Source organism: Corynebacterium sp. Marseille-Q2823 (assembly GCF_903645345.1).
Taxonomy (GTDB): Bacteria; Actinomycetota; Actinomycetes; order Mycobacteriales; family Mycobacteriaceae; genus Corynebacterium; species Corynebacterium hiratae.
Genome location: NZ_CAHJXS010000003.1, coordinates 1 through 56293, shown reverse-complemented (window position 1 = coordinate 56293; position 56293 = coordinate 1). Strand labels below are relative to the sequence as shown.

The 56293-nt window shown below is 62.5% G+C and carries 55 protein-coding genes, 1 tRNA gene and 2 pseudogenes (1 of these 58 cut by a window edge); 28 read left to right on the top strand and 30 right to left on the bottom strand.

What is annotated here, in order from left to right; genetic code table 11:
• On the bottom strand, positions 1-437 hold the 5' portion of the coding sequence (gene purQ / locus HWX44_RS04085; protein WP_175973311.1) for a phosphoribosylformylglycinamidine synthase subunit PurQ. 226 nt of this gene lie to the left of the window's left edge; only the first 437 of its 663 coding nucleotides appear in the window; the start codon lies at positions 435-437; its stop codon lies beyond the left edge, outside the window.
• The gene (gene purS / locus HWX44_RS04080; RefSeq protein WP_070522888.1) at positions 437-667 is read right to left on the bottom strand and encodes a phosphoribosylformylglycinamidine synthase subunit PurS; all 231 of its coding nucleotides are present in this window, start codon (positions 665-667) and stop codon (positions 437-439) included. The genes purQ and purS overlap by 1 nt, the downstream gene beginning before the upstream one ends.
• A 229-nt stretch (positions 668-896) precedes the next feature.
• Here purS and HWX44_RS13560 point away from each other — a divergent pair.
• Both HWX44_RS13560 and HWX44_RS04075 read left to right on the top strand, forming a co-directional pair.
• Positions 897-1265 (top strand): annotated as a pseudogene (locus tag HWX44_RS13560) (lamin tail domain-containing protein); the annotation flags it as partial.
• 96 nt (positions 1266-1361) lie between these two features.
• Positions 1362-4076: an ExeM/NucH family extracellular endonuclease gene (locus HWX44_RS04075; protein ID WP_444843285.1), complete on the top strand. Its 2715-nt coding sequence runs from the start codon at positions 1362-1364 to the stop codon at positions 4074-4076.
• 92 nt (positions 4077-4168) lie between these two features.
• Here the strand turns inward: HWX44_RS04075 and HWX44_RS04065 are convergent.
• A pseudogene (locus HWX44_RS04065) lies at positions 4169-4395 on the bottom strand (IS256-like element ISCau1 family transposase); the annotation flags it as partial.
• Positions 4396-4717: 322 nt separating this feature from the next.
• Between HWX44_RS04065 and HWX44_RS04060 the strand changes: the two are divergent.
• A complete protein-coding gene (locus HWX44_RS04060) occupies positions 4718-5665 on the top strand; it encodes a trypsin-like serine peptidase (RefSeq protein WP_175973309.1) in 948 nt (315 codons plus the stop codon).
• Positions 5619-6035, top strand: a complete 417-nt coding sequence (locus tag HWX44_RS04055) for a hypothetical protein (protein ID WP_175973307.1) — start codon at positions 5619-5621, stop codon at positions 6033-6035. Before HWX44_RS04060 ends, HWX44_RS04055 begins: the two co-directional genes overlap by 47 nt.
• 697 nt (positions 6036-6732) lie before the next feature.
• Here HWX44_RS04055 and HWX44_RS04050 read toward each other — a convergent pair.
• From HWX44_RS04050 to HWX44_RS04040, 3 genes are read right to left on the bottom strand one after another with little or no spacing between them, the layout of a single operon-like run.
• Positions 6733-7419, bottom strand: a complete 687-nt coding sequence (locus HWX44_RS04050) for a DUF2334 domain-containing protein (RefSeq protein WP_175973306.1) — start codon at positions 7417-7419, stop codon at positions 6733-6735.
• A 54-nt stretch (positions 7420-7473) separates the two neighbouring features.
• Positions 7474-9582, bottom strand: coding sequence for a S9 family peptidase (locus HWX44_RS04045; RefSeq protein ID WP_175973304.1), 2109 nt, complete (start codon positions 9580-9582; stop codon positions 7474-7476).
• 9 nt (positions 9583-9591) lie between these two features.
• Complete coding sequence (locus HWX44_RS04040; RefSeq protein WP_175973301.1) at positions 9592-10449, bottom strand: phosphoribosylaminoimidazolesuccinocarboxamide synthase; 858 nt, start codon at positions 10447-10449, stop codon at positions 9592-9594.
• 64 nt (positions 10450-10513) lie between these two features.
• Between HWX44_RS04040 and HWX44_RS04035 the strand changes: the two genes are divergently transcribed.
• Positions 10514-11320 carry a serine/threonine protein kinase gene (locus HWX44_RS04035; RefSeq protein WP_175973299.1) on the top strand — a complete coding sequence of 269 codons (807 nt, stop codon included), beginning with the start codon at positions 10514-10516 and terminating at the stop codon, positions 11318-11320.
• Complete coding sequence (locus HWX44_RS04030) at positions 11320-12588, top strand: hypothetical protein (protein WP_175973297.1); 1269 nt, start codon at positions 11320-11322, stop codon at positions 12586-12588. The genes HWX44_RS04035 and HWX44_RS04030 overlap by 1 nt, the downstream gene beginning before the upstream one ends.
• A gap of 195 nt (positions 12589-12783) precedes the next feature.
• On the opposite strand, the gene purB is transcribed toward HWX44_RS04030, so the two are convergent.
• Positions 12784-14223, bottom strand: a complete 1440-nt coding sequence (purB, locus tag HWX44_RS04025; RefSeq protein ID WP_070821330.1) for an adenylosuccinate lyase — start codon at positions 14221-14223, stop codon at positions 12784-12786.
• Positions 14224-14262: 39 nt separating this feature from the next.
• The gene (purD, locus tag HWX44_RS04020) at positions 14263-15537 is read right to left on the bottom strand and encodes a phosphoribosylamine--glycine ligase (RefSeq protein WP_175973295.1); all 1275 of its coding nucleotides are present in this window, start codon (positions 15535-15537) and stop codon (positions 14263-14265) included.
• A gap of 34 nt (positions 15538-15571) precedes the next feature.
• Between purD and HWX44_RS04015 the strand changes: the two genes are divergently transcribed.
• Positions 15572-16000, top strand: a complete 429-nt coding sequence (locus tag HWX44_RS04015; protein ID WP_046649286.1) for an HIT family protein — start codon at positions 15572-15574, stop codon at positions 15998-16000.
• Positions 16001-16024: 24 nt separating this feature from the next.
• On the opposite strand, the gene HWX44_RS04010 is transcribed toward HWX44_RS04015, so the two are convergent.
• From HWX44_RS04010 to HWX44_RS04000, 3 genes are all read right to left on the bottom strand, one after another.
• Positions 16025-17476 carry a sensor histidine kinase gene (locus HWX44_RS04010; protein WP_175973294.1) on the bottom strand — a complete coding sequence of 484 codons (1452 nt, stop codon included), beginning with the start codon at positions 17474-17476 and terminating at the stop codon, positions 16025-16027.
• Positions 17477-17487: 11 nt separating this feature from the next.
• On the bottom strand, positions 17488-18192 hold the full coding sequence (locus tag HWX44_RS04005) for a response regulator transcription factor (RefSeq protein WP_046649284.1): 705 nt from the start codon (positions 18190-18192) through the stop codon (positions 17488-17490).
• Between the two features lie 132 nt (positions 18193-18324).
• Positions 18325-19098, bottom strand: a complete 774-nt coding sequence (locus HWX44_RS04000) for a MerR family transcriptional regulator (protein WP_049154748.1) — start codon at positions 19096-19098, stop codon at positions 18325-18327.
• Positions 19099-19178: 80 nt separating this feature from the next.
• On the opposite strand from HWX44_RS04000, the gene HWX44_RS03995 reads away from it, so the two are divergent.
• A complete protein-coding gene (locus tag HWX44_RS03995; RefSeq protein WP_175973292.1) occupies positions 19179-20468 on the top strand; it encodes an MFS transporter in 1290 nt (429 codons plus the stop codon).
• A 66-nt stretch (positions 20469-20534) separates the two neighbouring features.
• Here HWX44_RS03995 and HWX44_RS03990 read toward each other — a convergent pair whose 3' ends face one another.
• Positions 20535-22280: a pyruvate dehydrogenase gene (locus HWX44_RS03990; protein WP_175973290.1), complete on the bottom strand. Its 1746-nt coding sequence runs from the start codon at positions 22278-22280 to the stop codon at positions 20535-20537.
• 169 nt (positions 22281-22449) lie between these two features.
• Between HWX44_RS03990 and HWX44_RS03985 the strand changes: the two genes are divergently transcribed.
• Both HWX44_RS03985 and HWX44_RS03980 read left to right on the top strand, forming a co-directional pair.
• On the top strand, positions 22450-23949 hold the full coding sequence (locus HWX44_RS03985; RefSeq protein ID WP_049154745.1) for an MFS transporter: 1500 nt from the start codon (positions 22450-22452) through the stop codon (positions 23947-23949).
• 137 nt (positions 23950-24086) lie between these two features.
• Positions 24087-24446 (top strand): TetR/AcrR family transcriptional regulator, encoded by a 360-nt coding sequence (locus tag HWX44_RS03980; protein WP_254868101.1) that lies wholly within the window; start codon positions 24087-24089, stop codon positions 24444-24446.
• Between the two features lie 40 nt (positions 24447-24486).
• Here the strand turns inward: HWX44_RS03980 and HWX44_RS03975 are convergent.
• Positions 24487-24559, bottom strand: a tRNA-Thr gene (locus tag HWX44_RS03975).
• Between the two features lie 186 nt (positions 24560-24745).
• Here HWX44_RS03975 and thrE point away from each other — a divergent pair.
• Genes thrE through otsB form a run of 5 tightly spaced genes read left to right on the top strand, consistent with a single transcriptional unit; the run spans position 24746 to position 29527 of the window.
• On the top strand, positions 24746-26422 hold the full coding sequence (gene thrE / locus HWX44_RS03970) for a threonine/serine exporter ThrE (RefSeq protein ID WP_046649278.1): 1677 nt from the start codon (positions 24746-24748) through the stop codon (positions 26420-26422).
• A gap of 50 nt (positions 26423-26472) precedes the next feature.
• A complete protein-coding gene (locus tag HWX44_RS03965; protein ID WP_046649277.1) occupies positions 26473-26820 on the top strand; it encodes a hypothetical protein in 348 nt (115 codons plus the stop codon).
• 2 nt (positions 26821-26822) lie between these two features.
• Positions 26823-28244: an alpha,alpha-trehalose-phosphate synthase (UDP-forming) gene (locus HWX44_RS03960; protein ID WP_175973289.1), complete on the top strand. Its 1422-nt coding sequence runs from the start codon at positions 26823-26825 to the stop codon at positions 28242-28244.
• Complete coding sequence (locus HWX44_RS03955; protein WP_046649275.1) at positions 28241-28753, top strand: hypothetical protein; 513 nt, start codon at positions 28241-28243, stop codon at positions 28751-28753. The genes HWX44_RS03960 and HWX44_RS03955 overlap by 4 nt, the downstream gene beginning before the upstream one ends.
• A 30-nt stretch (positions 28754-28783) precedes the next feature.
• On the top strand, positions 28784-29527 hold the full coding sequence (otsB, locus tag HWX44_RS03950) for a trehalose-phosphatase (RefSeq protein ID WP_070511068.1): 744 nt from the start codon (positions 28784-28786) through the stop codon (positions 29525-29527).
• Here the strand turns inward: otsB and HWX44_RS03945 are convergent.
• Positions 29524-30609 (bottom strand): LacI family DNA-binding transcriptional regulator, encoded by a 1086-nt coding sequence (locus HWX44_RS03945; protein WP_070511070.1) that lies wholly within the window; start codon positions 30607-30609, stop codon positions 29524-29526. The genes otsB and HWX44_RS03945 overlap by 4 nt on opposite strands.
• Before the next feature lie 71 nt (positions 30610-30680).
• On the opposite strand from HWX44_RS03945, the gene HWX44_RS03940 reads away from it, so the two are divergent.
• The 5 genes from HWX44_RS03940 (at position 30681) to HWX44_RS13240 (ending at position 34257) form a co-directional block, all read left to right on the top strand.
• Entirely contained in the window at positions 30681-31787 is a 1107-nt protein-coding gene (locus HWX44_RS03940; protein WP_175973287.1) for a metal ABC transporter solute-binding protein, Zn/Mn family, read from the top strand.
• A complete protein-coding gene (locus tag HWX44_RS03935; protein WP_049154738.1) occupies positions 31788-32489 on the top strand; it encodes a metal ABC transporter ATP-binding protein in 702 nt (233 codons plus the stop codon).
• A complete protein-coding gene (locus HWX44_RS03930; RefSeq protein WP_175973284.1) occupies positions 32467-33429 on the top strand; it encodes a metal ABC transporter permease in 963 nt (320 codons plus the stop codon). The genes HWX44_RS03935 and HWX44_RS03930 overlap by 23 nt, the downstream gene beginning before the upstream one ends.
• 9 nt (positions 33430-33438) lie before the next feature.
• Complete coding sequence (locus HWX44_RS13245; protein ID WP_254868100.1) at positions 33439-33771, top strand: hypothetical protein; 333 nt, start codon at positions 33439-33441, stop codon at positions 33769-33771.
• Between the two features lie 105 nt (positions 33772-33876).
• Entirely contained in the window at positions 33877-34257 is a 381-nt protein-coding gene (locus HWX44_RS13240; protein ID WP_303049247.1) for a hypothetical protein, read from the top strand.
• A gap of 33 nt (positions 34258-34290) precedes the next feature.
• Here the strand turns inward: HWX44_RS13240 and HWX44_RS03920 are convergent, their stop codons facing one another.
• From HWX44_RS03920 to HWX44_RS03880, 9 genes are all read right to left on the bottom strand, one after another.
• Complete coding sequence (locus HWX44_RS03920; protein WP_080975062.1) at positions 34291-34572, bottom strand: ATP-binding cassette domain-containing protein; 282 nt, start codon at positions 34570-34572, stop codon at positions 34291-34293.
• A 305-nt stretch (positions 34573-34877) separates the two neighbouring features.
• On the bottom strand, positions 34878-35528 hold the full coding sequence (locus tag HWX44_RS03915; protein WP_010188886.1) for an AAA family ATPase: 651 nt from the start codon (positions 35526-35528) through the stop codon (positions 34878-34880).
• Positions 35525-36259, bottom strand: a complete 735-nt coding sequence (locus HWX44_RS03910) for an AAA family ATPase (protein WP_010188884.1) — start codon at positions 36257-36259, stop codon at positions 35525-35527. Before HWX44_RS03910 ends, HWX44_RS03915 begins: the two co-directional genes overlap by 4 nt.
• Positions 36260-36277: 18 nt before the next feature.
• Complete coding sequence (gene rlmB, locus HWX44_RS03905; RefSeq protein ID WP_175973282.1) at positions 36278-37228, bottom strand: 23S rRNA (guanosine(2251)-2'-O)-methyltransferase RlmB; 951 nt, start codon at positions 37226-37228, stop codon at positions 36278-36280.
• A gap of 58 nt (positions 37229-37286) precedes the next feature.
• Complete coding sequence (gene cysS, locus HWX44_RS03900) at positions 37287-38708, bottom strand: cysteine--tRNA ligase (protein ID WP_158381542.1); 1422 nt, start codon at positions 38706-38708, stop codon at positions 37287-37289.
• A gap of 33 nt (positions 38709-38741) precedes the next feature.
• On the bottom strand, positions 38742-39437 hold the full coding sequence (locus HWX44_RS03895) for a hypothetical protein (protein ID WP_158381541.1): 696 nt from the start codon (positions 39435-39437) through the stop codon (positions 38742-38744).
• Between the two features lie 265 nt (positions 39438-39702).
• Entirely contained in the window at positions 39703-40194 is a 492-nt protein-coding gene (ispF, locus tag HWX44_RS03890; protein ID WP_175973279.1) for a 2-C-methyl-D-erythritol 2,4-cyclodiphosphate synthase, read from the bottom strand.
• Positions 40187-40939 (bottom strand): 2-C-methyl-D-erythritol 4-phosphate cytidylyltransferase, encoded by a 753-nt coding sequence (gene ispD, locus HWX44_RS03885; protein WP_175973583.1) that lies wholly within the window; start codon positions 40937-40939, stop codon positions 40187-40189. Before ispD ends, ispF begins: the two co-directional genes overlap by 8 nt.
• Complete coding sequence (locus HWX44_RS03880) at positions 40911-41495, bottom strand: CarD family transcriptional regulator (RefSeq protein ID WP_046649265.1); 585 nt, start codon at positions 41493-41495, stop codon at positions 40911-40913. The genes ispD and HWX44_RS03880 overlap by 29 nt, the downstream gene beginning before the upstream one ends.
• 288 nt (positions 41496-41783) lie before the next feature.
• On the opposite strand from HWX44_RS03880, the gene HWX44_RS03875 reads away from it, so the two are divergent.
• Positions 41784-42359: a hypothetical protein gene (locus HWX44_RS03875; RefSeq protein ID WP_158381538.1), complete on the top strand. Its 576-nt coding sequence runs from the start codon at positions 41784-41786 to the stop codon at positions 42357-42359.
• Between the two features lie 119 nt (positions 42360-42478).
• Here HWX44_RS03875 and HWX44_RS03870 read toward each other — a convergent pair whose 3' ends face one another.
• Both HWX44_RS03870 and HWX44_RS03865 read right to left on the bottom strand, forming a co-directional pair.
• On the bottom strand, positions 42479-42712 hold the full coding sequence (locus tag HWX44_RS03870) for a hypothetical protein (RefSeq protein ID WP_070821337.1): 234 nt from the start codon (positions 42710-42712) through the stop codon (positions 42479-42481).
• A 43-nt stretch (positions 42713-42755) separates the two neighbouring features.
• Positions 42756-42965, bottom strand: a complete 210-nt coding sequence (locus HWX44_RS03865) for a hypothetical protein (protein ID WP_070546290.1) — start codon at positions 42963-42965, stop codon at positions 42756-42758.
• Between the two features lie 169 nt (positions 42966-43134).
• On the opposite strand from HWX44_RS03865, the gene radA reads away from it, so the two are divergent.
• Positions 43135-44517 carry a DNA repair protein RadA gene (gene radA, locus HWX44_RS03860; RefSeq protein WP_049154761.1) on the top strand — a complete coding sequence of 461 codons (1383 nt, stop codon included), beginning with the start codon at positions 43135-43137 and terminating at the stop codon, positions 44515-44517.
• Here the strand turns inward: radA and HWX44_RS03855 are convergent.
• Together HWX44_RS03855 and HWX44_RS03850 are read right to left on the bottom strand one after the other, a co-directional pair.
• Positions 44504-45229, bottom strand: a complete 726-nt coding sequence (locus tag HWX44_RS03855) for a hypothetical protein (protein ID WP_049154729.1) — start codon at positions 45227-45229, stop codon at positions 44504-44506. The genes radA and HWX44_RS03855 overlap by 14 nt on opposite strands.
• A gap of 113 nt (positions 45230-45342) precedes the next feature.
• Positions 45343-45966 (bottom strand): carbonic anhydrase, encoded by a 624-nt coding sequence (locus tag HWX44_RS03850; RefSeq protein ID WP_070515866.1) that lies wholly within the window; start codon positions 45964-45966, stop codon positions 45343-45345.
• Positions 45967-46006: 40 nt separating this feature from the next.
• On the opposite strand from HWX44_RS03850, the gene HWX44_RS03845 reads away from it, so the two are divergent.
• The gene (locus HWX44_RS03845; protein WP_071409488.1) at positions 46007-46867 is read left to right on the top strand and encodes an A/G-specific adenine glycosylase; all 861 of its coding nucleotides are present in this window, start codon (positions 46007-46009) and stop codon (positions 46865-46867) included.
• Here the strand turns inward: HWX44_RS03845 and HWX44_RS03840 are convergent.
• Complete coding sequence (locus HWX44_RS03840; RefSeq protein WP_049154726.1) at positions 46833-48149, bottom strand: threonine/serine ThrE exporter family protein; 1317 nt, start codon at positions 48147-48149, stop codon at positions 46833-46835. The genes HWX44_RS03845 and HWX44_RS03840 overlap by 35 nt on opposite strands.
• A complete protein-coding gene (locus HWX44_RS03835) occupies positions 48149-48319 on the bottom strand; it encodes a DUF4236 domain-containing protein (RefSeq protein WP_080975064.1) in 171 nt (56 codons plus the stop codon). The genes HWX44_RS03840 and HWX44_RS03835 overlap by 1 nt, the downstream gene beginning before the upstream one ends.
• On the opposite strand from HWX44_RS03835, the gene HWX44_RS03830 reads away from it, so the two are divergent.
• Positions 48318-49577 (top strand): lipase family protein, encoded by a 1260-nt coding sequence (locus tag HWX44_RS03830; RefSeq protein WP_254868098.1) that lies wholly within the window; start codon positions 48318-48320, stop codon positions 49575-49577. The two genes, HWX44_RS03835 and HWX44_RS03830, sit on opposite strands and share 2 nt — an antisense overlap.
• A gap of 71 nt (positions 49578-49648) precedes the next feature.
• The gene (locus HWX44_RS03825; RefSeq protein WP_175973277.1) at positions 49649-50539 is read left to right on the top strand and encodes a cation diffusion facilitator family transporter; all 891 of its coding nucleotides are present in this window, start codon (positions 49649-49651) and stop codon (positions 50537-50539) included.
• Between the two features lie 484 nt (positions 50540-51023).
• Here the strand turns inward: HWX44_RS03825 and HWX44_RS03820 are convergent, their stop codons facing one another.
• Entirely contained in the window at positions 51024-53801 is a 2778-nt protein-coding gene (locus tag HWX44_RS03820; RefSeq protein WP_175973275.1) for an ATP-dependent Clp protease ATP-binding subunit, read from the bottom strand.
• A gap of 234 nt (positions 53802-54035) precedes the next feature.
• On the opposite strand from HWX44_RS03820, the gene HWX44_RS03815 reads away from it, so the two are divergent.
• From HWX44_RS03815 to HWX44_RS03805, 3 genes are all read left to right on the top strand, one after another.
• Positions 54036-54722 (top strand): hypothetical protein, encoded by a 687-nt coding sequence (locus tag HWX44_RS03815; RefSeq protein ID WP_175973273.1) that lies wholly within the window; start codon positions 54036-54038, stop codon positions 54720-54722.
• Between the two features lie 121 nt (positions 54723-54843).
• A complete protein-coding gene (locus tag HWX44_RS03810) occupies positions 54844-55509 on the top strand; it encodes a hypothetical protein (protein WP_175973271.1) in 666 nt (221 codons plus the stop codon).
• A gap of 2 nt (positions 55510-55511) precedes the next feature.
• Entirely contained in the window at positions 55512-56282 is a 771-nt protein-coding gene (locus HWX44_RS03805) for a serine/threonine-protein kinase (RefSeq protein ID WP_175973269.1), read from the top strand.
• The last annotated feature ends 11 nt before the right edge of the window (positions 56283-56293 follow it).

Here is a 56293-nt window from a genome sequence, read left to right as displayed (position 1 = left end):
AAGCGGCCCTCGCCGTGCTTCGCCGGAATCAGGATCCGCTGGCCCTGCTCAAACTCGCTGGTCCAGGAGGTCTGCGCGTTCGCCACCTCGAGGTAGGTATCCACGCAGTGGAAGTGCAGCCCCTGGTTGCGGGTCAAGGCGCCGGGCAGCAGGCCGGCCTCCGTCAGAATCTGGAAGCCGTTGCAGATGCCGAGCACCGGCATGCCCTTATTCGCTGCTTCCACCACCGCGCGCATGACCGGGGCCAGCGCAGAGATGGCGCCGGAGCGCAGGTAGTCACCGTAGGAAAAACCGCCGGGAACCACGACGGCATCGACGCCGCGCAGGTCCTCGTCCGCATGCCACAGGGACACGACTTCGGCGCCGGCGGTGCGGGCGGCGCGGGCGGCGTCGACGTCGTCAAGCGTGCCGGGGAAGGTAATAACGCCGATCTTCATTACTGGATAACCTCGTAGTCCTCGATCACGGTGTTCGCCAGAAGGGTGGACGCAACCTTCTCAAGTTCCTCGGTGCTGACCGAATCATCGACTTCAATTTCAAAGCGCTTGCCCTGGCGCACGTCGCTGACACCAGCAACCCCCAGGCGGCCCAGCGCGCGGACGACGGCCTGACCTTGCGGGTCCAAAATCTCGGCCTTGGGCATGACATTGACAACTACACGAGCCATGAAAATTCTGCCTTACTGTGCGTGAGTATAGGTGCCCCGCCAGTCTATCCCGCCAGCCGGAAAGATTCGGAATCTTTGGGGGTGGTGAATTCAAACCAAACGACTGAAGAATTCTTGGGGAATCCCGGCTTAACCCCCAGCTCGCGCGTTGTCCTCCGGTATCCCGTGGCGGCGAAGGCAGGTAGAACCAGATGCGTTGTCATTTTCTCGCTGATTAAAGGAACCTCTCATGCGCCTCACACGCATCGGCTCTCTCGCCATCGCTGCATTAGTGTCCACCTGCGTCGTTGTCCCCCAGGCCGGCGCCGCGGTGGATGGCTCCACTGCCGTCATCTCGGAGGTCTATGGTGGCGGCGGCAACAAGGGTGCCGCTTTTACCCATGACTTCATCGAGCTCTACAACCCGACGGATAGCGCCATTGACCTCTCCGGCTGGTCCGTCGAATATTTTTCCTCCTCCGGCAACTCGGGCGGCAAGCACGACCTGTCCGGTTCCATCCCGGCCGGGGGATACTTCCTCATCCAGGAAGGTGGCGGCGGCGAAGGCGATCCGCTGCCCACCCCGGATGGTGAGGGCACGCTGTCTATGTCCGGCTCCAAGGGCTCGGTAAAGCTTTACGACGCCTCCGGGGCCGAGGTGGACCTCGTGGGGTACGGGGCGGCGTCGCTCAGCGAGGGCTCCCCTACCTCTTCCTTGAGCAACACCACCTCCGCGCAGCGCGATGACGCCAGCACCGACACCGACGACAACGCCGCCGACTTCAGCACCGCCGCCCCAACACCGAAATCCGGCGGCGGCGCAACCGCGCCGGAGGACCCGCAGCCGGCCGAGCCGGGTTCCACCATCACCATCCCGGAGATCCAGGGCACCGGCGCGGAGTCCCCGCTCAAGGGCCAAAACGTCACCACGCAGGGCGTTGTCACCGCGGTGTGGAAGGGCGAGAAGTCCCTCAACGGCTTCACCATCCAGACCCCGGGCACGGGCCAGACTTCGCCGACCGAGGCCTCCGAGGCGGTCTTCGTCTACTCCGGCGGCACCGGCTTCTACCCGGCCATCGGGGATTCTGTGGAGGTCACCGGCACCGTTGATGAGTACTTTGGGCAGACCCAGATTGCCCTGAGCGCCGGCTCCACGCTTGACGACGCCCTCTCCCCCGTCACCCCACTGGCCATCGATGCCCTGCCGGAAGGCGATGCGGCGCGAGAGAAGCTCGAGTCCATGCTGCTCAAGCCTGGCGTGCACACCGTGACTGATAACTATGGTCTCAACCGCTTCGGCGAGCTCGGGCTAGCGCCGGGCACTGAGGCGCTGCGTCAGCCCACCGATATTGTCTCCCCGGGCACCCAGGAACAAAAGGACATGGAAGCCGCTAACGCGGCAAAGTACGTCATCTTGGACGACGGTTCCACGCGCGACTTCTCCCGTGATGGCGCCTCGACGAAACTGCCCTACATCATGCAGAACGGCTCGGATGTGAAGACGATTCGCACCACCAACCAGGTGGAGTTCGCGGACTCCGGCGTCATCCTGGGCTACGGTCACGAGCAGTGGCGCTTCCAGCCCACCACGATGATTACGGGTGACTCCGCTACCGCGGACCTGCCGATTGCGTGGGACCCGGCCCGCCCAGAGGCCCCGCAGGTGGACGGCGATTACACCGTGGCGGCGTTTAACGTGCTGAACTTCTTCATCAACTTGGGCGAAGACAACGGCGCGAAAGCGTACAAGGACCGCTTTGGCAACGGCGTGGGCTCCGATAGTGGGACCTTCCGTGGCGCATGGTCCGAGTCTGCATTCAACGACCAGAAGGGCAAGATCCTCACCGCGCTGGAGGGACTTGATGCCGATGTCATTGGCCTGTCGGAGATCGAGAACGCCGCGAATACCGTGGGTGGTTCCTACGATGACGCCGTGAAATACCTCGTGGGTGAGCTCAACTCCCGCGCGGGTTCTGAGAAGTGGGATTACGTCAAGGCCCCGGCGAACGCGTCGGCCGATACGGATGTCATCCGCACCGCGATCATCTACAAGAAGGACCGCGTGGAACCGGTGGGCGAGGCCACCTTGCTTGAGGATGAGCGCTTCAAGGGCACCGCCCGCACTCCGCTCGCTGCGGAGTTCAAACCGGTTGCTGACAAGTGCGCTCCTGAGGGCCCCGATTCCTTCGTGGTGGTGACCAACCATTTCAAGTCCAAGGGCTCCGTGGCTAACGGTGACGCCGATACTGGCGACGGCCAAGGCAACAACCCCAACGTGCGCAATGCCCACGCCCAGGCCGTCCTCGATGGGCTGGCCAAGCAGCCGCAATGGCAGAAGAAGGCCACCTTCGTCATGGGTGACCTGAATGCCTACTCCAAGGAAGATGCCATCTCCGTCTTCCGCAACGCCGGCTACACCATCCCGGTGGAAGAGCTCAATGCGCAAGAGGACTGGCAGAACGTGGCCTCCTACCAGTTCTCCGGGCGTCTCGGCTCCCTGGACCACATCCTGGCCAACGAACACGTCGACGCTCAGGCAGCCCAAACGTGGAACATCAACTCTGACGAGCCCATCGCCATGGAGTACTCCCGCCGCAACTACACCGGCGGCGATGTCTTTGAGGCCGATAACCCCTACCGCTCTTCCGACCACGACCCAGTCAAGGTGGGCTTTAACCTCGCCATGGTCTCCCGTTCCGCAGACGAGCTCGACGGCTGCGACCCTGCTGAGGATCCGGATCCAGCTGAAGACCCGGATCAGGCCGACGAGCCTCGCGGCATCAAGTCCGTCACCATCAACGAAAAGGGCCACCTCATCATCACCTATACCGACGGCACCACTGAAGACGCCGGCAAGGTCGTCGGCGCCGATGGCCAAGACGGCGCCGATGGCACGGACGGCCGCGGTATTAAGTCCGTGACCACCAACGACAAGGGCGAAGTCGTCGTTACCTACACCGACGGCACCTCCGAAATCCTCGGTACCCTCGCCGGCTCGAAGGGCGACCAGGGCGCACCGGGTCGCGACGGATTCGACGGTCAGAACGGAAAAGATGGCAAGGACGGCCGCGGCATCAAGTCCGTGACCACTGACGCCGACGGCAATCTCGTCATCAACTACACCGACGGCACCTCCGAGACCGTCAAGACCGGCGATAAGCCGGTAGCCCCGGCTGGTTCTTCTGTCAGCGAGCGCTGCTTGCCGACGGTCCTCGGCCTCACCATCCCAGCAGCACTCGCCATTCCGCTGGCTTTCCTAGGCAGCTTCGGCGCAAAGCTCAACATCCCGGGCCTTGAGCCGGTAAAGAAGCAGATTGAGTCGATTACTCGCAATTTCCCGCGCGAGGCTCAGTACGCCGCTGGTGGCATTGGTCTGCTGGCTGCACTTGGCATCATTGCTGCTGCCTGTGCCCCAACCGAGTCTGAATAGAGCGCTCCCCTGAGTTTAATGTGTGCGTTTTGTATGTAAGCCTTGGACTCAAGGTCATTTTTCTCCGAGCTTAAGGGACATTTCGCGTGGATTTAGGAGCGCCCGACCCAGCCTTTTCTTACACCTAGGCTGGGGTTCCATTCGTAGTCGATGTGGGCGTCGTATGTGGCTGGTCGCCGTCTGGGTGGCCGCGCCGTTTGAGTTCTTCTTTCGCCCAGGCAGCGCGTGGTGCCTTTTCTCTTTGGCGTCCGAAGTCTTGTTACTTGGCTAACTCCAGTGGCGCTACAGGTTCTTCGGTGTGGGTGTCAAGCCACCGGTCTGAAGGGTCCCAAGTTTTGTCCGTCATGGATAAGCTTTAAAGTCATGCCCGGAGACAACACGTCCATATAGCTCCCGCGGAGAAAACCAACCCCGACTAACCCACCCACGAGGTTGACAACCTATATAGGATCCCCAGCGCAGCCGGCCAGTCGGACCCGATGAAACAAGAGGCTACCCCCTATTTGAGGGGGCACGAGGCAACATCAAACCGCCTGACGGTTGCACGGCCCTTTTCGATGCCTCATAATTCACTGCAAGGTGAAAGGGACTTACCTCAGCTCACCCCACACATCATCATCTCTCCCCTGCAAAGGACACCCATGAAGTTCTCTCTTCGGAAATCTACTATCGCAGCAGTAGTGGCTGCAATAACGTGTCTGTCCCCCACCGTAGCAAATGCTCAAACCCAGGCATTTCACGACTCTGTGGTGGGCGTGTCAGAAACAGGCGAGGAGCTATTCCTGCCAATTGCAACTGATAACGATGACCTCAACTCTGGCACAGAGGCAGTTGGACTTTCCGGATTTCCAAACACGGCGACCTCCCAAGACCGCGATACCACGGTAGGGACTTACTCGATTATCGGTACCGATGATCGGCAAAAGGCGGCTCCCAACCCGGCTATCGTCCAGATCCAGCGAGACGGCTTCAACCATTGTACTGGCTGGATGATTTCACCAGATACTCTCATTACGGCTGCCCACTGCCTTTACGACGTAGATGAGCAGAGATGGACTCCAAAGCTCATTTTCCGTCCATCAGATTGGAGCCAGTGGTCTTATACCTTTGCGTCCCAAAAGTGGGTATCCGCAAAATACCCCACTACCGGGTCCGCCGATCACGACTGGGGAGTTGTAAAGTTTGCAAAGCCGATTTCTTCCAGCTGGTTTGGAATTAAACCGAGCGATACTTCTTCCGCTTTCTCCGGGCAAAAAGCAACTGTCACCGGATTTCCAGGAGAGAAGGGGAATAGCCTGATTCGCGACTACGGACAACTGTGGACAATGAGCGGAATCCTTCAGCCAGGAACCCAAACTCGACTCTGCTATAACTTAGACACCACGGGCGGACAAAGCGGCTCGCCAGTTTATACCACAGACAACGCTGCCATCGGCATTCACACGCATGGCATCAGTCAGCTTGGCTGCCCTGAAAACAGTGCCCTACGTATCAGCCCAAGCATGCTAAATACCTTCAATGACATTAAGGAGATCCAAAACAATGCAACCACAGATCCCGGTTCCAGCTCAGGTTCGAGCTCTCATTAATAACCCCAGTAATCTTCTCGGACTCATTGGTACCGTTCTGGGCATTATTTCCCTAGTTGTTGCAATCACTGTCGGCCAAGGTCTCCCCAACGACGGGCAGACCAAGCCCAATGCAGGAGAATCAACGATTAAAGTTGTAACCTCCAGTGGTAACCCGGCAGGCGAATGTAAGCTTATTGGTCTTTCGCAGGAAAAGGTACACACGACTAATGCCAATGGCGTGTACTTCTACGCGTTGGAACCTGGTTCGCATACCATCAACGCATCTTGTTCGGGGCTTTCCAGCCTTTCCTCCGCGCGAGCGCTCGAGGGTAGTCAGGAAGTAGCTGTCAATGACGAGCCGGTAATGGTAAAGATTGTTGTTAAGTAGATTGGCCCTAACTTTCTTGGTTCTAAAGAGCTAAGAGAAACACGCGTGTGCCCCAGGAGTTTTTTCCCTGGGGCACACGCTTTTCAATGAACCACGCCCAGTTAGAGAGGGAACCGTACCGTCGTACGCGCCCGTATGGGAAGCTGGCGCATTTTATGACCGCAGTAAAACAGCATTTTCAAACAAATGAACGCTTTTAAACCTCTGCCCCAAGAGCACCAAACGCTTATCTGCATGTGTTTGCGCGGGCAGTTGGCTGTAAACGTGTAGAGACCCCATCACCTTCAATGCACATCGCGATGATCTGTTTGAAGTTAGCCACAAGAACTAGCTTTTCCAAGTAGAAGTTGACGCAACGCCACCGAGTCGTGGCGCCTCCAACACCCCCATGTAGTACCTAGTACACGCTAGACGCCGCCAACAGTGCAGCCGGACACCCGCCAGCATTACTGACGGAGCTCCCTGTCACTTCCTGACTGACCCGCAACGCCCGAATACTCGCTAAGTTCGTCTCTGCTCAGCCAGGTCAAGCCCCCTCATCAGAGAGGCTTTTCTCGCTCCGGTCGCGGGTGGGGACTAGAAATCTACGTCCACTAGATTGCGCTCGTGAAACGCGCAACCAGCATACCCGACCGGTTCGCACACTTACACCGCGTCTACATTGGCCACACCCGCCAACCAGAAGAAGGTTGGTGGGCTATTCGGCGTGCGTGAAGACGGAATAGTTCGCAGGCCGCGCACCTGCGGCAGCGGCGCGCTCAGCGGCCTTGAGGAAGTCGGCAACGACCTTGCGGTCATCGAGGTTTCGGCCGGAAATCGATAGGCGCACGGTGTTGCCGCGCTGGGCGGAGCGCTCCGCGGCGCGGATGATGTTGCGACGCCACCACTTGGCCGAGCCAAAGCCCTCACCAAAGGACAGGTTGCGGGCTTGGTGGAGCTCGCCGGAGCGAAGGTCATGGATACCTCGGGTGGAGGCGGCGAAGTCGAAGGCAAACTCGGGAAGGACAGTGAGCGTGCCTTCCGACATACGCCAGCGCGGCGGCGCAAAGATAGTGGGCTCGAAGCCGATCTTTGCCATCTGCCGCGTCGCCCCCCTCAGGCGCAGGCGTGCCTCGTGCGCATCCAGATTGGCAAACTCCGCTCGACGCCCTTGAACCGCCTGGTCAAAGCCATTGAGAATCAGCACGCGGCCCGATTCAGCTTGCTCCCGCAACCAAGACTGTGTCACCGCATCCTTAGCCAAGTGCCAATTGCCATCGATGTGTGGCGCTACGAGCAAGGACACCGGGATATCCGCCTTATCGAACTGCTCCAGCAGGTCAGCGGCCTGCCTTCGGGTGTCGTCGAAGATACTGGAAATCGAAACCAAAAGGTGGCCATGCATAAGGAAAATTATCGCACAGCCACCGCGCCGCCGCGCGCCGAGCGGGGGTGATGCTTAAGCCTCCGCCCCCGTAGCTTGGTTAATCAGCCACGCATACTCGAATGCCGCTTGCCGCCACTTGGCGTAGCGTCCGGACACACCACCATGGCCGGCGGCCATCTCAGTCTTGAGGAGGAATTCGCCGCCTGTGGCGACGTCGCGAAGCTTGGCTACCCACTTCGCCGGCTCCACGTAGAGCACGCGGGTGTCGTTAAGCGAGGTCAGCGCCAGGATATTGGGATACTTCTGCGGCGCAATGTTCTCATACGGCGAGTAAGAAGCCATGTAGTCATAGACCTCCGGGTCGTGGTACGGGTCGCCCCATTCTTCCCACTCCACCACTGTCAGCGGCAGCTCCGGCATAAGAATCGAGGTCAGCGGGTCCACGAACGGCACGTTGGCCTCGATGGCCTTAAACCGATCTGGCGCCATGTTCGCCACCGCGCCCATGAGCAGGCCACCGGCGGAGCCGCCCTCAGCCACCAAGGTGTCCGGCGTGGTCACCCGGCGCGCGATGAGGTCATCGGCCACCGCGATGAAGTCCGTAAACGTGTTCTTCTTAGCCAGCATCTTGCCGTCGTCGTACCAGTTGCGGCCCATCTCACCACCACCGCGCACGTGCGCCATGGCAAAGATCATGCCGCGGTCCATGAGAGACAAACGGAAGACCGAGAAATACGGGTCCATGTTCGCCTCATAGGAGCCGTAGCCATACAGCAGCGTCGGGTTCGGCTGCGTGCGGTCGAGGTCCGCGCGGTGCACGATGGACACCGGCACCTTCGTCCCGTCAGGCGCTTCAGACCAGACGCGGTAAGCCACGTACTCATCCTTGTCATAGCCGCCAGGGACTTCCTGTTCCTTCAGCAGCGTGTACTCGCCGGTGGCCACGCGGTAATCAAAGAGCTGGGCTGGCTGGATGAAGGAGGTGTAGCTCACGCGCAGCACCGGCGCATCCCACTCCGGGTTGCCGGCCACGCCAACGGTGTAGAGCTCCTCATTAAAGTTGAGCTCGCTTAACGACGTCCACCCCTCCCGTACGTCCATCACCGCTGCTCGGCCGATGCCGCCGCGCCGGTAGCCCACGACAATCTGGTCGCGGTAACAATCCACGCCCTCAATGCGCACTGTGTCATCGTGTGGCATGAGGACGGTGAGTTCGCGCAAGGCTGGAAGGTCATCGGAGACAGGACAGTAACCTAAGGCAAAGTTGGGGCCGGTGGCATTGTGCGTGACAACCCAATAATCGGTGCCGCCCACCACGGCGTGGTCGACGTCGTAGTCCACGCCGGTCTCGCGCGCCCACAGGCAGCGGAAATCGCCCTCCGGGTTGTCCTGCTCGAGCACCCACGCTTCATTCGTCGTCTTCGAGCCGGAGACAATCATGATGTACTTCTCGCTGCGGGTCGTGCCCACACCGATGCCGAAGCGCGAATCCTCCTCGCGCATGACCACAACGTCGTCCGACTGCGGGGTTCCCACGCGGTGGCGCCACACGGTGTCCGGCCGCCATGCATCATCGACGGTGGTGTAGAAGATGAACTCCTCCCCGACCCACGTCGCACCATAAAAGATGCCTTCCAGGCGGTCCTCCAACAGCTCGCCCGTGCGCAGGTCCTTGATGAAGAGCTCAAAGCGCTCGTCGCCGGCCACGTCGACCGAATAGGCCAACAAATCACCAGAATCGCTCACCGTGGACGCACCGAGGGCGAAGAAGTCGTGGCCTTCGGCGAGCGCGTTGACGTCGAGAAGCACCTGCTCCCCGTCTGGAGCACCCTCCTCCGGGATGGTCGGCGGAGTCCACGGATCGGAGCCTTCCGACACCGGGATGCGGCAGCTGTAGCCATACTCCTGGCCCTCCTCGGTGCGGCCGTAGTACCAGTACTTACCGCGGCGCTGGGGCACGGACATGTCCGTCTGCTTGATGCGGGACTTGACCTCAGTGAAGATGTTCTCGGTCAAGGTGTCCAGGTGCGCGGTGCGCTCCTTGGTGTAGGCGTTTTCGGCCTCAAGGTACTCGCGGGTTTCCGGGGCGTCTTTCTCGCGCAGCCACTCGTAGTCATCAACGAAGCTGCGGCCGTGGAACTCTCGCGTGATGGGGCGCTTAGCAGCAATCGGTGCGTTCATTCAGCCTCCTTAAAAAGTGGTTCCGGACAGGCGCTCAAAGGCCTCAACATAACGCGCGCGGGTGGCCTGGACAACGTCGTCCGGCAAGCGCGGCGGCGTGGACTCCTTGTCCCAGCCGGAATTGGTGAGCCAATCGCGAACGTACTGCTTATCAAAGGAAGGCTGGACCTTGCCTTCCTCATAGGTATCGGCCGGCCAGTAGCGCGAGGAGTCCGGGGTGAGGACTTCATCGGCCAAGACCAAAGTGCCGTGCTTGTCGACGCCAAACTCGAACTTCGTATCCGCCAAAATAATGCCCTTCTCCTCCGCCAGTGCGGCGGCCGTGGCGTAGATGCGCAGGGTGGCCTCGCGCAGCTCCTCGGCGCGCTCGCGGCCGAGCTTCTCCACGACAACGTCGAAGGAGACGTTCTCATCGTGATCGCCCTGCTCGGCCTTGGTGGCCGGAGTGAAGATGGGCTCGGGCAGGCGGGAAGCTTCCGTCAGTCCCTCGGGCAGCTCGACGCCGCACACGCTGCCGGATGCCTGGTATTCCTTCAGCCCGGAGCCGGTGAGATAGCCGCGGGCGACACACTCGAAGGGCAGCATGTCGAGCTTCTGCACCACCATGGCACGGCCGAGTACCTCTTCGGGAATGCGCTCATCGTCGAGAGGCCCGGCGAGGTGGTTAGGGAAATCAATGACGCCGAAGAAGAACTTCGAGGTCGCTGTGAGCACGCGGCCCTTGTCCGGAATGGCGGGCTCAAGGGCGTGGTCATAGGCGGAAATGCGGTCGGAGACCACCATGAGCAGGGTGTTGTCGTCGATTTCGTAGATATCGCGCACCTTGCCGGAGGCGATGTGGGTATAGGAAGAAAGTTCTGGACGCATGACATACATCCTAGACCCGTCTAGACTGCTTCAAGATACGTCCCAAGCTTGAGGAGTTAAGCCCGTGCGCTCTCGCGTGACCTCTCTTTTGACCACCGCCGCGCTAGTATGCGGCGCCCTCAGCGTACCGGCGGCGCAGGCCGCCGATGTCTCCGCGCGCGAATCCGCCCACGGCCAATGGCTGTGTTCCATATCGGCGTCGGAGTCAGACCGCGCGCTGGCCCGCGACGTCCGAGCCGGGTACATTGCCACGATCAAGGCGACCTCGGAGCAGATTCAAGCGCAGTTCCCGAACCTTGATTTCTCCGCGTACACCTCGCGCGACATCAGCAAGGCACCGGGTTATGCAGCGACGGTGGCCGCGCTGAGCAAGGCCGGCTACACGGGCGCGGATATGCTCATCATCATGGTCGGTGCGTCTGCGCCGGAAGAGCTCGTCGCAGACGAGTCGGTGTTGCTACCGGAGGACGCCGAGTACTCCATCAATGCAGCTGCGGCCCGGGCCGAGAAGGGCCCGGCTCCCCTGCTGTCGACGGGCAGCGACTTCAGCTCCACGCTGCGCGCCGCCCTAGCGGAGAACCAAGCGCAAGAAAAGGAAGCCGTCGACGCCTTCAACGCCGCCCAGTCGCAGTCCTTCGCGGAGTGTGTGGAGGAGCTGCGCGGGCGCGGCGCTCAGGAGGGCATCCAGCCGGTGCCCGAGCTGCCCATCCCGGGGCAGACGACGCAGCAGCAGACCTCGTCCACGGGCGCGGCGGTCCTCGGCGTCATGACGGTGCTCACCGTGCTGGTGATCGGCGGCTACCTCGCCTCCAACGGCGCCTCTTTCGGCGGCTTTGAGCTGCCGGTTCTGCGCCTCCCCGGGATAGCCTAATGGCTGAGAGCGACGCCGAGCTAACCGTCATTACCGGTGAGGAAGGCGCACTTGTTATCGGCCCCGAATCCGAGCTGAAACGGCTTTCCGACCAGGCGGAGCTCTCTCCTGTCACTCCCCAGATCCTCTGCCGTGCGAGCCAGGTGCTCACAGGTATCGAGGACTACCAGAAGGAATCTGGACGTTGGCTCAAGCTCGATGCTGAGTCCGCTGCGTACCTCAAGCGCCTGGGCATCAAGCCGGGGGATATCCGCGCCGGTGTAATCCGCACCAAGGATGTCGGCCGCGGCGTTGCTTCGCACAACGGTGGAAGCCTGCTCAAGCACCTGCAGTTTGAGAAGGCCGGCCTGCTCACGCCGGCGGCTCCGATGGTGCTGGCGTCGATGATGCAGCAGGCGGGCGTCGAGAAGCAGATGGAGCAGATGCAGGCTTACCTGGAGCATATCGACGCCAAGCTCGATGAGGTGCTGCGCTTCCAGAAGGATTCGCTGGCTGGTGAGATTGATAGCGTCGCGGAGATGCTGGCGGAGGCCGCCCTCGTCCTCGAGGACACCGCTGAAGTGACCGATACGCAGTGGGCAACCATCGCCCACCTCACTGCGGACCTGGCTAAGCTGCAAGGCCAGGTACTGCGACACCTGCGGGCCGTGGCGGAGACGATGGCGAGGTCAAAGACTTCGCCCGGGAAGGTGCGCGCGACCTTCCAGAAGACTAACGACGACGCAGGCTCGTGGTTCTACGAGCTTGCCCGAACCGTGCAGCTGCAGAACCAGATGTATGTGCTTCAGCTCAGCCGCGCCAATGCCGTGGAGGGCGAGGTGGCCAAAGACTACGCCGCGGCCGTTGCTCGGGCGCGGCAGAGGCGCGCCGCTCGTTTGCTGGAAGACCTCACCAGCATCGCCCACATTGCCCACGAGCTGGGCAGCTTCTCGACGCTGCGCAAAGCCATCGACTGGAACTCTCCCCGCGCCGTAGCGGAGGTCAACCATTTCTTTGCCCAACTGCGTGACTTCGCCGACGCTGCCAACCTTGCTGTCGAAGGAACCGAGGGCTTAGAGCCCGTCCGGCGCATCGATGCTTTCCGCGAGCTGACTGCCACCGGCACCAACATGGCCCGCGAAGCCGCTGGTGTTGCGCAGCAACGCACCTTAGAAGCCCGCGAAACCGTAACCAACCGCGCCCGGCAAGCCTGGGGTACAACCCGCAGCGCCATCGAGTCCGCAACGAAGGGCGCAGACAAAGCGCCGAATAAAGCAGAAAGTGACTAGCTGATCGTTTCGATCAAATAAGGGCCAGAAAATTCGATCTGGGCAACCTTATTTGATCGAAACGTACATGGACCGGGCCAGCGAGGTACGTTTTCGTAAATAGCGCCCCGAAAACTCGCGTTTGAGAGGGATTGTCTGCGAAAACGTACCACGCCCGGTGGCCCCAGATCACTGGATGCCCCCTGGCAGCGTGGGCTAGAGGATCTCGCCCGGGGTGTAGGCCGCGGCCTTCGGATGCTGGTCAACAATCGCCTTGATGCGGCCCAGAATCTGGCTCACCTGCGATTCGGCGGCGCCGATGAAGGCGTGTTTGTCCGACAGCGCGGCCTCGAGGGCGGCGGCATCGAGCGGCAGGCGCTCGTCGGCAGCCAGGCGCTCAATGAGGTCCTGCTCCCCACCATTCTCACGCATGTTGAGCGCCACGGCGACGGCATTTTCCTTGATGACCTCGTGCGCGGTCTCGCGGCCCACGCCCGCGCGCACCGCCGCCATGAGGATACGGGTGGTGGCGAGGAACGGCAGGTAGCGCTCCAGCTCGCGGTCAATCATGGCCGGGAAAGCTCCGAACTCGTCGAGCACCGTGAGGAAGGTTTCAAACATGCCGTCGATAGCGAAGAAGGCGTCGGGCAGCGCCACGCGGCGTACCACCGAACAGAACACGTCGCCCTCGTTCCACTGCTGGCCGGACAGGTCCGCCACCATCGTCAGGTAGCCGCGCAGGATGACCTGGAAGCCACCGACGCGCTCGCAAGAGCGGGCATTCATCTTGTGCGGCATCGCGGAGGAACCAACCTGGCCCTCCTTGAAGCCTTCCGTCACGGTTTCGTTGCCAGCCATGAGGCGAATGGTCGTTGCCAGCGAGGAAGGCCCAGCGCCCAGCTCCACCAGCGCGGACACAGCATCGAAGTCGAGGGAGCGCGGGTAAACCTGGCCCACCGAGTTGAAGACTCGGGAGAATCCAAGGTGATCCGCAATGCGGGTCTCCAGCGCGGCGAGCTTGTCTTCGGAGCCGCCCATGAGGTCGAGCATGTCCTGCGAGGTGCCCATCGGGCCCTTGATACCGCGCAGCGGATAGCGGCTCAGCAGCGATTCCACGCGCTCGATGCCGAGCAGCAGCTCGTCGGCAGCGGAGGCGAAACGCTTACCCAGGGTCGTGGCCTGGGCGGCGACGTTGTGCGAACGACCGGCCATCACCAGCGTCTGGTACTGCGCAGCACGCTCACCGATGCGCGAGACCACCGCGATGGCCTTATCGCGGGTCAGCTCCAATGAACGCAGGATCTGCAGCTGCTCCACGTTCTCCGTCAGGTCACGCGAGGTCATCCCCTTGTGGATGTGTTCGCAGCCGGCCAGGGCGTTGAACTCCTCGATGCGCGCCTTGACGTCGTGGCGCGTCACGCGCTCACGCTCCGCGATGGAGGCGAGGTTGACGTTCTCAACCTGCGCCTCGTAGGCGGCGATAGCCGAGGCAGGGATGTCGACGCCAAGATCCTTCTGCGCCGTCATCACCGCGATCCACAGCTGGCGCTCCAGAATAATCTTGTGCTCCGGGGACCAGATTTCAGCCATCTCTGGGGAGGCGTATCGAGCGGACAGGACGTTGGAAATGTTCTTCTTTTCAGCCACGTCGCTCATTATTCCACGCCGCACCCCAAAGGAAGCATTATCAGGGAATTAGATGCTAATCTGGCCCTTCTCCGCTGGCAGTGCAATGTCCGTGCGGAAGAAGCTGCCCTCCAGCTCGATGCCGCCGAGAACTTCGTAGGCGGCCGCGCGGGCATCGGCGAGGGTGGCACCACGGCCGAGAACGTTGAGGACGCGCCCACCGTTGGAGACGTAGCCGCCCTCCCCCGTGGTGGTACCGGCGTGCAGAACCCGGGTGGGATCATCAAGGTCCGGCGAGGAAATCGGATCGCCCTTGCGCGGCGAAGCCGGGTAGCCCTCGGCAGCCAGCACCACGGTGACGGCATAGCCGTCTTCCCACTCCAGCGGCGCCAGCTCCGCTAGCTGTCCGGTAGCGGTGGCGCTCAAAACCTCACCCAGCGGAGACTTCAGCAAAGCGAGTACCGCCTGCGTTTCCGGGTCACCGAAGCGGGCATTGAATTCCACCACGGCTGGGCCTTCCTTGCCCCACGCCAGGCCGGCGTACAGCAAGCCAGAGTACGGGGTGCCACGCTTGACCATTTCCTTAGCCACGGGGACGCAGACTTCGTCGACGATGCGCTGGACGCCGTCGGCAGGCAGCCACGGCAGCGGGGTGTAGGCGCCCATGCCGCCGGTGTTGGGGCCCTCATCGTTGTCGTAGGCGCGCTTGTGGTCCTGCGCTGGGAGCAGCGGGACGACGGTCTCGCCGTCCACCAAGCAGAACAGGGAGACCTCCGGGCCGTCGAGGAAGGACTCGAGCAGCACCGGGTTGCCCACGGCGTGAACCGCATCAACGTGCGCGCGGGCCGCGTCGCGGGACTCGGTCACCACGACGCCCTTGCCGCCGGCCAAGCCGTCGTCCTTAACCACGAAGTGCGGGCCGAAACGATCGAGGGCGGCCTCGATGTCCTCATCGCTGGTGCCGGGGGCGAGCTGCTCCGCGCGGGCGGTGCGCACGCCGGCGGCCGCCATCACGTCCTTAGCAAAGGCCTTGGAACCTTCGATCTGTGCCGCGCTTGCCGACGGCCCGAAGACCGCGATGCCGCGCTCACGCAGTGCATCCGCCACGCCTTTCACCAGCGGCACCTCCGGTCCAATGACGACGAGGTCCGCTGCGATGTCCACTGCCAGCTCCGTCATGCGTGCAGGATCGTCCACCTGGGAATACTCCGGGTGGACGGTGGCCTGCATCCTATGCGCCGGGGAACCGGGGGCAATGTGCAGATCGGTAACAGAAGGGTCAGCTTTCAGGCCGGTGAGCAGGGCGTGTTCGCGGCCGCCCGAGCCAATAACGAGAATGCGCATGCCGTCTATCTTAACTGGCGGTAGCCTAGGGGCCATGTCTTCCGTATTTACAAAGATCATCGAGGGCGAGCTGCCTGCTCGCTTTGTGTACCGCGACGAGAAGTGCGTGGCGTTTTTGTCCATCGAGCCGCTGCGTTATGGCCACACCTTGGTGGTGCCGGTCGAGGAGGTCGATAAGTGGACTGACCTCGATTCAGAAACCTGGGCACACCTCAACGAGATCGCTCTAGAGATCGGTGGCGCCATCAAGACGGCCTTCGACACCCCGCGTACGGGCTACATCATCGCTGGCTTCGACGTTCCCCATACCCATATCCACCTCTTCCCCACCGAAAAGATGGAAGACTACGACTTCGCCAAGGCCTTCGCTGCCGACGCCACCGACCCCGCCGCCATGGACGAGGCCGCCGCGCGCATTCGCCAGCACCTCGGCACGGACGAGGATGGCCGCCGCGACAGCTAAGAGCTGACTGCTACCTTTCGGCAGCTAGGCACTAGCTGCCGCCTTGGGCAGGCAGATGGTGAAGATCGATCCGCTGCCCAGCTCCGAATCCACGGAGATTGAACCGCCGTGCTGCTCGACGAGTGATTTCACGATGGCCAAGCCCAAACCCGAGCCACCCGTATCGCGGGTGCGCGAGGTATCAGCACGGTAAAAGCGCTCAAAGATGTGGGCTGCGTCTTCGGGGGAGATGCCCTTGCCGTCATCGGCGACGTCGATAAGCACGTGCTCCTCGTCGTCGCGCAAGGTCAGCGTCACCGACGCCTCCTCGCCGCCGTGGCGGATACCGTTGGATACCAAATTGAGCAGCACTTGGTGCAGGCGGTCCGCGTCACCGTTGACCATCGGAATCCCGGAGGCCTCGTTGTTGACGTTGATGGTGCGGCCCGCAAAAGCCGCCCGCGCCGAGGAACCCACTGACAGCACAAGTTCCAGCATGTCAACCTCGCGCATGTCCAGGCGCGAGCCCTCCGCTCGCGTCAGGGCCAGCAGATCCTCCACGAGCAACGACATCCGCTTAGACTCGGCATCGATCTTGCTGAAGACAAACTCCGCATCCTGGGTAGCCCCCGAGCGGTACAGCTCCGTGTAGCCGCGCAGGCTGGTCAGCGGCGTGCGCAGCTCGTGGGAGGCATCGCCGACGAAGCGGCGCATTTGCTGTTCTTTTTCCTGCGCATCGACGACGGAATTCTGCAGCTGCCCCAGCATGACGTTGAGCGCTGCGGCAAGCTGCCCCACTTCAGTGTGCAACGGCCACTCCGGCACGCGCTTGTCCAGGTTGCCCGCCGCGATCTGGGAAGCCGTTTTCTCGACCACGCGCAGCGGCCGCAGCGCCCGGTGGATCAGCCACATGCCCACCACCGCGATGATCAGCATGACCAAGGCCGCGATGATCACCTGGACAATCGCCAACCCTTTCAGGATGGAGTTTTCCGTCGTCATGTCTTTGGCGACGACCACCACGGAACCATCCCGTTGGAGTTTGGCCACGGCCCGCCATTCGGTCTCGCCTTGAATCGAGCGCACGGTGGTGGGTTCCCCGCCGACGATCACGTTGCGTGCATCAGGCAACGCCGCGATGGGCCGCGTGGTCACCACGGAGCCATCGGGATAGTACGCCAGCGCCACATAGTCCGTCGGGGGTCGGCGGCTTCCGTCCTGCGGCATATAAAAGGACTCGTCGAGGTTGCTGGCCCAGGAGCTGTGGGCGTCGTTAAGCTCGGTGTCCACTCGGGTGTAGAGCACGTTGCGCATGATCGACGACACCGCCAGGGAGGACATGGCCAGGCCAAGCCCCGATACCAGCACCATGAGGACAAGTAGCCACGTGCGCAGGGGCAGCGCTTTGGGGCGCTGCATACGCCGGCGCGGGGTTTTATCCCGCACCAGCGTCACCCCGGATTGTGGGGCCTGAATATTCGCGGTGGGTTCGCTCATAGTGGATGAGCCTACGAGCGCGGCATGCGCAGCACGTAACCGACACCGCGGACGGTGTGAATAAGCGGGGTATCGCCGGTATCAATTTTGCGGCGTAGGTAAGAAATGTAAGACTCCACCACGTTGCCGTCACCACCAAAGTCGTAGTGCCAGACATTATCCAGAATCTTGGACTTGGACAGCACCACCTCGCGGTTCTGCATGAGGTAGCGCAGCAGGTTGAACTCGGTAGGCGAAAGCTCCACGATCTCCCCCGCCTTGGTGACCTCGTGGGTGTCATCGTTGAGGGTGAGGTCGGCATAGGTCATGGTGGCGTCGCCGTCCTGGTCATCCACCGCGTTACCGCGGCGCAGAATCACGCGCAGGCGGGTGATGACCTCTTCCAGGCTGAAGGGCTTGGTGACGTAATCATCCGCGCCAATGGTCAAGCCATGGATGCGCTGGTCCACGCTGTCCTTGGCGGTCAGGTAGAGCACGGGGCCGTCGAGGCCCTCTGCGCGTAGCTTGCCCAGCAGCTCAAAGCCGTCCATGCCCGGCATCATGACGTCCATGATGTAAGCGTCAGGATTGATCTCACGCGCGATGCGCAGGGCCTCGTTGCCGGAGTTGGCGCTGTGTACGTCGAAACCTTGAAACTTTAGGGAGACGGTGAGCAACTCAACGATATTGGGCTCGTCATCGACGACAAGTACCTTGACGTCCTTCGAATCATCCATGGTCCCGCTTTGGTCCTTTCTCCGCTTCTCCTGACGCCTGGTGGCGCCAGGGATATCTCATTCAAGGTGAGAAGTATTGCACTCTGGCTTCCAAGGGTACTGAGCGGAGTCTGTACGTGCGCTGTGAACCGACTAGTCCCAGGCGAGATTGTCCAGATCCACCCCTTCCGCCTGGGCTTGCGCCTCAATCAGCTGGCGCAAATAGTCGGCGTTACCGCGGTAAGTCTCGTTAAACCGCGGGTCCTCGCAATACATGCGCGCCAGGATCACCTGCTTGGACCTCGACACCGGGTACCACTGGGCGATGAGGGCGCGGTGCTTGTCGACGATCTCCTTCGCCTCCTCGCCGCCCGGTTCAAGTCCTGCGTCCGCGGCCTCCTCTAGCTCGGCCGCAAAGTTCTCATGGTCCACTGAGAATTCCTCCCAGACCTTCTTTCCCATCGAATCTGCGACGGCCGCACTGGCCGCCCATTCTTTGCTATCTCCCCACTTCTCGTGGGCTTCTTCCTGCAGTTGGGGCCATGCGTCACCCAGGTTCCGCACTTTTTGGCTGGGGCTTAGGTTCTTATCCATTTCGGTCTCCTCAATTAGTCTTTCCACTGCGTACAACATGGCGTCGACGTCGGCTCGCCGCTTCTGCAAGGCCTCGTGTTGGGCGCGGAGGCGGGGCAGGGTGGCGGACGAGGGGGCATCGAGAAGCACTGCGATGTCCTTCAGCTCAATTCCCACGCTGCGATAAATCAGGATGTCCATCCCGCGTTGCACATCGTCTTCGGTGTAGAGGCGGTGATCGCCCCCGGTGCGCCACTGGGGGCTAAGCAGGCCGATGTCATCCCAGTGCCGCAGGGTGCGGGTGGTGACTTTCAAAATTCCGGCCACATCGCCGATGCTGTAGTCGTTACGCATGTCGTTGAGCCTAAAAGTTCACGTCGCGTTAAGTGCAACTCCATCCACTCGGCAGGTGTTTTTGCCTACGATAATGAAGCATGACGCAAGCCTCGAAGCGCACTGACCGCCTCACCGTGGCTGCTTGGGCCCTGTGGGACTGGGGTTCGGCCGCCTTCAACGCGGTGCTCGTGACGTTTATTTTCTCGGTCTATCTCACCGATTCGGTGGGACAGCAGATTGACTCGCAGTTCACCCCGGCGCAGTGGCTGTCGTGGTCCATGACGGTGGCGGGGCTGGTGATTTTTGCGGTCACCCCTGTGATGGGCCAGCGCTCGGACCGGTTGGGCACGCGGCGTCGCGCGCTGGGCTTCTGGTCGCTGCTGACGTTCCTGGTCATGGCCAGCCTGTTCTTCATCCGCAATGATGCGCCCGCGTATTTCTGGCTGGGCCTCATCGGCCTGGCGGTAGGTTCGGTGACCATCCAATTCGCGGAGGTCAACTACTTTGCCCAACTCAACCAGGTGGCCACCGAGGACAAGGTGGGCCGCGTATCCGGCCTGGGCTGGTCGGCAGGCTATTTCGGCGGCATCGTGCTGCTGCTCATCTGCTACTTCGGCTTCGTCTCCGGCGAGGGCGGCGGACTGGGGCTGTCCACGGAGGGTGGCTGGAATGTTCGGCTCGTGGCACTGCTTTCGGCGGCGTGGTTTGGACTGTCTGCCATCCCCGTGTTGCTGCGCGTTCCGGAGATTGCCCCGTCGGGTGAATCGACGGGCGGTGTGGCGGAGTCTTACCGCGAGCTGTGGCGGACGGTGCACACGCTGTGGCGGGAGGACCGCAACGCCTTTGCCTTCCTCTTCGCTTCCGCCATCTTCCGCGATGGCCTGTCCGCGGTGTTTAGCTTCGGCGCCGTGCTGGGCGTATCCGTCTATGGGCTTTCGCCTGGCGACGTCCTCATCTTCGGTGTTGCCGCCAACGTTGCCGCCGCGCTGGGCGCGGTGGCGGGCGGGCTTATCGACGACCACGTGGGGCCCAAAGCCATCATTCTCACCTGCCTGACAATTCTCACCGCAATGGCTGGTGTGATGTTTTTCGCGCAAGGCCCGACGGCTTTCTGGATCTGCGGGCTCATCCTGTGCCTGTGCGTGGGGCCAGCCCAGGCCTCCGCCCGCGGTTTCTTGGCGCGTGTGGCCCCGCCGGGGCGCGAAGGCGAGATGTTTGGCCTCTACGCCACGACCGGGCGGGCCGTGGCATGGTTGACGCCCTTCCTCTTTGGCGTCTTCGTTTCCCTGCTCGGGCAGGGAGACCGGGGAGGCGTGCTCGCCATTGGGCTGGTCCTGCTCGTCGGCGCGCTGGTCCTCATCCCAGTCAAAGACCCCGCGAAGGCATAACGCTTTCGCGGGGTGGAACCGCAGGGTGTGGGTCCCTTTTAATGTGCGGCGCTTAACGCCGACACATTAAAAGTCCTGCGGGCGCGGGATATTGCGCAGGTTGGACTTCGCCATGGAGAGCATCTGGCCCACGCCACCGCCGAAGACAGTGCGGGTTGCCGCCTTGGAGAAGCCGAGCAGCTGCTCAAAGGTCAGCGTCGGCGGCAGGGAGAGGGCGTTGGGGTCCGTGACGACGTCGATAAGCGCAGGCCCGTCGTAGGCCAAAGCCTCCTTGATGAGGCGCGGCGCGTCCTTCGGATCCTCGATGCGGAAGTGCTTGATGCCGGCTCCCTCCGCGATCTTGGCGTAGTTCACGTGCTCGTGGTCGGTCTCATGCTCCGGCAGGCCCTGGACCAGCATCTCCAGCTTGACCATGCCGAGGGAAGAGTTGTTGAACACGAACATCTTCACCGGCAGGTTGTGCAGCTTCACCGTCAGCAGCTCGCCCATGAGCATGGAGAGCCCGCCGTCACCGGAGAAGGTGATGACCTGGCGGTCCTGGTGCGCTGCCTGCGCACCGATGGCCATCGGCAGGGCGTTGGCCATGGTGCCGTGGCGGAAGGAACCGATCTGCTCGCGCTGACCATTCGGGGTGATGTAGCGCGCGCCCCAGACATTGCACATGCCGGTATCGACGGTGAAGATGGCATCCTCATCGGCCTCTTGGTCAATGAGGTCCGCAATGTACTCCGGGTGAATCGGGGTGTGCTTCTCCACGCCCGAGGTATAGGCCTCAACGACGTGGTTCAGCTTGTCGTAGTGCTTCTTGAGCATCTTGTCGAGGAAGGAGCGGTCCTTCTTCTCCTCCACGTGCGGCAGGATGTTCTCAATCGTGGCGCCGACATCACCGGTGACCGGGTACTTAATGCGGGTGCGGCGGCCGATGTGGGAGCCATCGATGTCGACCTGGGCCACGTTGGCATCCGGCAGGAAGTCGTTGTAGGGGAAGTCCGTACCCAGCAGGATGAGCAGGTCTGCCTCGTGGGTGGCCTCGTGGGCCGCGCCGTAGCCGAGCAGGCCGGACATGCCGACGTCGAAGGGGTTGTCGTACTGGATGTACATCTTGCCGCCCAGGGCGTGGCCGATGGGGGCCTTGATCTTTTCGGCGAGTGCGAGGACCTGCTCGCGCGCATTCTTCACGCCGGCGCCAACGAAGAGGGTGACGGTCTTGGCCTCATTGATGGCCTGGGTCAGCGCGGCGGCCTCTGCCGGGTCCGGGTAGACAACCGGGCGGCCGGAGGAAATCACGGAGGAGGTGAAGGCATCTTCCTCGGCCTCCTGCGTGGAGACATCACCCGGGATAACGAGGACGGACACGCCCTTGCCGGCCATGGTGCTCTGAATGGCGTGGTGCAGGACCACTCCTCCCTGCTCAGCGGAGTTGACCATCTCGCAGTAGCCGGAGCACTCCTGGAAGATGGCCTCCGGGTGGGTTTCCTGGAAGAACGTCGAGCCGATCTGGCGGGAAGGAATGTGGCTGGCTAGGGCGAGGACCTTGGCGCCGTTGCGGTGGGCGTCGTAAAGCCCCTGAATAAGGTGCGTATTTCCCGGGCCGCAGGAGGCGGCGCACACGGCGAGGTTGCCGGTGGTGAGGGAATCGGCCTCAGCGGCGAATGCCGCGGCCTCTTCGTTGCGGACGTGGACCCACTCGATGGAGGACTGCCGCACCGCGTCCACGATGGGGTTGAGGGAATCACCGACAAGCCCATAGATGCGCTTAACTCCCTGGGCTTCCAAGGTTTCTACGAGTTGCGTGGCGTAATTGCGTGCCATGTTGTACCTCTCTAACTTTTATCGCTAACGGACCCCAGTGTTCTCCCTCCCGGTGGTGTTTCGCCACCATAAAGCTGCCTTCTCACGTCACGCGCACTTTGTGACTTTAACAACAAGTCAACATTCAAGACTTTGAAACTGTAACGACCGTTCGCTATAGTTTCGCAGCATGACAGACGTTCACACGAAAGCCTCCGCAGAGGCCTTAAGCACCTCAGCGACCCGACGGTGGATCTTTTTTAGTGTCATCTCCTTGGGTCTGCTCATGATCGGCTTGGACAACTCGATCCTTTACACTGCCCTGCCGGAGCTCTCCGAGCAGCTGCACGCCACCTCGCTGCAGCAGCTGTGGATCATCAACGCCTACGCGCTCATGCTCGCCGGCCTCCTCCTAGGCACCGGCACGTTAGGTGACAAGATCGGTCACCGCCGCATGTTCGTCATCGGCCTGTGGGTCTTCGGCATCGCTTCGCTGGCCGCCGCACTCGCCCCCGGCGCGTGGGAGCTCGTCGCCGCTCGCGCCTTCCTAGGTCTCGGTGCGTCCATCATGATGCCCGCTACCCTGGCGCTGATTCGCCTGACCTTTGAGGATGAGATTGAGCGCAACACCGCCATCGGCATTTGGGGCTCCATCGCCGTCGTCGGCGCGGCGGCGGGCCCCACGGTAGGCGGCTTCTTGCTCGAGCATTTCTGGTGGGGATCGGTCTTTTTGGTCAACGTGCCCATCGTCATCATCGCGCTCATCCTCACCGCCTTCCTCGCCCCGCCTAATGTGGCGAACCCGGCGAAGCAGTGGGATTTCTTGTCTTCCCTTTACGCGCTGATCACGCTGGCTTCGCTGGTGCTCGTCATCAAGTCTGTCGCCAGCTCCCATCTCAACGCCATGCTTATTGGCGGCGCGCTGGCTGCCTGTCTCATCGGTGCCATCCTCTTCACTCGCCGCCAGCACAAACTGAAGGAGCCGCTTCTCACCTTCGATATCTTCCGCTCGCCCATCTTCAGCGGCGGCGTGTTGGCCGCAGCCGGCGCCATGTTTGGCATGGCAGGGCTGGAAATGACCACCACGCAGAAGCTGCAGTTGGTGGACCTCTACTCCCCGCTGCACGCTGGGCTCATCATTTCCCTCATCGCGATTGCGGCGCTGCCGATGTCCGCGCTGGGCGGGGCTAACCTGCACCGCTGGGGTTTCTTGCCCATCATCGCTGGCGGCTTCCTCGCCATGGCAGCGGGCATTGGCGGCGTGGTGTGGGGCGGCACGCACGAGGTCTTCCCCGCATACCTGGCTGGTCTGTTCATCACTGGCCTCGGCGCGGGGTTCGTGATGTCGGTGTCCTCCACTGCCATCATCGGTGCCGCTCCTGCGTCACGCTCCGGCATGGCCGCGGGTGTGGAGGAAGTGTCCTATGAGTTTGGCACACTGCTGTCGATTGCGGTCACTGGATCAGTGCTGCCAATGCTCTACAAGAGCGGACTGCCCGAGGACATCCAGGACTTAGGCATGGAAGCACTCCACAACCCCGCACTCGCGGAGGCCGCCGGCGCCGCGTATAACGACGCCTACCTAGCCACCGCCGCTGGGCTCGGCGTAGTCATGCTCATTTTTGCCGCGGTCACCGGCTGGTGCTTCCGCAGCAATCCAACCTCAGGAGGTGCCGATGCCCCGCGTTAGTAAAAAGGTCGAGGCGCTCGAAAAAGCGCTCGCCATCATCGAAGAGGATGGCGTTCACGCGCTGACCTACGATTCCCTGGCCACCGCCACAGGCATGAGTAAGTCTGGGCTCATCTACCCTTCCCACCGCCACGGCATTGCCACACTCGCGCGAAGCCTGGGAGGAAGAGCTCGTCGGTCTCTCCGACGGCAAGACGGCAGACCAGCTGAGCCCGCGCCAGCGCTACCGTGCCGCGCTGGAGTCCATGGGAAAGAATGACCCGCTCATTGAATTGCTCATGTCCATCCACTCACAGTCCCATCCGGACTTCCAGAAGGTGTGGAGGGACGTCGACAGGCGCTGGCTCCCCGATCCTGCCTCGGAGGATGAATCCGTCGTGCTGGCTTCAATCATCGCCGACGGCCTGTGGGTCCACGATCACCTCACCGACCGCCCCCTACCGCCGCAAAGGCGCCGCGCGCTTATCGACGTCGCCTTGGGCCACCTCGCCGAATAGGCCCGAAAAGAGAGAAAGGGCCTTGAAAAAGGCCCTTTTGAGCTGGAGACGAGACTTGAACTCGCAACCTACGCATTACAAGTGCGTTGCGCTACCAATTGCGCCACTCCAGCACCGCGGCTCATCCGCTATGGGGAATCGTACCTGAGCCCACCCCATGGACGGAAAGCCAGGGTGGTTGCACTGCGAAAAAGCGGCCGTCAGGGGCCCGAAAAGCACTGGCAGGTGCATAAATCCGCGGCAGTTACTAAAGTGCTGACTTACCGAACCCAGAAGTGTTGTTGAGGTCTTTCTTTTCCGTGTCTGTTCTTTCTTCCTTGCGCCAGCGCCTGCTATACCGGTCGGCTCCGGTCGCCACCATCGACGCCGCTAAGGCCGCACCGCCGCCCTCCCCGCTCGCCCCTGTTGATCTCACCGATCCGGCCCAGGTCACCGGCGTCATGGAGATCGCCGCGCGCGTCGGCGAAATCCTGATTGCAGCGGGCTCAGCCAATACCGACGTGCAGGCACAGATTCACCTCGTCGCATCCTCCTATGGCCTGCACTACTGCCACGTGTCGATCCTGATGAACACCATCACTATCCACACCGCCATCGGCACAGGGCCGGATCGGCACAACCTCCACGTCTTCCGCGTGGCGCCGAGCATCGCCGTGGATTTCACCAAACTATCCGCCGTTGACAGGCTCATCCGCTCCATCCATTCCGGTGCTACGCCACCGGCAATGGCGGAGAAGATCTTGGATGACATCGATGCGATGAAGAACCCCTATTCCAAGACCACCATCGTCAGCGCGTGGGGTGCCATGGGTGGATTCATCGCCGTGATGCTGGGCGGTGACCTTCTCGTCGGTGTTGTCACCTTCCTCATTTCGGCACTCATCATGGGCACGAATATGTTCCTCGCCGGCTACCGGCTGCCGCCGTTCTATCAGAACCTTGTCGGCGGCCTGCTTGCCGTCATTCCCGCGGCCATCCTCTACAACGTTTTCGCGCGATTTGGCATCCAGATGCTACCCTCCCAAATCATCGGTTCCGGCATCGTCGTGCTGGTGGCGGGACTAACGCTCGTACAGTGCCTCGTGGACGGCATCACCCGCGCACCCGTGACCTCGTCCGCGAAGTTCTTTGAGGCTCTCATGTCCACCGGCGCCATCATCGCCGGCGTGGGCCTGGGTATCCAGGTGGCGTCGTGGTTGGGCTTTAGCCTTCCCCCACTAGCCACGCTCGCCCCGCCCGTCTATCACCAAATCCCACTGCTCGTACTGTGCGGCGGCATCGGCTCCGCCGCCTTTGCGCTGGCGCTGGGAGCCTCCTGGTCCGAGGTCACCATCTCCGGTCTCACGGCCGCCGCCGGTATGGTGTTCTACTACTTCCTCGTCGTCTTCTTGGGCGTCGGGGCCGTCATTGCCTCGGGCATTTCTGCCGCAGCGGTGGGCTTGGCCGGCGGCCTACTCTCCCGTCGCTACATGATGCCGCCACTCATCACTATGATCGTGGGCTATACGCCCATGCTTCCAGGCCTGACGTTGTACCGCGGCATGTACGCCATGCTCAACGAGCAGCTCATCACCGGCCTGACCAACCTGGCCAGCGCCCTCGCCATCGCCGGTGCACTTGCCGCCGGCGTCGTCTTCGGCGAGCGAGTCGCCCGCCGCCTGCGCCGCCCGCAGTACTTCCGCCCCTACACCGCCTTCAAGCGCCTAGGCACGTTCTCCTTCGCGCGCGCCACCCGCCTGGCGCAGCGCGCCCGCATTCCCCGCGTACCCCTGTCTCCCTTCGCCCCGCGCCACAATCTGCCGGCCCCGCCGCCGCAATATGGGCCCAAACCACCGACGCCCGCACAGCAGGCGCGCTTCCAGCAGGGCGATGCCATCACGGACATGTGGCCCGTTACCACGCAATTTCCGGCGCAGCGCCCCACCTACACGGTGCCCGGCAAAGATGACCCGAGCGCCCCAACGAAGTCGCAATAGCGTAGAATAGCCGGTCTGAAAGCTTTCATACTTCATCCCAGGAGGACTCCGTGCCACCAAAGGTCACAGATACCCAGCCCGCGGCTGACCAGACTCACGCAGTAGAGGAGGAGACCGCCCGCTCCGCGCGCCGCGTTGTCGCCACCTATGCGGAGGATTTCCTCGACGGCGTGACCCTCATGTCGATGCTGGGCGTCGAGCCAGAAGGCTTGGTCCACCGCAAGGTGCTGGCCGAGCAAGCCGATGCTGCCCCCAAGAAGAGCAGCAAGAAGGCCACGAAGAAGGCTTCTAAGAAATCCACGAAGAAGACGACTAAGAAGGCCACGAAGAAAGCCACCAAGAAGACAACTAAGAAGGCCACGAAGAAGGCAACTAAAAAGGCCGCAAAGAAGGCCTAGCTATGTCCGGGCGCACCAATAGCTTCGTCGTCGTTGCCAATCGCCTGCCGGTGGACCTCGAGACCGCCGCCGATGGCACCCGCGAGTGGAAGGCATCCCCCGGCGGCCTCGTCACCGCGCTCTCCCCGGTCTTGGAAGAACACCAGGGCTGCTGGGTGGGATGGCCGGGCGTAGCCGACGAAGCTCCCGAGCCCTTCACCACGGATAACGGTGTCCTCCTTCACCCGGTGCGCCTGACACAGGAGGATTTTGAGGCCTTCTATGAGGGCTTTTCCAACGCCACCCTGTGGCCGCTCTACCACGACCTCATCGTCACCCCCGTCTACAACCGCGACTGGTGGGATGCCTACCGCGAGGTCAACCTGCGTTTTGCCAACGAGGTAGCAGCCGTCGCCGCAGAGAATGCCACGGTGTGGGTGCAGGACTATCAGCTCCAGCTCGTCCCCGGCATCCTGCGCCAGCTACGCCCCGACCTCACCATTGGATTCTTCCTGCACATTCCCTTCCCCTCCCCGGATCTCTTCCGCCAGTTGCCGTGGCGTGAGGAGTTGGTGCGGGGGCTTCTCGACGCCAACCTGATCGGCTTCCACCTCGAATCCAACGCCCGCAATTTCTTGGAGCTGGCCCGCACCCAAGGGCTGGACGTAGAAGGGGAGGTCAGCACCCGCGCGGTCACCGCTCGCATCGTGACCGGTAGCGGGCATTCTGTCGGGGTAGGCGCTTTCCCCATTTCCATTGCGGCGGGTGAATTCGCTGACGGTGGCGATGCGGGGGACGTCGCCCAGCTGCGCGCTGAGCTGGGGAACCCCAAGCACGTCATTTTGGGTGTGGACCGCCTGGATTACACGAAGGGGATCCTGCAGCGCCTCACCGCCTTCGAGGAGCTCCTCGAGACCGGTGCGCTGGACCCACACGAGGTAACCTTCGTCCAGCTGGCTACTCCTTCGCGCGAACGCATCGACCATTACCGCGCCACGCGTTCAAAGGTGGAGGAGGCCGTGGGCCGCATCAATGGCCGCTTTGGGCGCCTCGGCGCGCCGGTGGTGCATTACCAGCACAGTTCCGTACCGAAGGACGTCCTGCGGCGTTATTACCGGCTCGCGGACATCATGCTGGTCACGCCATTTAAGGACGGCATGAACCTAGTGGCCAAGGAATACGTGGCCTCCCACGGCGACGGCACAGGTGCACTCGTGCTCTCCGAGTTTGCGGGCGCGGCAGCAGAGCTTACCCAAGCCAACCTGTGCAACCCCTTCGACATCGAATCCATCAAGCGCGCCCTACTCTCCGCGGTCAAAGCACTGGAGGAATTCCCCGAGACCATGCGCGAGCGCATGATTGCTATGAACGAGCAGGTGTGTCAGCACGATATCGCGCTGTGGTCGCAGTCCTTCCTCGGCGCACTGAACCAGGAGGAAGCATGATGCGGCGCCGGCTCACCGCTGTGCTCAGTACTGTGCTGCTTGCGCTTGGCCTAGCTGGATGCAGCTCCGCTGAGGAGGAACCTGCCCCGCGCGGCGATGACCGCATCGTGGGCAAGGATTGGCAGGTCATCAACCTCTACACCTCACCGGACGCTCCTTCCTCCCTCCCTGCCGATACTGCACACGTGCCCCATATGAGCTTCGGTGAGCACACCGCGGTGGGCTCAACTGGCTGCGTACCGTTTACCGCTGAGGTGTCCTTCCACAAGGATGACAAAACCTCCACGATCTGGGAGGGCGATATCATGCGGGTGGAGAAAGCCACCTATGAAAGCCCACCGCGAAGCGGCGACTGCGAGGGCTCGATGCAATGGGCTGATTCGCTGATGCGCAACCTCATCGCCGAAGGCCATGAGTTCGACTTCGCGCTCAACCCCAACAACCAACTCGTGTTGACGCTGCGCACCGACAAGGTGGATTCACCGATTATCCGCATGGCCGCGCTATAGCTCCGAAGTTTCAGCGCTAGGGTGGGGAGCATGATTGATGCTCTCGCCGCCGCCGAACATTTAGCGGTTGTTTCCGACTTCGATGGCACCTTGGCCGGCTTCGCGCGCAACGCCTACGCAGTGCGCCCCGAGCAGCGCTCGCTGGATGCTCTCGCTGCCTTGGCGCAACTACCTAACACCACCGCGGCAGTGCTCTCTGGGCGCCACCTCGATGGCCTGATGCGAGTATGCCCGCTGCGCGAGCCGGTGCTTTTTGGTGGCTCGCATGGGGCCGAATCCTCGTGGGAAGAATCCGCGCTCACCCCGGAGATGGAAGCCTACTTGGCCAAGAAGGAAGCGGAAATCAAGGAGATTATCGCCCGCCACCCCGGCGCGGAGCTGGAGATCAAACCTTTCCAGCGGGTGCTGCACCTGCGGGCGCTGGAGTTGCAAGACCCGGACGCCGCCGCTGCTGCTTATGCGGAAGGCGAGGCCTTAAGCGCCGATGGTTTCCCCAAGACTGCGGGCAAGTGCGTCGTCGAGTTCTCCGCAACGCAGGCCACGAAGGGCACGTGGATTGACAAGCTTCGTCACCGCGTCGGGGCCACAGCGGTGGTCTTTTTAGGGGATGACACCACCGACGAAGACGGCTTCGCCGCGCTCAATCAGCCGCCGGACCTCGGTGTCAAGGTTGGTGAGGGCGCAACGCAGGCGGCGCTGCGCGTGCCCGATATCGCGGCGGTGACAGAGTTCCTCGAAGAACTCGCCGCCGCTCGCGCGCAGCACAGCTCTTAAGCCCCGACCGGCGCCACGGTGCGCCCCGGGCGGAAGGTGGTCTCCAACAACACGCGCGGCACCTCGCCGCGCCCCTCGATGAGGCTGGCCAGCATGCGCCCCGCCGCCGCCCCCTTTTCCTTGTTCGGCTGCACGACGGTGCTCAGGCCCAGCGCCAGGGCCGGCGCGATGCCATCGAAGCCGGTGACGGAGAGCTGCTCGGGAACCGCGATTCCATGATCGCGCGCATAAGCCATAACCCCGAGCGCCATCGAATCCGTCGTGCACAACACCGCGGTGAGATCCGGGTACTTAGTCAGCAGCTCCTCCGCGGCCGCGTAAGCCGTACGCGAATCGTTGATGTGTCGCGTCACCACGGGGATGTCTGCAGGATCGAGTCCCGCGTCTGCAAAAACATCGAGCGCACCCAATACACGTGAGCGCTGCACGTGCATGTCCGCCGCGGCCAGTTGTGCAGCCGTCACTTCGCCGTCGAGGCGTTCGCGGTGTAGTCGGATGGCAAGGATACCGATGCGGGTATGGGAGGCGTCGACAAGCGCCTGCGCCGCCGGGGCAATCGCGGCGCGGTCATCGATGCCCACGAAGGGCAAGCCCGAATCCGTGGGCTGGTCACACACCACCACCGGCAGGCCACGGCGCTGCACGGCGTCGAGGTAAGCATCTCCCGCCGCCACGGAATAGACCACGAAACCGTCGACGGCAGCCGAACCTACGAGCTGCGCTGCCTGGGCGTCGTTGGGCGCGCCGGCGGTATCCGGCCCGGCAGGGATGAGAGTCAACGTCGTGCTCGCCCCCGCCGAGGCCTCCGCCATGCCGGCGAGGAAATCCACCGAGGCCATGTCCTCGAAGGCATAGGACAGGTGCTCGGTGAGCAGCACCCCCAGTGAACCTTGGCGGCGCGTGCGCAAGCTGCGTGCGGTGGGATCCGGGCCCGTGTATCCACGCTCAGCCGCGGCGGCGAGGATGCGCTCGCGGGTGGCAGGCGCCAGCTGGTCCGGCCGGTTGTACGCGTTGGACACCGTGGTGGGCGAAACCCCAAGTTCGGCCGCTAGGGAGGCCAGCGTCGTGCTGCGTTTGGACATGACGGCAACATTACCCTTTTTCAACTCATTATCATTTGACAACAATTTTCACTAAACGTAGAAATAGGGACATGACCACTTCCCTCTCACGCCGTGCTTTCCGACGTCCCACCGCTCTCCTCTTCGCAGCCACCCTGGGCGCCGCTTCGCTCACCGCCTGTTCTTCCAGCGGCGATAACGCCGATGGCGGCTCGAATGCCGGTTCCGACAAGGAGACCATTCAGGTCGTCGCCTCGACCTCCATCTGGGCTGATGTGGCCCAGGCGGTCGTCAACACCGCGCAGACCGACGTGAACATCGACGTTCACCCCATCGTGAGCGGTAACAGCGTGGACCCGCACCACTTCGAGCCCACCGCCGCGGACATCGCCCGCGCCAACGAGGCTGACGTCATCATCGCCGGTGGCGGCGGTTACGACGCCTGGCTTTACCAGGCCGTCAAGAACCAGGACCAGATCATTCACGCGCTCCCGCTTACCGCGCATGACCATGGCGATCACGATCATGGTGATCATGAGCATGGAGAGGAACACGACCACGCGCATGATGAGCATGATCATGACGAGCATGCGCATGACCACCATGACCATGGAGAAGGTCATGATCATGCTCACGAAGGTGAGACCGTGACCATGGACGAGGCCAAGAAGATCGCCGCCGAGCACCCCGAGCAAGTCACCAACATCGATGGCAACGAGCACGTGTGGTACGACTCCGCTGCCATCGAGAAGGTGGCGACCGACGTAGCCAATCTCGTCAACGAGGCCAACCCGGAGGCCAAGGCCACCGCCGATCCCCTGGTCGAGCGCGTGGAGGGCCTGAAGGCACGCATCGAGAAGCTCCCGCAGCGCAACTACGCGCAGACCGAGCCCATCGCGGACTACATCTTCAAGTACACCGACAGCACCGACGCCACCCCGGAGGGCTACCGCAAGGCCACCGTCGCTGAGGGCGAGCCCACCGCCGCCGACCTGGCGCACTTCCTCGAGGACATCAAGCAGGACAAGATCGACCTGCTCATCTTTAACCCACAGACCGAAACCGACATGACCAAGCGCATTCGCACCGCCGCCGAGGACAAGAACATCCCGGTCGTCGAAATCGGTGAAACCCCGCCGGAGAAGACCAACTTCCTCGACTACTACGAAGAAGTCGTCAACGCACTCGAGGCTGTGTAAGTGCTCATCTCTTTTAAAAATGCCGCAGTAGAACCACTGTGGTCGGACATGAACCTCGCCGTAGACCGCGGCGAGTTCATCGCCGTTTTAGGCCCCAACGGCGTGGGCAAATCCACGCTCCTCGGCACTATCTTGGGTACCCGCCAGCTCACCGCGGGCAGCGTAGATATCAACTGCCGTGTGGGCTTTATCCCGCAGCAAAGGATGTTCCCTCAGGACCTGCCCCTGCGCGCCCGAGACCTCGTGTCGCTGTCCCTGGCGCATGGCACGCTGCGCAACCGACGTCCTGCCCGGGGGCGCGTGGACGAGCTCCTCGCCGAAGTCGGTGCCACCGGCATCGCTGACCGCCGCGTGGGCCAGCTCTCGGGCGGGCAGCAACAGCTCATCCGCCAAGCCCAGGCCCTAGCCAACGACCCAGAGCTCATCCTCGCGGACGAGCCGCTCTTGTCCTTGGACCCGGCGCGGCAGCAGGCGACCGTCGAGAAGCTCAATGCGTGGCGCCACGAGCGCGGCACCTCCGTGCTCTTCGTTACCCACGGCATCAACCCGGTACTAGGCGTGGTGGACAAGGTGCTCTACCTCGCGCCCAATGGCCACATCTTCGGCACGGTCGATGAAGTCATGCGCTCTGAGGTGCTCTCGGAACTCTATGGCTCCTCCGTGACCGTCCTCAACGTCGATGGGAGGCTCATCGTTGTCTAAGTTCATCGAAGATACCCAGTACCTGCTGGGTGTTGACTTCGTGCAATCCTCGCTCATCGCCTGCGCCCTGCTCGGAATCCTGTCCGGAGTGATGACCTCGCTCATCGTCCTGCGCCAAATGTCCTTCTCCGTGCACGCCACCTCTGAGCTCGCGCTCATGGGCGCGGCCGCAGCTTTGCTCTTCGGCCTCAACATCGGCTTTGGCGCGATTGCTGGCGCCATCGTCGCCGCCATCATCCTGGCGGTGCTGGGACTGAAAGGCCAACAAGACAGCGCTATCGGCGTGGTCATGAGTTTCGGCCTGGGACTCTCGGTTTTGTTCCTGCACCTCTACCCCGGCAACGCCAAAACCGCGATGACGCTACTGACAGGACAAATTGTCGGTGTCTCCTCCGCGTCGGTGTGGCTGCTCGCCGCGACGACCGCCATCATCGTTGCCGTGGTGGCTCTGTTCTGGCGCCCGCTGCTCTTCGCTTCCGCGGATCCCGTCATGGCTCAAGCCGCCGGCGTGCCGGTGAAGTCTCTGGCGGTGTGTTTCGCCATCCTCGTGGGCCTGACGGCCGCACAGTCCGTACAAATCGTCGGTTCCCTGCTCGTCATGGCGCTGCTCATCACCCCGGGCGCAGCGGCGGTACAGATTACCTCCTCCCCGCTGCGCGCGGTGGTGTGGTCCACCATCTTCGCGGAGGTCTCCGCCGTGGGCGGCCTGGTCCTCTCCCTGGCGCCGGGCCTGCCCGTCTCGGTCTTCGTCACGAGCATCTCTTTTGTTATTTACCTGGTCTGCCGCGGCATCGGCTGGGCTCGCAGCCGCAAGGCCGTCCGCGACGACGTCGCCGCCCGCCGCGCCTCCCAGGAACACTTCCGCGCCGCCACCGATCGCGCCGACGCCGAGACACACCACACCTCGACGCACGATGAGCACTGCGCGCATCAGGATTAGGCTAGATGCGTGACTTTGGAACGCCGTAGCCTCGAATTACAAGACCGCACCCGCACGTACCTCGTGTACCGCCCGAATGATGACGTCGAGCGCCAGAGAGACCTCCTCCTGTTCTTCCACGGCTCCCTGCAATCCGCGAACGTCATCCGCCGCTTCACTAACGGCACGTTCGATGACCTCGCCACCCGCCACGGCATGCTTGCGGTCTACCCCACCGGCGTGGAACAGCACTTTAACGATGCCCGCGCCACCCTGCCCGTCGCCGCGCGCGAGCTGGGCATCGATGACGTCGCCTTCACGCGCGCCATCCTCGACGAGCTGCGCGCGGAGCAGGAGGATTAGCGCGTGTCTTCTCCTCAACGCGGCAGATGGTTATCCGCTGCCTTCAGCCCCGGCTTGCCGATGCCGCCTGCATCTTCGCCTCCACTCTCGGCGCCGGCGCCAACCATGCGCCCACCAATCCGGACTCGGCGTACCAACCCACCCCGGTCATGTTCGTCCACGGCACGGGCGACGGCTCCCCTATACGGCGGAACGGCGGGCATTGACCCGAAGCGCACCCGCGGTGCCGTCACCGGCGCGCAGGAGAACGCCGCACGCTTCGCGGAGCTCAACCATGCCGCCGGCCCAGAGCGCACCCACCTTTTCCCCGACACCGTTGTCGACCGCTGGGAGCCGGCAGACGCCACCGGCGCGCCGGTCGAGCTCGTGAGCGTCGAGGGCATGGGCCACGTCATCCCGTCGGGCAACGAGCTGGACCCACGCCTGGGTAAAAACACGGATTCCTTCATCGCTGCCGAGCTCGTGGAGGAATTCTTCGGGCTCTAGACTGCACGTGCGCCCCATCGTGTCTCACTCCACTCAGCCCCAACCTCGGGTCGAGGCCGTTCGTAGGTGAGCGTCGAGAAGCAATAATTGTGGATTACCGACCAGTGCTTTGGCGATTCCTAGACGCTGTTTCATACCGAGCGAAGCATGCTCGCAGGAAACACTGTGGTGCAATGAAAGGCCTACAAGGGATAAAAGATCCTTCAGTTCATCATTCAGTGAACCTTGTTGTAGTGGTCGGCAATGTCGTTGACGATCGCGTAGAGGTCGCGTTCCATCGCGTAGGTTTTCTTTTCTCGAGTACTGACTAATCACACTTGCGACCCGTTGTTATCTAGAGAATTATTACGTCCCAGCGTGATGTTGCACACGTCTGTGCATGTATCTACTCTCGATGTCACGGTTTGCTGGCGAAGATTCTTCAAGTTACCCGCAGCTGAATCTGTACAAGGTGAAAACGGCAGGCAAAGGACCGAGTCGTCCTCGTCTCTAAGCCGTGGAACCCCAATCCTCCAGAACCTTGTATTCGGCACACGCACGCAATCTGAATGTTCAAGATGTGAAGTACTGGCCAGCAACCAAGAAGTAAAGATCGCCATCCAGCTTTCTCGGCCCTGAATCTAGCATCCGGAGGCGTAGAGAAACTCACGCAACGACTGAAACGCCAGCGTCTGTGTCACGTCGCGCAGCTCAAGGAAGAACCCATCTTCTGTAATTTCAACAATCCGCGCACCGGGGATGGCTGCCACAATCGGCGAGTGCGTCACCACGATGAACTGCGCACCCGCCTCCGCGGCGCGATGGATTTCCGCCATGAGCGTCATCTGCCGCACGAGCGAAAGCCCAGATTCCGGCTCGTCGAGGATGTAGAGCCCGCGCCCATCAAAGGAACGCTGCACGACGTCCATGACGGACTCGCCATGCGACATCGCGGTCGAACCAACGTTGTAGTGCGCCTCCGCTCGCAGGAAGTAGCCGTCCTTGGGCGCGGTACCTAGCCGCAGGCTCGCCCACCTCCGGAGGGGATTGATGGGACCGGCGGAGCGCTGCACACCCCATATCCCACCGCGCTCAGGAAAGCCGTACTCGAAGGCAATGCCCTCGGCGAGCGTCGACTTTCCTACCCCGTTGTCCCCGGTCAGCACGGTCACCGGCGCACGCAGGTCCAGTCCTTGGCGTCGCAGCGCCACGAAACCAGGAACGGAGGACACCCACTCAGGTCCGTGGCCGCCGTCCAGCGCGGCATAGGCGTCGACATAGAAGTCTCTCATTCGCCCTCCCCAATAAGAAACGCGGCGGTCCCCAATGGATCGGCAAGGAACTCGCGCGCGGCGTGGACAGCTTCCGTCGCTTCGGGAGCGACGGGCGCAATCCCCTTGTCGCCGAACGCGTAGACGGTCGCGCCTTGCATGCTGAGGAAGACTGGCGAGTGCGTCGCGAGGATGACCTGCGCGCCCTGGGCGGCGAGGCGCTCGAGCTGCGTGACAACCTCGACCTGCCGGGGATAGGACAAGCCGTCTTCCGGCTCGTCGAGAATGATCATTCCGTCAGAATGGAAGCGTCTCTCGACGAGGGCGAGCAGACCCTGGCCGTGGCTGAGAAACGGCAGGTCACTGAGCGGATCGGGATTCTCCGGGCTGTGGATCTGGTGGTGATACTCGCTCAAGTTGAGGAAGGTCTCGCCGCGCAAGAAGTACACGTCGCGCGGGTTGTGCGCCCGCGAGCAGATGAGCCACTCGGGATAGTCCTCGTCGCCGGTGGCAAACCGGGCGTGGCGCGAGCCGCCCTCGGGATTGACGCCAAGCCCCACGGCGATGGCCTCGAGCAGCGTGGATTTTCCGGCGCCGTTATCCCCCACGACGACGGTCACGGGCGTAGGCAAACGCAAGGCGCCGCCGGGCAGCGCTGCGATGAGCACGCCCAGGCGGCGCATGTGTTCCGGCACGCCGGGCAGTCCCTCCCCAATAAGCTCCGGGGCGGGACGCACACTCGTGAGGAACATGGCGGCGAAAGCGTGAGCCTACTTCTGGGCCGCGCGGCGCTGGCGGGCGAACTCCGAAAGGACCGCACCTGCCGCCACGGAGGCGTTGAGGGATTCAACCCAGTCGGTCATGGGGATGGACATGATGGCATCGCAGTTCTCGCGGACGAGGCGCGAGATGCCCTTGCCCTCAGAGCCGATGACGATGACGACGGGGTCAGTGCCGCCGTTGTAGGTGTCGAGCGTGTGCTCGCCTCCCGCATCGAGGCCGACGACCTGGTAGCCAGCCTTCTGGAACTCCTGAACCGTGCGGGTCACGTTGGTCACGCGAGCTACTGGCAGGCGCGCGGCAGTGCCTGCCGAGGTACGCCAGGTCACCGCGGTAACGGAGGCCGAGCGACGCTCCGGAATGATGACGCCATGGCCGCCAAAAGCGGCAACGGAGCGGATGACCGCGCCGAGGTTGCGGGGGTCGGTGATGTTATCGAGGATGACGAACATGCCCGGTTCCTGAGCATCGCGTGCCCGATCCATCAGGTCATGGACGTCGGCATACTTGTACGGCGGGATCTGCAGGCCAATGCCCTGGTGCATACCGTTGCCGGTCATGCGGTCCATCTCGTGGCGCTGGACCTCAAGAATCGGGATGTTGCGGGTATTGCACATGGCTACCGCCTCGGAAAGGCGAGCGTCATTACGCGTGCCCTGCACGATGTAAAGGGAGGTAGCAGGCACCTTGGCGTGCAGGCACTCGATGACCGGGTTGCGGCCAACGACCATCTCCGCGGTCTCCTTCTGGTGGCGGCCCGAATTGCGGCGCTCGCGCTCCAGTTTCGCCTTGTGCTTGGCGTGGTAGACGCGGTCCTCTGCCTTAGGCGTGGGACCCTTGCCAGCTAGGCCCTTGCGGCGCTGGCCACCAGAGCCCTTCGTGGCACCCTTCTTATTCGTCTTGCGGATACCTGCGCCGCCGCGGCCATGGGTACGTGCCATAATTCTTCTCCTTTGTTGTCCTCGGCTTCTGTGCTGTCCTTGGCCTTTGCCAAGGACGTTAATCCGCCAAGGACCAGGTGGGGCCGTCGGCGGTGTCGGTGATGGTAATACCCGCGGCTGCAAGGCGGTCGCGCACGGCGTCCGCAGTAGCCCAATCCTTTTCTGCGCGGGCGGTGGTGCGACGCTCCAACTCAGCTCGGACGAGGACGTCCAGTGCCGCATCAGCGCCGCTTTCTTCGCCACTATCTTTCCACTGTTCATCGAGTGGATCAAAGCCAAGAACCGCGGCCATGGCGCGCACGGCCCCCGCGAGGCGCTCGGCCTCTGCACGGTTGCCTTCACTGAGCGCCTTATTGCCCGCGCGAACGGTGGTGTGGATTTCTGCCAGCGCCTTCGGCACAGCGATGTCATCATTCATCGCTTCCTCGAAGGCCGGGGTCCACTCCCCCTTCTCGATGCCCTCGAACTTGCCCACGAAGTCCTCGATGCGGCGGTAGCCGGCCGCAGCTTCGGTCAGCGCTGCCTCGGAGTATTCGAGGACCGAACGGTAATGCGCAGAGCCCAGGTAGTAGCGCAGTTCGACTGGGCGGACGATCTCCAGCATGTTGGCGATGGAGAGCACGTTGCCCAAGGACTTCGACATCTTCTCACCGGCCATGGTGACCCAGTGGTTGTGCATCCAGTAGTTGGCGAACTTATCCCCCGCCGCATGGGACTGCGCGATCTCATTTTCGTGGTGCGGGAACTGCAGGTCCAAGCCGCCGCAGTGGATATCGAACTCGCTGCCCAAGTAGTAAGTGGACATGGCAGAGCACTCCAGGTGCCAGCCCGGACGGCCACGACCCCAAGGGGTGGGCCAGGACGGCTCCCCCGGCTTTGCAGCCTTCCACAGCGCGAAGTCCTGCGGGCTGCGCTTGCCAGCGTTGTCTGTTTCGCCCTGTTCCATCTCCTCGACACGGTTGCCGGACAGCGAGCCGTAGTCCGAGCCTTCCGTGGCATTCCACGCCGCGACGTCGAAGTAAACGGAACCGGATTCGTCCTCTCCCCCCGCCGTGCCGCTAGGCACGGCGTAGGCGAAGCCGGCGTCGATAAGCCGCTGCATGTACTCCACCATCTGGGTGACAAAGCCCGTCGCGCGCGGCTCCACCGAAGGGGGCAGAACGCCCAGGGTGTTGTAGGCCTTGGTGAACTCACGCTCGTAGGTGGATACCCATTCCCACCAGGGGCGATTATTCTCAGCGGCCTTGGTGAGGATCTTGTCATCGATATCAGTCACGTTGCGCACGAGTGCCACGTCATAGCCCTGCGCGATGAGCCAGCGGCGCAGGATGTCGAAGGCGACGCCGGAGCGCAGGTGGCCAATGTGCGGCTGGGACTGCGGGGTGGCACCACACAAGTAGATCGACGCGTGGCCGGGGCGAACCGGCTCGAACTCACGTTGGCTGCGGGTGGCGGTATCAAAAATGCGCAAAGTACTCACCTGGCCTAGTCTAATTGACCCGCGAGTAGGAATTCACCACGGCCGATGGTCACACGGAGCAGGACTGGGCGCAATGCCTGTCCATTCAACGGCGTATCCCATCTGCCGCAAGACCTTCACAGCTTTTTCAGGATTATCAGCTACCGCTCCGCGCAACTGTTCGTCGAGCCACTTCTCCCGACTTTCGCCGAGATAGCTTTTCCATCCAGGCCTTGATCGAAAACCGCACTCCGCGAAAAGGAAGAAAAAGTAATCCTCCAAAGACACCCGAAACCGTCTGCCGCCTACAGGAAAATGTATGTCCTCAATCTTTCCCTTCTTCCGCCGATTCTTCACTCCGGAAAAATTTTTCATCAACGCAGGACTCAACAAGCCGGCCACCCCTGAATGATGAATATGGGCAATCGGAGCGACACGATTGTCTCGTTCATACTCGAAACGAACCCCAGGAGCGGTCCCGACCCGTAGCTCAAACTTGCTCGACTTTATGCTGAGGGACAATCCATCAGGTGAAACGGCCGTGTGAAAGCGAACCACAGATTCGAAAAGGTCACTGTAGGAAACACTATGGCTGCTATCGCTTCCTACCCCATAAACCAACGGGGCATGCAATTCCAATAGTGCAGAGCCATCATCTGGATTGAGGTCCGTCCACACCCGAATATCGGACTCTTCGTTGAGGGGCAACACTTTCAGGTGCACGGCATGCACCCAATTAAAGAATTCCATTGTCAGACGTTGCCCCATTCCCCATACAGACCACCGTTAACGTTCAAGCAAAAGCTCGACGCGTCGGAGCTCGTCGTATAGAGCGCGCTCTGTTTTCGAAAAGCGACCGGACTCTGCAAGCATCCGCAAATCTTCAGAGCTAAGGTTTTCCCCTACCACAGCTTCCAAGGCGTGCAGGAGTTCGTCGTGCCGAGCACGAAGTGCCTCGGTATTGGTAATTCGCATTGTCAAAGCCACAGCGTCCTCCTTTTCTGATGACTTTACGTTAGGAATTGGGAGCGCGCCAGACTACGGCCGTGGCCACGGCAGCGCGGCCCTCCTTGCGGCCGGTGAAGCCAAGGTGATCCGTCGTCGTCGCAGAGACGGACACTGGGGCGCCGAGGATGTCGCTCAGAACGGCCTCGGCTTCCTTCCGCCGCGGGCCCATCTTGGGGCTCTGGCCAACCAGTTGCGCAGCGGCGTTGCCGATGATGAAGCCTTCCTTTTCCAGCAGCTCGCGGCACTCACGCAGCAGCTGGGCGCCGGAAACCCCGTCGTACTCTGGCCGGCCCACGCCAACGAAGGAGCCGAGGTCGCCGAGGCTGGAGGCGGAAAGCAGAGCGTCGACAAGCGCGTGGCTCACCACGTCCCCATCGGAGTGGCCCTCGCAGCCATCCACGTCCTCAAAGAGAAGGCCTGCAATCCAGCAGGGTTTTCCGGGCTCGATCTGATGGGCATCGGTGGCGATTCCCACGCGCGGGATGATGGGGTTAGTCACTAGGCACCTCGAAGATGGTCGGTTCGGCCTCATCCGTCACGGCCTTCGCCAGGACGAGGTCGATGGGAGTGGTGATTTTAAACGCGAAGGTATCTCCCTGCACGGTCTCCACGCGCTCGCCGTGCCATTCCATGAGGCTGGCGTCATCCGTGGCGACAAAGTCAGGGTCCTGCGCCCAATAGTCTAGGTTGGCGCGGCGCAGCGCGGCCAGGTTAAAACCCTGCGGCGTCTGCACGGCACGCAGGCGGGAGCGATCCGGAGTAGACAGCACCGTGGTCCCCTCGACTTCTTTGATGGTGTCCGCGACGGGAAGGACCGGGATGACCGCGGTGGCACCGTCGAGCACGCGCTTGGCGACGCGCGCGATCATCCCCGGCGGCGTCAACGCCCGGGCGGCGTCGTGGACCAGCACCACGGCATCCTCATCTGGGATGGCTTGCAGGCCCCCCCAGACGGAATCGGCGCGCTCACCCCCGCCGTGGACGATGCGTACGGGCACATCAGAATCGATGCGGTCGAGGATGCTGGCGGCATAATCCTCCATGGCGGGGCTGACGAGAACGATGACTTCATCGACAAATTCCGAGGTAATCATGGCCTTCACGGAGCGCTCAAGCAGGGTACTTCCGCGCAGCTCCACGTAGGCCTTAGGAATATCAGCGCCAAGGCGCGTTCCCTGACCGGCCGCCGCGACGAGGGCGATCACGCGGCGGGTATTAGTCTTCGTCGTCGAAGGAGAGGTCATCGAGATCGACGTCATTGTCAATGTCGGTGGTGATGGACTTGTCCTCGACCAAGCCGGCGGCGCGGTGGCGCTCGATGGTGGCGTTGATTTCCTCCATCATGGTGTCCGCCTTCTTGTCATCGACCGGCTTAGCCAGGGAAAGCTCACCGACCAGAATCTGGCGGGCCTTGGCAAGCATGCGCTTCTCGCCGGCGGACAGGCCGCGGTCCTGATCGCGGCGCCACAAGTCACGCACGACTTCTGCCACCTTGTTGATATCGCCGGATGCAAGGCGCTCCTGGTTGGCCTTGTAGCGGCGGGACCAGTTGCCGGCCTCCTCCACGTCTTCTTCGCGTAAGACGGAGAAGACCTTCTCGAGGCCTTCCTTGCCCACAACATCACGCACGCCCACCATCTCAACGTTCTTGGAGGGCACACGAACCACGAGATCGGACTGGTTGATCTGGAGGACGAGATACTCGAGCTCCTCGCCGCCCATCTCGCGCGTTTCAATCGCCGTAATCTTGGCGGCGCCGTGGTGGGGGTAGACGACGACCTCTCCGACCTTAAATTCCATTGCCACTCCTTATGAAGCCTTTGAGACGGTGCCCATCGTGCGCTCTCGGCGTACTCTCAGTGGGCCGCATATACAGGGTATCTACTCTAGCACGCAGTTTTCCGGCACTGCTCCCCCACCCAGGCCCGTAGAGCAGCTCGCTTTACACCACGATGACGGCCAACATAAAGCGCGGCTACCCCCGGTTTACCCAAGAGGTTTGTCGGAAACTGTGTGCTTTTACTGCGGAGGTACTAGGCTAAAGCGTTGATAAGCTTTGTGATCGCAATTCAATGGAGGACACTCACAGTGCAGTCCCTGAAGTCCGCCGCTCGCTGCGGTGCCATCATGTCAGTTACCGCCCTCTCCGCGCTGGCCTTGGCGTCCTGCTCGGCCGGTCATGTTGCACAGACCGCGGAAAAGGTCATTGCTGTCGACGGCGCATCCGCAAGCACCGAAGATGGCAAGGTGGCCGTGCGTGACGTCACCATTCAGGTTGAGCCGGACACCGGTGAGACCTCCCTGAAGTTCGTGGCCGTCAACCAGGGCTACAAGGTCGACGACGTCATCCTCGAGTCCGTGAGCGTCGACGGCCAGGACGTACCACTGGAAGGCGCAGAGCCGCTTCCTCGCGATCACGCCCTCTACGCTGATTCCCAGACGAACCTGGACCGTCTCCCGAAGGACGGCAAGGACAAGAACATCACCTACGTGGCCACCACCCTGGAGAACGACGGCTTCGCCTTCGGCGGCGCCCGCCCGGTGACCTTCACTTTTAACACCGGCACCATCGAGGTTGACGCCACCGTGTCCGCCTCCCCGCTGCAGTCCGGTGACTTTGACCGCGACCCGCAGTCCACCGAGGGCTACGCCGAGAACAAGTAAGCCTTTTCTTCATAGAAAACCGCCCCAGCCGCCAAAGTTTTCCCGCCCGAATCACGGGCTTCAACTTTGGCAGTTGGGGCGGTGTGCGTTTAACGCTCCTCAGCGAACGCAGGAAACTCTTAAGCTCGCGAGGATGCCGTAGTCATCACAAGCAGAGAGTTAAGAATGCCCAGAGAGGACAGGGCAGCCGGGATGAGAAGCAGGTTCGGCGCCTGCGGGCCGCCGTACTTCACCATCTCATCCATAACCTGGTTGAGCGGTTCCGGGTAGGTAGCGGCGGAAGCGGCCGGGGCGCCGGCTACAGCCAGGGAGGTAGCAGCGGCCAGAGCAACGAGGGTACGACGAATCTTCATGGGTTCTCCTTGAATAGTGAGGTGTGGGGGTAAGTGAACTGGACTAGGACAGCAGGTTCGACAGGAAGCCCAAGGAGGACAGCGCCGCCGGGACGAGGATGAGGTTCTGAGCCTCATAGCCAGCGACGTTGGTGATCTCGGTCAGAACAGTGGCCAGCGGCTCGGGAGCTTGTGCGGCAGAAGCAGCCGGGGTGCCAGCGAGGGCGACGGCGGCAGAAGCGCCAGCGGCGACGAGGGTACGACGAATCTTCATGGAAATACCTTCTTGTTGTGAGAAATCGGACGGGGATAAAGAGGGGGCAGGCACACACAAGATGTAACCTGGCTAACACTGTAGCGCCTCTGTGCATATCCCGCGCGATGAAAAGGGTGCGATCCTGCCCGCGACGTGAATGTCCACACCACTTACTAGAGTGATGGGCATGGCAAAAAAGGTTCGTCCCGTCCACACGTGCTCTGAATGCGGCTTCGTCTCCCCCAAGTGGCTTGGCCGCTGCCCCGAGTGCGGTTCATGGGGAACGTTGCAGGAAACCGCGGCGTCAGAAAGCAGCACCGCGGCCCAGGCCGCTGTGTCTGGACGCCGACCAACCGGCCTGACACCGACGAGCCCAGCGGTTCCGATTACGAAGGTGGGCGCTGCCGCCACGAAGGCCCTCAACACTGGCATCGGGGAGCTCGATCGCGTTCTTGGCCGCGGCATCGTTCCCGGTTCGGTGGTGCTCATGGCGGGTGAGCCGGGAGTCGGAAAATCCACTTTGTTATTGGAGGTCGCCTCCCGCTGGGCGCAGCTGGGCCGCACCGCCCTCTATGCCACGGCCGAGGAATCCGCCGGGCAGGTCCGCGCCCGGGCCGAGCGGACCGGGGCCTTGCACGAGACGCTCTACCTCGCGGCCGAATCGAATTTGGATGTCGTCTTTGGTCACGTCGAACAGCTCAAGCCCAGCCTCCTCATCGTGGACTCCGTCCAAACCATGCACGCGGCCGGGGTGGAGGGCGTAGCCGGTGGCGTGGCACAGTCGCGTGCGGTGACCGCAGCCCTGACCACGCTGGCCAAAACCACCGGCATCCCCATCCTCCTCGTCGGACACGTGACCAAGGACGGCAACGTCGCTGGCCCGCGCGTGCTCGAGCACCTCGTGGACGTCGTGTTGAACTTTGAAGGTGACCGTCAATCCTCCCTGCGTCTGCTCCGGGGACTCAAGAACCGCTTCGGCGCCACCGATGAGATGGGCTGCTTTGAGCAAACCGCCGCCGGCATCCGGGAGGTGGCGGACCCTTCCGGCCTCTTCCTCTCCCACCGCGGCAGCACCCCAGACGGTTCAGCGGTGACCGTCGCCATGGATGGCGTGCGCCCCATCCTGGCGGAGGTGCAGGCGCTGACCGTCGACCCCGTGGCGAAGAACCCGCGGCGCGTGGTCACGGGGCTCGATGCCAACCGTGTCCCGATGGTGCTCGCCGTACTGCAGGCCCGCGCCGGTGAACGCACCAACGATAAGGACGCTTACGTGGCCACGGTGGGCGGCATGAAGATTCAAGAGCCGGCGACGGATCTTGCCGTAGCGCTCGCCACGTGGTCTTCCTTGCACGAGCAGCCGCTACCACCGAAGACGGTGGTCATCGGCGAGGTGGGCTTGGCCGGCGAAGTTCGCCGCGTACCGAACCTAGACCGCCGCTTGGCAGAAGCGTCCCGCTTGGGTTACCGCTACGCCATCGTCCCGCCCGGAAAGGTAGATGTCGGCGGCGGCATACAGGTGCGCCAAGCCGCAACCCTGAGCGAGGCGATTGCAGCGCTTAAAGCAAGTTGAACGGCAACGCTGGGGAGTAGTTTTCCCCGATGACAGTATGCAGGAAGTAAGCGCCCGGCTCGGCTTCCTCGCGCTCGGTGCACTGGCCCGGCTCGGAGCGCTTGCGGGACCAATCCGCCTGGAAGTAGCGCGTCTCACCGGACTTGAAAGTCTGCTTGCCGGTTTCTACCGAGGCATAGCAATCGGTATCGGACCACACGCGTTCGTTCGAGCCCATCTTGTAGACCTCGAAACGCAGCTGCTCTTCATCGAGATCGATGGAGCAGTCCTCCGTCGTCGGGTTAAATACCTCCAAGTAGAAGGTGGGCATCTTGCCAGCGGGGACGCTGTCCTCGTTGGTCTTGGCCATCACTTTAAGGTCTTGGAGGGAACACGTTGTCTTGGATGGATCAACGGTGAGCTCAGCTGGCTTTGCCTCGGAGGTCGGTTCTTCTTTGTCCGCCTCCCCCGCCTCGGGCTCGGTGGATTCCTCAGACGCAGTGGATTCCGTCGTCTCCACCGCCGAGGTTGCATCCTCCGACGGAGTCAGAGTTCCCGACGCCGCCGCCTGCTGCGACTCGGCTCCCGGGTCCTCCTTCGAACCGCTAAAGAGCGCGGTAGCAGCCCAAATAAGGATGACCACGAGTACCAGAATCGCCACGAGCGCGGCGATGCGGCGACGCAGGTAAATCTCTCGCGGCAGCTGCTTCGGGGTACGGGATGGCTCAGTCACAGCTCTTAGTTTAAGGGGACTAGAGCCCAACCCGGGCCAGCCCGGGGCCGCGTGTCTTGAGCAGCGACTTCTATGCGCTTAGTCCCGCCCAGTGCCCGGGCCAGCCGGCGAGCCTAGTGAACGCCGTGCAGGACGACGGTCTCCACGCTGGAATCCTCTAGGAGGTAGCGCAGGCCGACGATGCCGAGCGTGCCGGCGTCGAGAAGCTGGCGCGCAGCCGGCACGTCAGAAATGATCTGGGAGACTGTCTGCGCGGTATTCTCGCGCTCGAAATCGGCGAGCTCCTCGCGGCCATCACGCTTGGCCACCATCGAGGCAGCGGCCACGCGCTCAATGATCGGACGCTGCAGGCCCGTCGGCAGATCGCCGCCCGCCAGGAAGTCCGCGGCTGCGCCCACCGCACCGCAGGACTGATGCCCCATCACCACGAGCAGGTTGGCCTTGAGATTCTCCAGGGCATAGTCCAGCGACGCCATCACCGCGCTGTCCAGAATGTGACCGGCGGTGCGGATGACGAAGGCATCGCCGAAACCAATGTTGAACACGTGCTCAATGGGCGCGCGGGAATCGGAGCAGGCCAGCACGATGACGCGTGGGTCCTGGCCTTGGGTCAGGCCAGCGCGCAGCTTCGCATCCTGATTAACGTCGATGAGGTGGCCCGTCACCAGGCGGTGGTTACCTTCCTGGAGGGCTTCCCACACCTTCTGCGGGTTTTGAGGGACATCTACTAAAGGCATGATCCTTACTCTAGTCCCCACCGCCTACACTGAGGTGCCTATGGATACCCAAGCTGTCGTGGAATGGTTCGATGCCCATGAGCGTCCCCTACCGTGGCGCGAGCCAGGGACCTCGGCATGGGGCGTGCTCTTAAGCGAGGTCATGAGCCAGCAAACACCCGTCGCGCGCGTCGCCCCGCAGTGGGAGGAGTGGATGCGCCGCTGGCCCACCCCGCAGGACCTCGCGGCGGCTTCCAAAGCGGATGTCCTGCGCGCGTGGGGCAAGCTGGGCTACCCGCGCCGCGCGCTGCGCTTGTGGGAATGCGCGAAGGAGATTGGTGAGGGACCGGTCCCGGGGGATGTCGACAAGCTCTTGGCGCTACCGGGGATCGGTGAGTACACCGCCCGTGCGGTGGCCTGCTTCCATTTTGGCCACAACGTCCCGGTGGTAGATACCAACGTCCGCCGCGTCCATGCCCGCGCCGAGGAGGGCCGCTTCCTGGCGCCACCTCCCGCAAAACGCGAGTTGGCGCAGGTAGAAGCCCTGCTTCCAAAAGAGAACGGTCCGCGCTTTTCAGCCGCGCTCATGGAGCTCGGCGCGCTGGTGTGCACGGCGAAGAATCCCGATTGTGCCGCCTGCCCCATCAAGTCCACGTGCGCTTGGCAGCTCGCGGGCTGTCCGGAGCCCAGCGAAGAAGAGACCGCGCGGGCCAAGAAGCGAGTGCAAAAGTTCACCGGTACGGACCGGCAGGTGCGAGGGCTGCTTCTCGACGTCCTCCGCGCCACCCCTCATCCCGTCGAGCAATCCGCGCTCGACGCGGTATGGCCGGACGCGGCACAGCGCTCGCGCGCACAAGCCTCACTGCTCGAGGATGGGTTGATGGATGTCAACGACGAGGGTTTGTTCCACCTTCCGCACTAGGCACATGTGAGAAGTCGATGAGGTGGCCGAAGGTCCAGTCACGGTCGGTCAACAGGCGCGCGAGGATAAGCCCACAGCCGATGGCTGCCACGGCCATCGAGGCGGTAGCGAAGTTGCTCAACGCCTGGTCCATGTTACCCACGTTGAGGTGATAGACAGTGCGGAACATGGAGGTGCCCGGGATCATGATGACGGACGCGGGCACCGTCGTGGTGATGCGCGGTAGGTGTGCGCGTGTGGAGGCCACCGCACCCAAGAGCCCGACGATGAGACCACCTACGAAGGCGCCGACGTAGGCCGTGGCCCCGACGCCGATGAGGAGCAGGCGCACAAGGTTGGCCACCGTTCCCACCGCGGCCGCCACGAGCACCATCCGGCGCGAGGAGTTAAAGAGGAACGCGAATCCGGAAATGCCTAGGAAGCTGGCCGCCGCGGCGGCGAGGTACCACACGGGCGCATAGTCCGGAATTCCCGGTTCCGGGGTGAGTTCCGTGGTCCAGCTGACTAAGGCCACGGTAAAGGTCGCAGCTGTGATCACCGTCAGCGCGTAGGTCAGGCGGGATAGTCCGGCCTCGAAGTCGAAGCGCGCGAGATCAATGAGCGCGGAGAATAGCGGGAAGCCGGGAATGAGGAAAAGTACGGCGGCCACATAGCCCGAGGAAAACTCCGACGGGTCCGCCACCCCGGCGGCGGCCACAGCCTCGGTGGTGAAGAAGTACACGAGGCTAGCCACAGTTCCGGCCGCCACGATGCAACCCAGCTGGTGAACGTGCTTGCCGTGCAAGACCGCGCGGGTGAGCTGGCCGCAGAAAGCGGCGAGAGCCACTAGGAGAATCGCCAGCGGCGTGAAGAAGTTCAGGACCGCGAAAGAGGCGCACGCAATAGCTGCCGCTGCAGCCAAGAGCCAGCGGTTCCAACGCTTGACCACCGTTGACTCGATGGAATCAAGCATCTCCGTGAGCTCTTCCGCAGTAATGCCCGCGTACAGCCTGTGGTGGGTGAGATCCTCCAGCGCCTCGATGCGGGAGGCGTCGACGGCGGGTGAATGCTGCTGGGCCACCACGGTGCGAAACTCGCGGCCGCGGTGAAACGTGCATGTTATCTGGGTGACGCCAACGTTGGCGTCGAGCCGATCAAAGCCGAGCGCACGGGCGGCACGTTTCATGCCGCGCAGGACGCGGTAGCCGGACGTTCCCGCCCCCATGAGCATCATGCCTAGGCGCAAGACGACGTCGGCCTCGTACCCCATACGGACATAGTCGCTGTTGGGGTGAGATGTCATTAGCGCCAGCGTCCCCGGAAATTCAGGCCACCGGGCAGGTTGACCCACATGCCGCCGCGGGAGTTAAACGTCACGGGGCCGACCTTCGTCGACATCGAGGCACCGGAGCCGGAGAGGTTGATCCAGCTGTTCTTTCCGGTCTTCTTGCGCTTGCGATAATAAATTCCCATGCGTGCCAGCTTAGCGCGGATGCGCACCACGACGCCGCAGGCTACTCTGAGCTTTGTGCGAATAAAATCCCTGTTAACAGTGCTGACGGCCACCGCTGCTCTTATTCTGGCGTCACCCGCCGCCCACGCGGTGGAGCCGGGCAGCGTCCAATCGGCGTCACCGATAGAACAACCCGGTGTTAAGGCCACTGTTATCTCTTATTCCTCCACCCTCATGGATGGCACACCCACCACGGTGACCGGCATGGTCTACGAGCCCTCAGCACCATGGAACGGGCCGGGCGAGCGCCCAACTATCGTCTACGCGCCGGGAACGCGTGGGGCGGGTGACCAGTGTGCACCGTCCCGAGCCCGTTTCGCCGCCGACGGCAACCGCGTTGACCAGCGCTATGAAGCTGCGGCCACGCGCGTGTATAACTATGCGGCCTCCCAAGGTGTGCGCGTCGTAGTCACGGACTACATCGGGCTCGGAACCCCGGGGCACCATTCTTATGTCAACAACGTCGAGGAGGCCCACGCGGTTCTTGACGCCGCCCGCGCCGCGCTCCGGCTCGCCGGTGCTCCCTCCGATTCCCCCGTGGGATTTGTCGGCTATTCCCAAGGCGGCGGTGCAGCTGCCGCTGCAGGCGAATACGCCGCTAGCTACGCCCCCGGGCTCAACGTCAAGGGAACCTTCGCTGGCGCACCGCCAGCGGACCTCTTCGAGGTAATGCAGGCGGTCGACGGCTCAGCCCTCGTTCACGTGTTGGGCTACGCCATCAATGGTTTTGCGGAGCGTAGCCCAGAGTTCTCCCGGGAGATCATCGGTGAGATGAATCCGCGCGGCCACAGATTCCTCGCCGACGCCGCCACCTTTTGCTTGCGCGAATCGATGTCTACCTGGGGAAATGTTCGAACCAGTGAGCTGACCACGAGCGGTGAATCCTTCGCCGAGCTCCTGCGCCGCAAGCCGGTGGCCTCCCGCATGCTGCACGAGCAGCGCCTTGGCCAGCGTGCTCTCAATGCCCCGATGATGGTGGTCAACTCCCCGACCGATGACATCATCCCCTACCAGCAAGCACGCCGCATGGCCCACGACTTCTGTGCTGCCGGCGGGACCGTCTACTTTGAGGACGCCTGGGCGGTCAACGTGAACCCAGGCTCGGGCACCAACCATGCCGCGCCCACGGTCCGCGCGGTTCTGCAGGGCACGAACTACCTCATCGACCGCTTCCGCGACGTCCCCGCACCGTCAAACTGCCAACCTGCCGAATCCTAGAATCGCCCCCTGGCGCCGCCATCCATTTTCATTTAATTGTCAATAAGCGCCGGCGGGGATAGGCTGAGTGCATGGCACACGAGCACCACGACCACGATCACTCCAGCACGCCGCTGCGCGCACTACTGATTGCACTGAGCATTACCGGAACCGTCTTCTTCGCGGAGCTGATCGGCGGCTGGTTGGCGGGCTCAATGGCGCTGATGGCGGATGCGATGCACATGCTTTCCGACGCCGCTGGGCTCATCATCGCGGTACTCGCGGTGTTGGTTGGGCGTCGACAAGCATCGGCCCAGGCCACGTACGGCTACCGGCGAGTAGAGGTGCTTGCAGCGCTGGCGAACGCGGTGATGGTGCTGGCGATCTCGGTGTGGATTGTCGTCGAGGCGGTGCGCCGCCTGCAGAGCCCGGCTGAGGTGCAAGGAACAACGATGCTGATCATCGCGGTGATTGGCCTTGTGGCGAATGCGCTGTCGGCGTGGGTGCTACACCGGCACCGCGAATCCTCAATCAACGTGGAGGGCGCGTTCTTGCACGTGCTGGTGGATATGCTCGGCTCGGTCGCAGTGATCGTGGCGGGCATCGTGGTGCTGACCACGGGGTTTGTGGCGGCGGACGTGATCGCCTCCCTGATGATCGCGGCGATGGTGCTCCCGCGCGCCTGGCAGCTCATGCGCCTGTCGGCGAGCGTGCTGCTCGAGCAGGTCCCGGCGGACTTCGACGCCAGTGCGATCGAGCCCGCGCTGCGGGAGGTCGAGGGCGTTGCCGATATCCACGACCTGCACCTGTGGAGCCTGGACGGCGTGAACGTGCTGACGACCGTGCACATCGTGCGCGACGGTACCGTCGACACCGGCCCGCTGTTGGATGCCGCCCAGCAGGCCCTGCGCGAACACGGCATCGAGCACTCCACCATCCAGATCGAGCACCCGGAGCACGAATCCCACGAGACGGTGTGCTGATTCCCTTCTAGCCCGGCTTAGGTCATGAGCGGGCGAGCAACGTCACTCCTAACACTGCTACCTGGTACTTTTCGGCGGTGGGGTGGGATTGTTCCGCACGAAACTGAACCAAGTCAAAAGGGCGTCCCGCAAAAGGCATCTGGCAAACGGCATCTTTGGGTCTAAAAACGCCATCTACAAGGCGTAAAAGGCGTTTTCAGCCGTGAAAACGCCTTATGACAGATGCCTTTTGTCAGACGCCTTTTACCAAACGCCTCCATCATCCAAGTCGAGCACCCGGAGCACGAATCTCACGAGACGGTGTGCTGATTCCCTTCTAGTGGTGGGCGGGCCTTCCCGCCCACTGGGCCTTCCCGCCCACTGGGGCGTGCCTCCCACCGCGGCTGGAGGACACACAAAGAAAGCCCCGAACCGCACGCGGTGTCACACGCATGCGGTTCGGGGCTTATTCCTTATGGGTCCAGCACGGGGCCCAAGTCAGCGCTTAAAGCGGCTGGCTAGCACCGGCACCTGCCGGCGGCGGGTTGCCGTTATCACCATCATCGTTGTGGGATTCCTCAGCGGAATCGCTACCAGACTCGTCGAGGACGTCCGGGGTGACGGTGTCAGGACCATCGGAATCCGGACCGTGGGACTCCTCATCGATCTCGGTGGCGAGTTCCTCATCGGCCTCACGCACGGCGGTCTCCTCGAGCTCATTGTCGAAGGTGTCCTCCGGCAGCGGGCGTGGACGCGGCGTGAAGGTGAAGGTGGCGGAAGAATTGTCCTTGGACTCGCCGTCCCAGCCCTCAACATCCACGGTGATGATTTCACCCGCACCGATTTCGCCGAAGAGAATCTTCTCGGAGAGCTGGTCCTCAATCTCACGCTGGATGGTGCGGCGCAGCGGACGAGCACCCAAGACCGGATCGAAGCCACGCTGAGCCAGCAGGTCCTTGGCCTTCTGAGTGAGCTCGATGCCCATGTCACGCTCGGAGAGCTGCTTCTCTACGCGGGCGATGAGCAGCTCCACCATCTCGACGATCTGCTCCTGGGTGAGCTGGTGGAAGACCACAATCTCATCGATACGGTTGAGGAACTCTGGGCGGAAGTGCTTCTTCAGCTCGTCGTTGACCTTGTTCTTCATGCGCTCGTACTGCGCATCGGCGTCATTCTCCGAAGAGCCGGTAAAGCCCAAGCCCACGGCCTTCGAGATGTCCTGGGTACCCAGGTTGGAGGTGAAGATAAGCACGGTGTTCTTGAAGTCCACCACGCGGCCCTGACCATCGGTCAGACGGCCATCCTCCAACACCTGCAGAAGGGTGTTGTAAATCTCCTTGTGGGCCTTTTCGATCTCATCGAAGAGCACCACGGAGAAAGGCTTGCGGCGAACCTTCTCGGTCAGCTGGCCGCCCTCTTCGTAGCCAACGTATCCCGGAGGAGCACCAAAGAGGCGGGACGCGGTGAAGCGATCGTGGAACTCACCCATATCGATCTGGATGAGGTCATCATCCGAACCGAAGAGGAAGTTAGCCAGGGACTTCGACAGCTCCGTCTTACCCACACCGGAGGGGCCGGCGAAGATGAAGGAACCGGAAGGACGGCGCGGATCCTTCAGGCCGGCACGGGTGCGGCGAATGGCGCGGGACACGGCCTTGACGGCATCGTCCTGGCCGATGATGCGCTTGTGCAGCTCCTCTTCCATGTTGAGGAGGCGGTTGGATTCCTTCTCCGTGAGCTTGAGCACCGGAATGCCGGTCCAGTGCGCGAGGACCTCAGCGATCTGCTCCTCGCCGACCTCGGCGATTTCCTCCAAGTCACCAGAGCGCCACTGCTTTTCCTTTTCCGCGCGCTCTTCGCCCAGCTTGCGCTCCTTATCGCGCAGTCCAGCGGCCTTCTCGAAGTCCTGGGCGTCAATCGCAGCTTCCTTTTCCTTGCGGACCTCTGCGATGCGATCATCCACTTCGCGCAGGCCCTCCGGGGCGGTCATGCGCTTGATGCGCATACGGGCACCGGCCTCATCGAGGAGGTCAACAGCCTTATCCGGCAAGAAGCGGTCATTGATGTAGCGGTCCGACAGGGAGGCCGCAGCCTTCAACGCTTCATCGGTGTAGGAGACGCGGTGGTGTGCCTCGTACTTATCGCGCAGCCCCTTGAGGATCAGGATGGTGTCATCGAGGGAGGGCTCCTCCACCTTGACAGGCTGGAAGCGGCGCTCCAAGGCAGCATCCTTCTCAATGTGCTTGCGGTACTCATCCAGGGTGGTGGCACCGATGGTCTGCAGCTCGCCGCGGGCCAGTTTCGGCTTCAGCAAGGAAGCAGCATCGATAGCGCCCTCGGCGGCACCGGCGCCGACCAGGGTGTGGATCTCATCGATAAAGAGGATGATGTCACCGCGTTGGTTAATCTCCTTGAGCACCTTCTTCAGGCGCTCCTCGAAGTCACCGCGGTAGCGCGAGCCAGCCACCAGGGAGCCGAGGTCCAGCGAGTAAAGCTGCTTGTCCTTGAGGGTCTCCGGGACCTTGCCGTTAACGATATCGAGGGCCAGGCCCTCGACCACGGCGGTCTTACCCACGCCGGGCTCACCGATGAGCACCGGGTTGTTCTTGGTCCGGCGAGACAGAACCTGCATGATGCGTTCAATCTCGGAATCGCGACCCACGACTGGGTCCAGCTTGCCGTCGCGCGCAGCCTGGGTGAGGTTGCGGCCAAACTGGTCCAGCACCAGGGAGTTGGAGCGCTCGCCGGAGCCACCCGGGCCAACACGGCCTCCCTGGCCAGCGCCGGCACCGGCGCCTACCGGGCCGGGGCCACCCTGGGACTGGCCGCCTTCGCCTTCATTCCCTTCGTAGCCGGAGAGCAGCTGGATAACCTGCTGGCGCACGCGCGGCAAGTCGGCGCCCAGCTTGGTCAGCACCTGAGCCGCCACGCCGTCACCCTCACGGATGAGGCCGAGCAGCAGGAACTCAGTGCCAATGTACTTGTGGCCCATCTGGAGACCCTCACGCAGGGAGAGCTCGAGAACCTTCTTCGCGCGCGGGGTAAATGGGATGTGGCCGGTGTGCGGCTGAGAACCTTGACCAATAATCTCTTCCACCTCACGGCGGACGTCCTCCAGCGAGATACCCATGGACTCCAAAGCCTTGGCCGCTACGCCTTCGCCTTCGTGAATAAGCCCCAGGAGGATGTGCTCGGTGCCGATGTAATTGTGGTTGAGCATGCGTGCTTCCTCCTGCGCCAAAACAATGACGCGGCGAGCACGGTCAGTAAACCTCTCGAACATTACCTCTTACCTTTCGCTGTAAATGTGTCATCCACTCTAACGCGCGGGGCGGACACTCCATTCGCGAATTCCGCACCCCCCTTCTCAAAAACCTCGTTTCCCCAGGTAGAACCACTGTACGCCGGTAGCGAACAGGTAGCGGGAGGCGTCGCCAAGCGCCTGCGCGCAAGCCTTAAAGTAAAGTAACTCTTCAGTCAACACTGGTTACATCCCCGCGGGAAGGAGCCTCCCCCGATGCAACAGGCACAGCACGGCACTCTGCTTATCGACGATCTGATTGGGCACTCCCGCCTCCTCGAGGTCTCCGAAAGCGTCACCCTTGGCCGCCAGGGGGACTTCCTACTGGCCTCCGATGATCCCGCCATGCACCGCACGTTCCTGCAGGTGTGGTCCAACGGCTCACAGTGGTTCATCAAGAACATCGGCAGTTTCATCGCCGCTACGATCCAGCCGCCCGCCGCCTGCGGCTTCGGCCGCACCCTCATCAGCCCCGGCAGTATTGAAGTTCTGCACCCGGGAACGTCCACACTCTATTTCTCCACTGCCACCATGAGCTACGAGTGCGAGCTCACCGTCATGCAGTCGCTGCGCAGCCCACAGCCCAGCCTTCCACCGGATGGACCGTTTACCACCCACGTCTTCGAGCCAAATGAGGAGCAGTGCCTGCTGCTCAAGACCCTCGCTCAGCCGCTCCTCGACAACCCCGCCGCGGAGCCACGGGTGGTCGTGAGTAGTCAGCGCGAGCTAGCAGAGGTCCTGGATTGGACGGAAAAGAAAGTAGAGCGCAAGATTCAGACGCTGGCGGAGACCTTGCAAAAGCTCGGCGTTCCGCAGTTCCAGCCGGGCCAAAAGATCTCATGGCGCATTGTGCTCGCCCAATTCGCGGCCGCGCACCCGCACTACTATGCGCACCTTTCATAACAATTCAGCATTATTGTTTTAAGCGCTCACCGGTGCTGTTATTCTTTGTCTGATTCTGGCCCCTATCTATTTTTATCCCCTTCTATCCCTCATCTGTCCCTCTGCAAGGATCTGACAACCAATGTTCGCCTCCGTCTCTCCGCGCGCGCTAGCTGGACTCGGCGTAGCGCTCCTCGCGCTGTCTGCGTGCGCGACGAACAAAGACACCGCGGAGGATGCGCCCAAGTTCACGGTCACGGGCCAGACCACCCTGTCCCAGCACGAAGACGTTCCTGTCGAGGGCACCGATTCCGAGATTCCAGAACCCAGCGAACCTTCGCACCTGCGCCAGGATGACGGCACCTACCTGCTCACGAAGAAGGAAGCGGGCCCAGGAGTGGTCAACGAAATCGTGGCCACCTACTCGGGCGTGGAGCCCTACGGTTTCCAAACCCTGCGCGTTGAGCTGGACAACCGGCGCTACGACGGGGCCATCGGCGGCTCTGCCCCGACCGGCGTGCTGCAGTGGGCCACCGGGGGTGCCCTTGTCCTCAGCGTGCAGGCCACGAACTTGAGTGGGGACGAGGCGGATCTGGACAACAATGCCGAATGGCAGGTGGCGCTTCTCGACGACACCCAGTCACACCACCTCAAGGAGGGCGAGGATTTCGTCGTGGACTGTGAGTCCGGCGAGTGCACGCTGGTTGCTCGGCTCACCGACCCCGGCGACTTCGTCGCAGAGATCAGCATCCGGCAGGCCGGTTATGAGCCTTTTGTCATTCACCAGCCCATCATCGTCGCCGCATAGCCATGAACAGCCAGCCCACCGCTTCCGGTCTGCCTTTGGATCTTGAGCCCGAGCTCAGCGCCAAGGGCTACTCGCAGTTCCACCAAATCGGTGCGGGTGGCATGGGCACCATCGTCTTCGCCCGCAAGGAGAGCTTGGACCGCGAAGTCGCCATCAAGGTCATCGCGCAGCATGCGGCCGAGGATGATGAGGAGGTCTGCCGCTTCATGGCGGAGATGCGCACCGTCGCGGCACTCGAGCATCCGGCCATCGTGCCTATCTACGATGGCGGCATCACCCCGGGTGGCGTGCCTTATTTCATTATGAAATTTCTGCGCGGCCCCAGCTTGGAGGCGCACATCAACCAGCGCATCTTGGACAATTCCAAGTTCACGGTGGAGGAAACCGTGCAGCTGCTCGCACCCATCGCACAGGCCTTGGACTACCTGGCGGCCCTGCCTTCGCCGGTCATTCACCGCGACGTCAAACCCGCGAACATCATCGCCGATAGCACGCCTTCTTCTACTGCCCACAGCGACAGCGAAGGCTGCACCGTCATGCTGGCGGACTTTGGCATCGCCATCAACGAAGACACCAGCCTCAGGCCTGCGCGCGTCCACCGCGTGGTCGCTTCGTTGACGGCGCTGCCAACGTCCGCCAGCATGACGGCGCAGCCTTCGCTGTCGCTGGCGGCAGCAGACAGAGGCGGGCTATCGGCGGTGCTGTGCGCGGGGTTGCTGGCGGGAGGAAGCAGCGCGGCGGGAGGGGTCGGCGGGGGGGTCGAGGGCGCGTGAGTCGGGTGCGG

Coding starts and splice junctions, on each gene's coding strand:
- purS (WP_070522888.1), bottom strand. CDS start 667: ATGGCTCGTGTAGTTGTCAATGTCATGCCCAAGGCCGAGATTTTGGAC.
- HWX44_RS04060 (WP_175973309.1), top strand. CDS start 4,718: ATGAAGTTCTCTCTTCGGAAATCTACTATCGCAGCAGTAGTGGCTGCA.
- HWX44_RS04055 (WP_175973307.1), top strand. CDS start 5,619: ATGCAACCACAGATCCCGGTTCCAGCTCAGGTTCGAGCTCTCATTAAT.
- HWX44_RS04050 (WP_175973306.1), bottom strand. CDS start 7,419: ATGCATGGCCACCTTTTGGTTTCGATTTCCAGTATCTTCGACGACACC.
- HWX44_RS04045 (WP_175973304.1), bottom strand. CDS start 9,582: ATGAACGCACCGATTGCTGCTAAGCGCCCCATCACGCGAGAGTTCCAC.
- HWX44_RS04040 (WP_175973301.1), bottom strand. CDS start 10,449: ATGCGTCCAGAACTTTCTTCCTATACCCACATCGCCTCCGGCAAGGTG.
- HWX44_RS04030 (WP_175973297.1), top strand. CDS start 11,320: ATGGCTGAGAGCGACGCCGAGCTAACCGTCATTACCGGTGAGGAAGGC.
- purB (WP_070821330.1), bottom strand. CDS start 14,223: ATGAGCGACGTGGCTGAAAAGAAGAACATTTCCAACGTCCTGTCCGCT.
- purD (WP_175973295.1), bottom strand. CDS start 15,537: ATGCGCATTCTCGTTATTGGCTCGGGCGGCCGCGAACACGCCCTGCTC.
- HWX44_RS04015 (WP_046649286.1), top strand. CDS start 15,572: ATGTCTTCCGTATTTACAAAGATCATCGAGGGCGAGCTGCCTGCTCGC.
- HWX44_RS04010 (WP_175973294.1), bottom strand. CDS start 17,476: ATGAGCGAACCCACCGCGAATATTCAGGCCCCACAATCCGGGGTGACG.
- HWX44_RS04005 (WP_046649284.1), bottom strand. CDS start 18,192: ATGGATGATTCGAAGGACGTCAAGGTACTTGTCGTCGATGACGAGCCC.
- HWX44_RS04000 (WP_049154748.1), bottom strand. CDS start 19,098: ATGCGTAACGACTACAGCATCGGCGATGTGGCCGGAATTTTGAAAGTC.
- HWX44_RS03995 (WP_175973292.1), top strand. CDS start 19,179: ATGACGCAAGCCTCGAAGCGCACTGACCGCCTCACCGTGGCTGCTTGG.
- HWX44_RS03990 (WP_175973290.1), bottom strand. CDS start 22,280: ATGGCACGCAATTACGCCACGCAACTCGTAGAAACCTTGGAAGCCCAG.
- HWX44_RS03985 (WP_049154745.1), top strand. CDS start 22,450: ATGACAGACGTTCACACGAAAGCCTCCGCAGAGGCCTTAAGCACCTCA.
- HWX44_RS03960 (WP_175973289.1), top strand. CDS start 26,823: ATGTCCGGGCGCACCAATAGCTTCGTCGTCGTTGCCAATCGCCTGCCG.
- HWX44_RS03955 (WP_046649275.1), top strand. CDS start 28,241: ATGATGCGGCGCCGGCTCACCGCTGTGCTCAGTACTGTGCTGCTTGCG.
- otsB (WP_070511068.1), top strand. CDS start 28,784: ATGATTGATGCTCTCGCCGCCGCCGAACATTTAGCGGTTGTTTCCGAC.
- HWX44_RS03945 (WP_070511070.1), bottom strand. CDS start 30,609: ATGTCCAAACGCAGCACGACGCTGGCCTCCCTAGCGGCCGAACTTGGG.
- HWX44_RS03940 (WP_175973287.1), top strand. CDS start 30,681: ATGACCACTTCCCTCTCACGCCGTGCTTTCCGACGTCCCACCGCTCTC.
- HWX44_RS03930 (WP_175973284.1), top strand. CDS start 32,467: ATGGGAGGCTCATCGTTGTCTAAGTTCATCGAAGATACCCAGTACCTG.
- HWX44_RS13240 (WP_303049247.1), top strand. CDS start 33,877: ATGCGCCCACCAATCCGGACTCGGCGTACCAACCCACCCCGGTCATGT.
- HWX44_RS03915 (WP_010188886.1), bottom strand. CDS start 35,528: ATGAGAGACTTCTATGTCGACGCCTATGCCGCGCTGGACGGCGGCCAC.
- HWX44_RS03910 (WP_010188884.1), bottom strand. CDS start 36,259: ATGTTCCTCACGAGTGTGCGTCCCGCCCCGGAGCTTATTGGGGAGGGA.
- rlmB (WP_175973282.1), bottom strand. CDS start 37,228: ATGGCACGTACCCATGGCCGCGGCGGCGCAGGTATCCGCAAGACGAAT.
- HWX44_RS03895 (WP_158381541.1), bottom strand. CDS start 39,437: ATGGAATTCTTTAATTGGGTGCATGCCGTGCACCTGAAAGTGTTGCCC.
- ispD (WP_175973583.1), bottom strand. CDS start 40,939: ATGACCTCTCCTTCGACGACGAAGACTAATACCCGCCGCGTGATCGCC.
- HWX44_RS03880 (WP_046649265.1), bottom strand. CDS start 41,495: ATGGAATTTAAGGTCGGAGAGGTCGTCGTCTACCCCCACCACGGCGCC.
- HWX44_RS03870 (WP_070821337.1), bottom strand. CDS start 42,712: ATGAAGATTCGTCGTACCCTCGTTGCTCTGGCCGCTGCTACCTCCCTG.
- HWX44_RS03865 (WP_070546290.1), bottom strand. CDS start 42,965: ATGAAGATTCGTCGTACCCTCGTCGCCGCTGGCGCTTCTGCCGCCGTC.
- radA (WP_049154761.1), top strand. CDS start 43,135: ATGGCAAAAAAGGTTCGTCCCGTCCACACGTGCTCTGAATGCGGCTTC.
- HWX44_RS03850 (WP_070515866.1), bottom strand. CDS start 45,966: ATGCCTTTAGTAGATGTCCCTCAAAACCCGCAGAAGGTGTGGGAAGCC.
- HWX44_RS03845 (WP_071409488.1), top strand. CDS start 46,007: ATGGATACCCAAGCTGTCGTGGAATGGTTCGATGCCCATGAGCGTCCC.
- HWX44_RS03840 (WP_049154726.1), bottom strand. CDS start 48,149: ATGACATCTCACCCCAACAGCGACTATGTCCGTATGGGGTACGAGGCC.
- HWX44_RS03830 (WP_254868098.1), top strand. CDS start 48,318: ATGCGTGCCAGCTTAGCGCGGATGCGCACCACGACGCCGCAGGCTACT.
- HWX44_RS03835 (WP_080975064.1), bottom strand. CDS start 48,319: ATGGGAATTTATTATCGCAAGCGCAAGAAGACCGGAAAGAACAGCTGG.
- HWX44_RS03825 (WP_175973277.1), top strand. CDS start 49,649: ATGGCACACGAGCACCACGACCACGATCACTCCAGCACGCCGCTGCGC.
- HWX44_RS03820 (WP_175973275.1), bottom strand. CDS start 53,801: ATGTTCGAGAGGTTTACTGACCGTGCTCGCCGCGTCATTGTTTTGGCG.
- HWX44_RS03815 (WP_175973273.1), top strand. CDS start 54,036: ATGCAACAGGCACAGCACGGCACTCTGCTTATCGACGATCTGATTGGG.
- HWX44_RS03810 (WP_175973271.1), top strand. CDS start 54,844: ATGTTCGCCTCCGTCTCTCCGCGCGCGCTAGCTGGACTCGGCGTAGCG.
- HWX44_RS03805 (WP_175973269.1), top strand. CDS start 55,512: ATGAACAGCCAGCCCACCGCTTCCGGTCTGCCTTTGGATCTTGAGCCC.